The organism is Massilia aquatica, assembly GCF_011682045.1.
In the GTDB taxonomy this organism is placed as follows: Bacteria; Pseudomonadota; Gammaproteobacteria; order Burkholderiales; family Burkholderiaceae_D; genus Telluria_A; species Telluria_A aquatica.
The window spans coordinates 1-57,671 of record NZ_VVIW01000020.1; the positions used below are offsets into that span (position 1 = coordinate 1).

Genomic DNA, 57,671 nt, shown 5'->3' on the forward strand with positions numbered 1-57,671 from the left:
ACATCGTCGGCTTCTACAACTGCAAACGCATCAATTCAGCATTGGGCAATCTGTCGCCCGCCGTCTACGAACGGAAAATGGCAGTACGCGAACCTATCGTGGTGTCCGAAATTACTTGACCACAGCAAACCCGTACCATCAGTAGATGAGGTTCTCTGGCAGCAGGTCTACGACGCGCGTTCCCGATTGTTCGAACGACATTTTGGACCATTGCCAGCTGACATCCTCCATATGATGGATCTTTCCGGCGTATGGCCAGGCGGAGGGCTCTACGTCATCCCGACCAGGATCGCGGGTGAGCCAGGCTTCATGTACTCGACCTTCGGGCTGTCCAATCCCGATATGCCCGCCACAGTCGAGATGGTCGACGCGCAATCCACGTCCAGCGACAATCACGGCCAGCGAACCGTTGGGTTGGCCGGCACCTTGCGCCAGAAGGCGAACATAAGGCCGCGCAGCGATCGCCCGGGCTATGGTTACGAGATGATCGTCCTCGCCAGGGAGAATGCTGATTGGCCACTGTGGGTTTTGCAATGGGCGGCCAAAGCGGAAGTGCTCAAGGACGCTGACTTTCTCGGCTTCGTGGAAAAGCACAAGGGCATCACGGTTGAGCAGATCGGGATCGGTGAAGGGAAATCGGTGACCCTGCTCATCAGCAAGGCGCACGCACCACTCCCCGATCACCTTGATCTTCCCAACGGGAAGATGGAACTGCTTGTCGCCACCGTGATCACGGAAGATGAAATGCGTTGGTCGATGACGAATGGGCGCGATCATTTGCTGGCCGAGCTGAAGAAAGCTGGCGTGGGCCAGATGAGCGTTCTGGACCGGGCCAGTGTTGTCCGTATCGAAGAACCCGACTTTGCGCAGGTGGCGAGCCTCAGTCAGGCAAAAGAGCTCGAGGCAAAGGGGCAATTGGCCAAGCTCTTGATGTTCCCCGCAGAGTTTGGCGGGGAAGATGTGGCGATGAATGTCGTTTACGTCCCGCCAAGGACGGTCAGGCAACGGACAGCGCATATACAAGCGCTGCGTGCATGGATTGAGGATGGTGCAATCAATAACCTGGACGTGCGCCCTGAATACAAGGAGTCGAGTTTTGTACCTTCGCGCATCCATATGCATGCATCGCATTCGGACAGCGGCGAGCAGCGGACGCTGACGCTGGAAGTGTGGTGAGGAACGTTGACGAAAAACGATATAGACAGGCAGAGGCGCAGCGATGCGCCAGCAGGTCTGGCGCTGTGTTTTATAGGCACCGACCCATGCTCAATCTGCGGACATGAGCAAAGCCTAGGTCCGGCAAACCAAGGGCATAGCAGCAGGCGCGGCGCAAAGATCGACAATCCTTGTGTCGCGGGTTCAATTGCGCCCCCGGCCACCAAGAACATCGTTCACGCAACGCCCACTCATGCAAGTGGGCGTTGTCGTTTCTGCGACACGTCATCCTGGTGATCAGGTTCGCCGTCAGGGCCGCGATGGCGTCGCACGCGGTATGTCGGGCACTGCACGGGTTTGTAAGCGCGCCTGCCGACCTACATGAACGATAATGCAATGTTATTAGTTTGATCGACGCACACAACAATAAGGCGGAACGCATGCGGCATTTCGAGTTTGACGACGGCACATCCCGGAAATTCTGGAGCATTGAACAGGATGATTGCGAGCTTAACGTTTGCTTTGGCAAATCCGGGACGGCCGGCCAGCGCCAGACCAAGGCGCATGCCGATGCGGCCAAGGCGGCCGCGGCGCTGGCCAAGCTGGTCAAGGAGAAGACCGCAAAGGGCTATGTCGAAACAGGTGCCGCTGCCCCTGTCGCAGCGCCGGTCCCGCTGCCCGTCCCGGCTGCGCAGGCAGCGACGCCATCTGTGGCGCCGGCGGAACCCATCGCTCCGCTTGCGGCAGCGCCCGCGTCCCCTGGCGCGCGCACTGATATCGCCCCGTGGCTGGCACTCGACACCCTCGTCGTCATACCGCCGAAGCTGGCCGCGCTGGCGCTGCCGTCACGCCGCTTTCCCGGCAAAAAGCCAGGCAACGACCTGGCAAAACTGTGGGACAAATTTTGCGAAGCGATGACCGAGAGCTTTTGTTATCCCGAGTACGACGTGGCCTCCAAGGCTTTCAAGTCCGCCGTTAACGAGGCTGCTACACGCTTCCATCAGGACCAATGGGAAGGCTCGCTGGAATCGGACGCGATCCTGCTTGCGGCCGAAGCACAATTACCTTCCTACAGCAAGGCGGCGCGCAGCACCGGGTCGGCATTCGTCGATTTTCTGGTGGCACGCAAGGGCCTGGTCTACGCGCTGGACGTGCTGTTGCAGATGGAGCGCTGGAGCTGCACCGTCGAGCACAAATCGAACGGGTATTACTTCAGCTTCACCGATGCCGACGAAAATGCCTTCAACTACACGAGTAACGGCATTTACACGGCCACCGAACTGGCCTATCGGGCACACCTGGCCCATGCCGACCAGGCTACATGGGATCAATGCCTCGCGCTCTGCCAGGCAGCCGTGCCCGGCCTGCCGGTCAAGCGCCGTCCACTGTTCGGCCTGCTGTTTTCCGAGCAGGCCGGCTGGTGCGAGCAGCTGATACTGGACTACGCGGCCACTCCGGACTTTACGCCCGCGTACTGGTTGCAACTGGGGGCAAGCTCGCCGCAAACCGTGCGCCTGATGACATATGCGCCGCCCTCATACCGTGGCGCCGAATCGGGCTTCACCTACCCCCGGCTGGTCGCCACGCTGCTGCAGGAACGCGGCCTCGCTGCCGAGGCGCTGCTGGTCGCGTACCCGGAAAATGAGCTGGCTGCCGAGGGCCTGGCCTGTATCGGCACGCCTTCGTCCATGCGCGCGCTGGCCCGGGCGAGCAGCACCGGCAAAGAGGCGATGGCGCGCTTCACCGCTGCCGTGCAGTGCTGGCCGCTGGCTGGCATTGCCGGGCTGAGCGAGATGATCGGTGCCGAGCGCAAGGCCATGACGGCGTTCGCGCCCATGCTCGCGACCTTGCTGCGCAGCCAGGCCGACATGTTGGCCGCGCTGCGGCCATGGCTCTCGGACGAGGCCAACAAGGTCATCGACATCGTGAGCGCGCAAATTGGCGAGCGCGCCGACCTGGCCGGGCCGGCCGATTTGCCGCGCGTGCTGGCCGTGGCGCCGTGGACGGTGCCAGGGCGCCGCGCACCGGCAGCGATGGAGCTCGATCTGCTGGACCTGGCGCCCGTCGAACAGTGGGCCGAGGGCGAACGCGAGGCACTCCTTGTGCCGAGCGAGTGGGACCAGACGCGCATCGAAAAGCTGGGCAACTTGCCTGAGCTGATCGAGTGGTTCTGCCTCGGCACGAAGAACACTGACCGTGTCGCGCGCTGCCTGGCGAAGCACGATGGCGCTGACCTGGCCGCATTGTGGATCGAGCTTCGCGACAGCCGCAACGAGTGCCCTTGTTTCAGTGCGCGCGGCGCCATGCTTATGCCGCAGCCAACGGGGCTGGCGTTTTGGAATGAGCTAGCCTGCCAGGAGGACTACGATATCGATTTTGTCCTTGCCCGGTCAGGTGTCGGCGCGCTCCCCGGCATGGTCCTCGTTTGCACGTTCCGTGCCTTGAAAAATCTGCACCTCGCGCTGCACCTGGGGGCGATCGAACTGGCGCTGCCCGTCGCGCGTGCCTTTGCAGAGCTGAAGACGGTGCGCGATACCGCGCGCCAGTGGCTGCTGGCGTTTCCCGAACATGCCGCCTGCGGCCTGATCGCCTATGCGCTGGCGGTGCCTGGGCCGGAGCGCCGCTGCGCGGTGCTGGCGCTGCGCCTGCTGGCGGCGGAAGGCCACGACGCTCTGCTGATGGCGGTGGCGAAGCGCTACCCCGATCCGGCCGTGGCGCTGCGCGTGCGCGCGCTGCTGGATGAAGACCCGCTGGAACGCTACCCCGACAAGCGCATCAAGGCGCCCGATTTCTGGCAGCCGGCCGGATGGACCCGCCCGGTCCTCGCCGCTAGCGGCAAGGGCTTGCCCGACGAGGCGCTCGACCATCTCGGGACCATGCTGCGCTTTCCCACCATTGAAGGCCCCTACGCCGGCATCGTCGACGTCAAGGCGGCGTGCACGTCCGATTCGCTGGACGCTTTCGCCTGGGATCTGTTCAGGGCCTGGATGGACGCCGGCGCCCCGGCCAAGGAGGGCTGGGCCTTTCTCGCGCTGGGGATGCTGGGCAACGATCACAGCGCGCGCAAACTGACGCCGCTGGTGCGGGCGTGGCCCGGCCAGTCGCAACACGCACGCGCGGCAGCAGGGTTGGACATACTGGCTGCCATCGGCACCGATACGGCGCTCATGCTCCTGAACGGCATCGCAAAAAAACTCAAGTTCAAGGCCCTGCAGGACCGCGCACGGGCCAAGATCGCGCAGATCGCCGACGCGCGCAATCTGAGCATCGAGGAACTCGAGGACCGGCTCGCGCCGGACCTGGGGCTGGACGATAACGGCAAGCTCACACTGGACTTCGGGCCGCGCCGGTTTACGGTCGGCTTTGACGAGACGCTCAATCCCTATGTGCGCGACGACAGCGGGGCGCGCCTGAAAGACCTGCCGAAACCGAAAGCCAGCGATGACCAGGCTCTGGCGGCAGAAGCGGTGGCGCGCTTCAAGCTGCTAAAAAAGGATGCCAAGGTGATCGCGGCGCAGCAGGTATTCCGGCTCGAGTGCGCCATGTGCACGCCACGTCATTGGACTGCCGACGTCTTCGTGGCCGTCCTGGCGCAGCACCCGCTGCTGCGCCACCTTGTGCAACGCCTGGTATGGGGCGTATACCAGCAGGTGGCGCAGGAGCGGGCGCGCCTGGTCGCCTGTTTCCGGGTGACGCCGGAGGGCTTCTATACGGGCGCCGGCGACGAGGATTTTGTGCTTCCCACCGGTTCCGACGTGCGGATCGGCATTCCTCATGCGCTGGAACTGCCCGCCAGCGACGCTACCGCCTTTGGCCAGCTGTTCGCCGACTACGAATTGCTGCAGCCATTCGCGCAGCTCGGCCGCGACAGCTATCGCGCTGAAGCAGACGAGCTGGACGGGTGCACATTGCAGAGGTGGGAGGGCAAGGTGGTGCCGACCGGCCGGATACTCGGCCTGGTCAACCGGGGCTGGCGCCGCGGCAGTGCGGAAGACCACGGCTGCATGTATTACTTCTGCAAGCCGATCGGCACTGACAAGGCGGCCATGCTTTCCTTTAGTCCCGGCATTTATACCGGCAATCTTACCGAGAACCCGGAGCAGACGCTCGCCTTCGTACAGTACGGCAAGGCCAACCGGGACGGTTTTCCTTCACCGACAGAAAGCCTGTCCACGCTCGACCCCGTTGCCCTGAGCGAATTGATACGCGATATCGCCGGGCTGTGTGCATAGGCGGGTGGCGTCTGGTTAGCGGTTTTGTAAAAGCGCCCAAATGTGGGCTTTGCACGCGCTTTTTCCCCGACCGCCTGTGGTGGACCTTGGCGAATCCTGTTTTTCTCCGGATGCCCGGAGCGCGGCCCGCATCCCAGGCTGGCGCCCGGCCGCTCTGGAGGAGCGCCGGGGAGCGTCAATCAGAACGCGCCGGCAGTCTTCCCGGAATCGATGCTGCAACAGGAAAACCACGCGCAAAGCCCGCATTTACGCGCTTCTCAAAGCCCGTTCACACGGTATGTCCTGTTTACCGCTCTACCGCTTTGCATCGAGAAAGAATCCGCGCCAGAAGAAGACGATGTGGCGCTGATCCCTGAAATAGATGAAGGTGATTGGCGAAGGCAGAAGGCAATCTATCGCAATTTCAGTGACACGATCGGGCAAGCGCATGCTGCCCGGATCAAGCTTGAACTCGCGCCAAAAAAAGTTAGTTGTGTTGTGGCGAGATTGCTTGAATGTTGGCTTGTCACATTTTTCGCCAGCAAACTGCACGGACTCGGCTGTGACGACGAACTCGGTACCGACCAGCTTGTCGACCTCGTCGCTCGATAGCGACGTGGTTTCCTGCGCGCCAGCCGTTCCGGTCACCGTCCACCGTCCGAGCACAGCCGAACCGGCATTCGTTCCAGCCATGCTCGGGGGCGCAGCCAGCGCCGCCAGCACAGCAGCCAGGGTACATGTGCGCATCATTCTCATTGTCTCTCCAGAAAAGGACCGGATTCAGCCTCATGGATGAAAAGTATCTAAAAAGCAATTATATCGGAGTTACAATGGTGAACAGGCAAAGCGGTGGGCACACAGCAAGGCGCCGCTGATGGAAGCTGGAAATAACAAGAATGTCTGCGCACTTACTCAGATGCCAAAAGCCTTCAAGCCCACATCGAGCACGACTTCCAGGGGATTATGCTGTTGCCCGCCCGGGCGCGTATTACGCGGCACTTCCTCGTACAGGAAATAGGCATCCTGCCCGCTGAATTTATCGTAAAACAGCGGCTGCCTGCCTCTCAGATAGGGAACAAACGGGTCGGCGCGGACGGTGGCGTACATGGCGTTGACGCTGAAACCCAGGGTCGCATCCTGGCTGATGGTGCGCCCGCTCACGGCGCTTTCGAGCCGCACGCCTCGGCAGCCCTTGACGATGAGCGTGACCGGTCCTTCAAAAGCGAGGTAACGCAACTGCAGCGTCAGCCATGCATGCAAGGTGCCCAGGCGCCAGTGGCTGCGAATGGTGGGGCGCTGCCCACCCTTGCAAACGATCCCGACCAGCCCGCGTGGCTGAAGCACAATCGCCTCTCCCTCGGCAAGCTCGATCAGCGCAACTTCATCGAGCGCGTCGACGGTGGCCGACACCACCACATCGGCAGGCCGCATGGGGCGAATCCGCTTCAACATCCATAGGTGCGCGGCGATGCTGGTAAGCCAGTGGCGCCAGCTAAACAGCAGCTTGGTGGTGACGTTAAGGCCTGCGGGCTGACTCTGGCAATAGTCGGGACGGATGAGCATGTCATCGCCGGCAGCCAGGACCACGTTCTGCGACACCGCAGAGATAACCGAGCTGTGACGCGCCCGCTGCGCGTTGGCGGACGGTGAGGCGGGCGCCTTGCCCTGTGTCCTGCCCTGTGTCTTGCCGATCACAATCGCTGGCCTGCGCGCGGCCAGCGGCGCCAGCACAAAATAGAAGAAGGTGCGGATGGCGGCCGGCACCAGCCACCATCCGATCAGCACGCCGACCGCCACGGGCAGTACCGGACGCACGGCCTGGTAAGCTTGCCAAAGGTGGTTCCGTGCCGCCATGCCCTGCGCCGTGTGCAACCGTTCCCGCAGCGGTGCGCTGATCATGGCGAGGCGCTGCTCATCGACCCGGAATGCGGCCATCGGTGCCGGAAGCGAAAGCCGCTCGAGAAGCGCCTGCTGCGCCAGAAAATCTTTGTACGCCGTCCTGTTCGCGGTGCGCAGGTCGTTGACTGCCCTCTCCAATCGCTGCACGCGCTTGTATGGCTCAGTGAAGGGAACGTGGACAAGCAGACCTCCCACTGCCTGGCTCCGCTCCAGTTCCTGCTGCCTGTTTTGGTAAGCCGCGTAGATTTTCACGTGCACGAGCCGAAGTTGCCCGAGTCTGTCCAGCGCCGCCTGCCGGTTGCCCAATACCACAAGGTGCGCACGCAAGGCGACCAGATGCGCCTTGGCCTGGCGCCGCAGTTCGATCTCGGCGCCACGCATGGCGTGCTGCCTTACGTGCTCCACGATCCCATCGGCTAGCGCTACCTTATCCAGTTCGCGCTGCTGAAGGCGGATGTCCTTGTCGAGGACCCGGATTTGCTCATCGAGCTGCTGCACCGTCGCCCCGGACAATTGCTCCACCTGCCGCGCAATGCGCTGTGCGACTGTGGCCTGATGGTCGTTCAGCTCACCTTGTACTGCGCGCAGCGCCGGAACTTCCTTGACTATGCCTTGAACCTGCATCCACTCGCTGCGCATCCATTTTGCGGACACCAGAACGAGCACAATAAACGTGAATACAAACAGGTTACGCCGGACGGTCTGGAACACAACGGAAAGAAAATGACCCACGCAGAACCACCGAATGTTAGAAATTGCAAAGAAGCGGGAGACGCCAACGGAAAACCACAGCGGGAACTATCACAAGCACGGTCACGCGTCGACCACCCATGCAGCGTGCGCCAACGACGGCATGGCCTGGCCTCTATGCCTCACATGCAAAACATACCACTATCCCGGTAACACAATCGGAAACGGACACCGTCTTCATGCATGGCCGCCCTCGTTGCGTCCCGTGCCCGGCGCCATCTGGATTCCCATGGCGCCGCTACCGCCCTCCATCTCCGTGGCCGCACCCTTGTTGCGGCCCCTGTCGGCCTCGCCCTTGCCCCGGCCGGCGCCGGCCTGCGCGCGCGTCGGCCCTTGCAGCGGAATGATGACGTCGCCCGGCACCGGCCCCAGGTCGAGCGCCGCGCGGATAAAGCTGCGCAGCGAGATCACCAGGTCCGCCGTGTGGATGGGACGGCCGGCAGCCAGGTCGGCCGCGGCCTGGCCCGCCAGCCGGCAGTGCTCTTCGGTGCCCAGCAGCAGAATGTCGGCCAGCGCCGCTTCGACCGCGTCACGGATGCGGCGCGAGCGATCGGAACTGGCCGGCGCATCTGGCACGCCGGCCTCGTCCAGCGCGGCACGGCTGCCCTGTCGCACATCGCGCAAGTGGGTCGGATCGACCGTCAATTGCCCGGTAAACGAGCCGCCCAGGGTGCGATAGGCCGACATCAGCGTTTTCAGGCGCTCGTTGATCTGGCGGTTCATGCGCTCGCGGCGTTGCTGGACGGTCTGCATGATGAGCATGCGGATGCCGACCCCGAGCAAGGTGAATACCGCCAATCCGACGATGGTGGTCATCGCCCCTTGCCATGAACTGAAATCCATCGTACGCATCCCGGCCTCGACAGCTGTTTTCGATGCAGCCAGTGTACCTATTTGTGACCGCCGGTGCGCTGCGCATCCGACGATCAGCGGCCCACCGCTGTCAGCACCGGCGCACCGCCGCCCGCACGCACCAGGGCTTCGAACTCGTGCGCCGGCAACGGTTTGCTGCGCAGGTAGCCCTGATACTGGTCGCAACCGAGTTCACGCAGATATGCCAGCTGCGCATCGGTTTCGACACCTTCGGCAATCACCTTCAGGCGCAGGCTGTGCGCCAGCGCGATCACCGAGCGCACGATCGCGGCATCGTCGGCGTCGGAACTGATGTCGCGCACAAAAGAACGGTCGATCTTGAGCGTATCGAGCCTGAACTGCTTCAGGTAGCTCAAGCTGGAATAGCCGGTGCCGAAATCGTCCACCGAAATATGGATTCCCTGTCCATGCAGGCGGTCGAGAATCTGCGCCGCTTCGGCCGGGTTGTGCATCACCACGCTTTCGGTCACTTCCAGCTCCAGGCAAGAGGCATCCATGCCGGTTTCGCGCAGCACGCCCGCGACAAATTCCGGCAAGTCCTTCTGACGGAATTGATACGCCGACAGATTGACCGCCACCCGCAGCTGCGCCATGCCGGCCAGTTGCCAGGCGCGGTTCTGGCGGCATGCCTCGCGCAGCACCCAGGCGCCGAGCGGGATGATCAGGCCGATTTCCTCGGCGACGCCGATGAAATCGTTGGGCGGCACCATGCCCCGCTGCGGGCAATGCCAGCGCACCAGCGCTTCCATCGCCACCACCGCGCCGCTGGCGACATCGACCTTGGGCTGGTAGTGCAGCTCGAATTGCTGGTGTTCCAGCGCCAGGCGCAGCGCGCTTTCGAGCGCCAGCCGGGCGCCGGCGGCGGCGTTCATCGCCGGCGCGAAAAACTGGTGGTTGGCGCGTCCGACCTTCTTGGCATGATACATGGCGCTGTCGGCATTGGTCATCAGTTCGCGCAAACTGGTGCCGTCGTCGGGATACATGCTGATGCCGATGCTGGCCGACACGCTCTGGACCTGCCCTTCCACATCGAGCGGCAGGGCGATGGTGTCGAGCAGTTTGCCAGCCACGCCGGCCACCGCCGTCGGCGCCCCGACGTCGCAGAGCAGCACCACGAATTCATCGCCGCCCAGGCGCGCCACCGTGTCGTTGGCGCGCAGGCAGTCGCTCAGGCGCGCCGCTACCGCCTGCAACAGCTTGTCGCCGTACTGATGGCCGAGCGAATCGTTGATGGTTTTGAAACGGTCCAGATCGAGGAACATCAGGGCAAAGCGCTTGCCCGAGCGTTCGGCGCCGTGAATGGCCTGGACAATGCGGTCTTCCAGCAGGCTGCGGTTGGGCAAGCGGGTCAGGCTGTCGTGCAGCGCCTGATGGTGCAACTGGCGGTTGGCGCGCCGCAGCGAACTGACCAGGCTGGCCGTGCGCGTGGACAGGCGCGAATCGACCACCGACAGCAGCAAGGCCATGGTCAGCAGCGAGACTGAGGCGACGCCGACCAGCAGCGCCAGCCAGTTTCCGTCGAGCCCGCCGGTGGAGGTGCACACGCTGGCAGCGTCGAAGCGCGCCGCCTCCATGCCGGTGAAATGCATGACGATGATGGCCAGTCCCATGAGCACCGCGGCACCCGCCTTCTTGGCATGTGCCACCCAACTGTTGCCGGCCCGAAGAGTGAACGCCAGCCATAGCGCCACGATCGACGCCACCACGGCAATGACCGCCGATGCCGCCACGCCAACCACGTCGTAGCTGATGGCCGGCGACATGTTCATGGCATGCATGCCCATATAGTGCATGCCGCAAATGCCAAAGCCCATCAGCAAGCCACCCACCAGATAATGCATCCGGCTGACACTGGGACGGGTAACGATGCGCAGGGCAAAAGCGGACACGCCGATCGCCACCAGCAGCGACAGCATCGTAATGCCGATGTCATAACTCATGCGTATCGGCAGGCTGAACGCCAGCATGCCGATGAAGTGCATCGACCAGATGCCGCAGCCCATGGCCAGCGCGCCCCCGGCCAGCCAGAGCGTACTGGCGCGGCCGCGCGTTGCCACTACCCGGCCGGTCAGGTTAATGGCGGTGTAGGATGCCATCATGGCGACGAAGATGGCGAGAACAACCAAGCCCGCGTGATAGGTGCCGTTTAGATACTGCAAGGGAAATCCTGTCTGGGTAGAATGCCAAACAGAATTATCGGCGTGTTGCAGCCAGGCTTGAGCGCTTTCCGTGTCAATCTGGAAGATATATTGACTATTGTCAATATGTACTTGCCACCTTGTTCATACCGGGGGCGTCCCGTCCTCGACAGCTGTTTTCGATGCAGCCAGTGTACCGATCATGCGCAGAATGGCGCGGCGGATTGAATCATCGCCGCAATAACGCCGTGGCGTCATGCTTCTTCCCGGACCGCAAGATGGCGCGTGGCTGGCGCTGGCAATGCGGGCCGGCGGGGACGCGCCGCACCACTGAGCTATACTCCACAGCGCCGCCAATCCTGGCCGCCTGCCTGCTCAACCGCCTTCCGACTCGGTTCGGGCATTCCCGCAGCCATGCTGATGATCCCTGCGATGTTCTGCATTCCGTGGGCCTTCTTTCTCACGGAATCACAGGAACTGCTCGCGCAATATCGCTCGCGCAAGCGCTGATTATTGATCAGCCTCGTTCAGCAGGCGTGCCTGGTAGACCCTGAGCTTGTCGTCAAACTCGTCCAGAAAAGCCGTCCAGGCGCCGTCGATATCGAGCGCGCGCGCCTCGACCACGGCGTCGGCATGTTGATGGCATTGCTCCAGGGTCGCCCCACCCATCCCGCACAGAATGACCCCTGGCCATTCATGTTCGCTATAGACGAAGCGGTCGATCAATTTTTCCAGCAGAGCTTGCCTGGCGGCCGCCGATTCCGGCGCCAGGCAATACCAGCGTTTCAACAACGCATACGTGGAAATGAAATCCAGTTGCGCCCACTGATGCCGGGCCTCGTGCAGGTTCGGCGCCGTGATGGCCAGCCATTGCGTGCTCCAGGCATCCGATGCGTGATAGCCCTTCAATAAGACGGGCAGCACCAGTTCTTCGTAAATCTCGTGGCGGATTCTCGTTTCCGCATCGTGCGTGCGCAAAAAACCGCTGACCCAGGCCTGCTTTTCTTCGAATGACGCAAATGAGGCGGTAAATGCGCGCACGGCAGCCTTGGCGGCACTCTTCCTCCCGGTTCGATGGGCCTCGAAAAACGCGTCGTACGCTGCAAGATTCATCACATTCCTTTGGGTTAAGTCCGCCCGAATGGCGTCACCGCCAGCATCTCCGCCCGCGCAGTCTCCCCCTCCAGCGGCGCAAAGATCCCCTGCAAATCCTCCTGGGTGATCTGCAATCCCTGCGTATCGCCGCCGCTGAGCACGGCGCCGGCCAACGCCGCCTTGCGCTGCTGCATCTCCTGGATTCTTTCCTCCAGCGTGTCCCTGGCGATCAGCTTGTAGACGAACACCGGCTTGTCCTGGCCGATGCGCCAGGCGCGGTCGGTGGCCTGGTTTTCCACCGCCGGGTTCCACCACGGATCGTAGTGGATCACGGTGTCGGCCGCCGTCAGGTTCAGGCCGACACCGCCCGCCTTCAGGCTGATCAGGAAGACCGGTACCTTGCCACCCTGGAACGCCGCCACCTGGGCGCGCCGGTCCAGGGTCTCGCCCGTGAGCAAGGCGTAGGGAATATGGCGCGCGCGCAGTTCCTCTTCGATCAGCGCCAGCATGCTGGTGAACTGCGAAAACACCAAAATCTTGCGGCCCTCGTCGAGCAACTCGTCGAGCATGCCGCTCAAGGCGGCCAGCTTGGCCGACGGCGCGGCACTTTTCTTCCTGCCGCCGATGGCCACCAGGCGCGGGTCGCAGCACACCTGGCGCAATTTGAGCAGGGCTTCCAGGATCACGATCTGGCTGCGCGCTACCCCCTTGCTGGCAATCGCCGCCCGCACTTTCTTGTCCATCGCCAGGCGCACCGTTTCGTACAGGTCGCGCTGGGCTCCGGCCAGGGTGACTTCGCGCAGCATCTCGGTCTTGGCGGGCAATTCCTTGGCCACGTGGTCCTTGGTGCGGCGCAGCAGGAACGGCTTGATGCGGCGCGTCAGGAAGGCGTTGCGGCCGGCGTCGCCGTCACGCTCGATCGGCTTGCGGAAGTCATTGTTGAATTGCTTTTCATCGCCCAGCAGCCCCGGCAGCAAGAAGTGGAATTGCGACCACAATTCGCCCAGGTGGTTTTGCAGCGGCGTGCCCGTCAGGCACAGGCGGTGGCGCGCGCGCAGCAGCGCGGCCGTTTCGGCCGCCTTGCTGCGGTGGTTCTTGATGTACTGCGATTCGTCCAGGATCAGCAGATGGAATTCTTGCCCCAGCAAGGCCGCTTCGTCGCGCGGCAGCAGCGCATAGGTGGTCAGGACCAGGTCGCAGCCGGACATCTCGCCAAAACGCCCGGCGCGCTCGGGGCCGTGCAACAGCAGCACGCGCAGCGAAGGCGCAAAGCGCGCCGCTTCGTCCTGCCAGTTGCCCATCAGGCTGGTGGGCGCGACCACCAGGGCCGGACGATCCAGCCGCCCCGCTTCCTTTTCGAGCAGGATGTGGGACAAGGTCTGGATGGTCTTGCCCAGGCCCATGTCGTCGGCCAGGATGCCGGCCAGGCCGAATTCGCGCAGAAACTGCATCCACGAAACGCCTTCTTGCTGGTAGCTGCGCAGCGTCGCCTGCAAGGCGCGCGGCGACGCCACCGCTTGCACGCCGTCGAAGCCGGCCAGGCGCTGGCCGAGGGCGCGCAAGCGTTCGCCGCCGATCCAGCGCAGGCGCGCGCCCGCTTCCAGCTCGGCCAGGCGGGCCGCGTCCAGGCTGGGCAGGCGGATGGCGTTGCCGATGCGCTCCAAAAAATACAGCTCGCCCAGGGTGGCCAGGATCGGCCGCACGCGGCTCCAGGGCAGGCCCACGCGCGCGCCGCCGGGCAGGCGCGCCATCAGCAGGTCGCTGTCGGCATGCGCCGCCAGCGCCTGCGCGTCGAACTCCATCGGCGCACTGCGGATCAGTTGCAACAGGATCGGCAGCAGCGGCACGCGCTCGCCCTCGACCACGATGCCCAGTTCCAGGTCGAACCAGGCGTTGCCTTCGCCGCCCGCATCGACGTCGACGTACCAGTCGTCGATCGCGCGCACATCAAAGCGAAAGCTCGGCGCCAGTTCCAGCAGCCAGCCCCGGGCGCGCAGGGCCGGCAGGCCGGCGCGCCCGAATTCCAGCCAGGCCTCGCTATCGGCCAGCTCGAGCGCCCCCGCAAAGTGCTTGAGCGCCGGCGCGCTGCTGGGCTGGAAACCGTAGCCTTCCAGGGTGGCGCGGGCCAGCGCCTCGGCGCCGCCGTCGCGCTCGATCTGCTCGCTGCCGCCAGGGCCGCTGCGGAGCAGGCGCGCGCCGGGGTCGGCCGAGGCGCGCGCGCCGTCGTAGTCGAAGGCCAGCACCGCGTAATCGTGCGCACCGGTGGCGCTCTCCATGCTGCCCAGCAAAAGATAGGGGGTGCAGGGGATATCGCTGCGCAAGATCACGCCGCTCACCGGGGGCAGCGGAATCAGGCGATCGAGTTGCCGGGATTGCATTTCAGCGCCTAGATGCGCCGCCTGCGCCGCCTCCACCTGGGGCGCCTGCCGGACCAGTTCGACCACCGCCGCCGTGGACATGCCGCGCAGCGCGGCCGGCAAGTCGAGCTCGCCAATCTCGCCCTCGTGCAGGTACAGCGGCGGATCGGTCGGCAGGATGGTCTCGATGGCGCCGCCCTCGCTTTCCCAGACCAGGCGCAGGACGCCGTTCCCGCTGCGCCAGGCCGGCGCGGCGGCGCGCCGGGCGCCGCGTGTCAGTTGCCGCATCTTGCCCTTGAGGTCCTTGCGCGAGGCGGCCCGCAGCAGCAGGCCCTGGTCCAGCAATTGCGCAAGCAACTGCGCACCGAGCGCGCCGCGCGGCTGGGCCACCGCGCCATAGGCGTCGCCATCGGCGCGCAAAGCGAGGAACAGGCGGATCAATTCGCCCCGGGGGCCGCCCCTGCCCGCTTCGGCGACCAGCTCAAAGCCCTGCGTAATCGCGGTGGCGCTGGCATAGCCGCCGCCGGCGCGCGCCCGGGCGCGGCAGAGCGCCAGTTCGAGGCCGCTATTTTGCTTGGTTGGAACGAAAACGAAGATCAGGGGCGACGCCGGCGTGTCCGCCTCCGCAGCGGGCCGCTGCGCGACGGCGACGCCGGCAAGCCGGTCGAGCCAGGCAGCGCTGGCGTAAGGCAGCGGCACAAACGCTTGCTCTTGCGGGTACTGATCTTGCAAATACTTCAACAGGACGGCGACCACGTGCTTGCAGTTATACTCCATGGGACAGGAGCAATTGCCCTCGATCTCCGTTGCGCCATCGTCGCTCACCCAAATCATTTGCTGGTAGACCTGGCGGCCGCTGCCGCCCACCTTGCCGGCGATCTCGTCACCGACAATGCGGCAGGCAAGCACCTTGCCCTTGTTCAAGTAGTCAAGGCCGCGCTCGAAGCTGGCGACGCTGGTATTGTCGTAAATATCGTCTTCGGTGAAGCTGGGGATGGTCATGAAAAACAGGGCCGGAGAAAAAGAGCCGTCATTATCGCAGCGGCGCGCAAGCGGGCGCCAGCCGATTGGTGTTTTGATGCTAAACTAGACGACCGGTCTAATTCAAATACCCGTATTGCCCTACCAGGAGAATCCATGTACGACCATTTATTATCGCCCGTCAAAGCTGGCGCACTGACCCTGTCTAGCCGTGTAATCATGGCGCCGCTGACGCGCTCGCGCGCAGGCCAGCCGGGCGATGTGCCGACCGACTTGAATGCCGCATACTATGCCCAGCGCGCCGGCGCCGGCCTGATCGTGTCGGAAGCGACGCAAATCTCGCAGCAAGGCCAGGGCTACGCCTGGACGCCCGGCATCTACACCGATGAACAGGAAGCCGGCTGGAAGAAAGTCACCGCCGCCGTGCATGCGCAGGGGGGCAGGATGGCGGCGCAACTGTGGCATGTGGGCCGCATTTCGCATCCGCTGCTGCAAGCCGGCGGCATCGACCCGGTGGCGCCCTCGGCGCTGATTGCGGCAAGCAGCAAATGCTTCGTCGTGCAAGCGGACGGCACCCCGGCCAACGTGCCCACCGGCGCCCCGCGCGCCCTGGCCACCGAGGAACTGCCCGGCATCATCGCGCAGTACCGCCAGGCCACCATCCGCGCCAAGCGCGCCGGGTTCGACATGGTCGAGGTGCATGCGGCGAATGGCTATCTGCTGCAACAGTTCCTGTCGACCAACACCAATCAGCGCACCGACGCCTACGGCGGCTCGCTCGAGAACCGCGCGCGCCTGGCGCTCGACGCGGTCGACGCGGCCATCGCCGAAATAGGTGCCGAGCGCGTCGGCGTGCGCCTGTCGCCGCATTTCGTCGGCCACGACATCGCCGACAGGCAAGCCGAAGCGAGCGCCCTGTACCTGGCCGCCGAATTGCAGCGGCGCGGCATTGCGTACCTGCACATTGCCGAACCCGACTGGGCTGGCGGCGAGGAACTGACCGATGCCTTCCGGCGCCAGCTCCGCGCCGCCTTCGGTGGCCTGCTCATCTTCTGCGGCGGCTACAGCGCAGCCGAGGGCGACGCCCTGATCGCCAGCGGGGTGGCCGACGCCATCGCCTTCGGCCGGCCGTACCTGGCCAATCCGGATCTGGTCGAGCGCTTCCGCGCCGGCGCCGAACTGAACGCACCGGACCAGTCCACCTTCTACGGCGGCGGCGCGCACGGCTATACCGATTATCCGACGCTGGCCCAGGCTGCCTGAGTCATGAGGGCGGGCAGCGCAGCCCGCCGATATGCAAAAACGCCACCCGAGGGTGGCGTTTTCAGTTACTGCAACAAGGCATCGCCCTGTTCAAGCCGGCTTGAAGGCCAGGCATTGCTGTATCAGTTAAAGATGAAATACAGAACCACCAGTACGACGGTCGGAATTCCCAGCATCCAGCCAATGACATATTTACCCATGATCGTGCTCCTGTAAAAGTTGTGTGGTGTCGATGGGTACAGAATGCCTTGAAAAACCGGGCCCGTCCGTACGGTACGTCACGCAAGGAGCACATCGGGCTTGCGCGGCGCGCCTTTCGTGCGCCGCATTTCCGCGCCTCACAGCCGATCGCTCCAGCTACAATATCGCCACATTGACAGTGCCAGCGTCATCTCCATGAAAATTCTCGAATACGCCGGTTTTACGCCACCGCGCAACAAGGCACCTTATGAAAAGGTGCGCCAGGCCATCGAACGCGACGATTTTCGTTCGATCGATGTCAAGAAACTGGCCAATCTGAGCCACGCGCGCATCTATCGGGCCAAGCTCGACTACGCCGACCGTCTGCTGTTCTCCATTGTCCGCTACCAGGGCGACGTGTATGCGCTGCTGCTCGAGGTAATCGAACAGCACGCCTACGACAAGTCGCGCTTCATGCGCGGCGCCCGCATCGACGAACACGCCATCCCGGTGGCGGAGCTGGCCGAGGCGGTCGAACACGCCACCCCGATGCCCTACCTGCATCCGCAACGGCGGCGCGTGCACTGGCTCGACAAGGCCATGTCCTTCGACGACTCCCAGCACGCCATCTATCTGCACAGTGCGCCGCTGATCATCGTCGGCAGCGCCGGCAGCGGCAAGACCGCGCTCACGCTCGAGAAAATGAAACAGGTGCCGGGCGAGGTGCTGTACGTGACCCATTCGGCCTACCTGGCGCAGTCCGCGCGCGACCTGTATTACGCCCAGGGATTCGAGCAGGCGGGCCAGGAAGCGACCTTCCTGTCCTACCGCGAGTTCCTCGAGTCGATCCGGGTGCCGCCCGGGCGCGAGGCCGGCTGGCGCGACTTTGCCGCCTGGTTCGCGCGCATGCGCCAGCAGTTCAAGGGCATTGACGCCCATCAGGCCTTCGAAGAAATTCGCGGCGTGCTCGGCGCCGACGCCGCCGCCGTGCTCACGCGCGAGCAATACCGCGCGCTCGGCACGCGCCAGTCGATTTTCGCGGCAGACGAGCGCGACGCGCTGTACGATCTGTTCGAGCGCTACCGCGCCTGGCTGCACGAAGCGGCGCTGTTCGACCTGAATCTGGTGGCGCACGCGTGGCGCGCCGAGGTAAGCGCACGCTACGACTTCGTGGTGGTCGACGAAGTGCAGGATCTCACCGTTGCCCAGCTTTCGCTGGTGTTGCGCGCGCTCAAGAACCCGGGCCAGTTCCTGCTGTGCGGCGACTCGAACCAGATCGTCCATCCGAATTTTTTCTCATGGAGCAAAGTCAAATCGCTGTTCTGGCGCGACCCCGACCTGGCCGAGCGCCAGCAGCTGCACGTGTTGCGCGCCAATTTCAGGAACGGCGCCGAGGTCACGCGGGTCGCCAATGCGCTCCTGAAAATCAAGCACCGCCGTTTCGGTTCGATCGACCGCGAGAGCAATTTCCTGGTCGATGCCGTCAACCAGGAGGCCGGTACGGTCAGCCTGCTGGCCGACAGCGACAGCGCGCGGCGCGAGCTGAACGCGCAAACGCGCCGCTCGACCCGCTTCGCGGTGCTGGTCCTGCGCGACGACGACAAGGAAGAAGCGCGCAAGCATTTCGACACGCCGCTGATTTTTTCGGTGCACGAAGCGAAGGGTCTCGAGTACGACAGCATCGTCCTGTTCCGTTTCATTTCTGGCAACCGCGCCCGCTTCGCCGACATTGCCGAGGGCATCGACGCGGCCGATATCGCCGGCGCCGAGCTGGCCTACAGCCGCGCCAGGGACAAGTCCGACAAGTCGCTCGAAATCTACAAGTTCTACGTCAATGCCCTGTACGTGGCGCTCACGCGCGCCGTACGCCATGTCTACCTGGTCGAATCGGATTGCGCCCACCCACTGCTGCGCTTGCTCGATATAGCCCAGGCCGGCGCCCCGGCCAAGGCCGCCGAGGCCGCATCCAGCCTGGAAGACTGGCAAAAAGAGGCGCGCAAGCTGGCCTTGCAAGGCAAGCAGGAGCAAGCCGACGCGATCGAACGCATGATCCTGAAAAGCACGCCGGTGCCCTGGCCCGTGTTCGGCGAGGCCAGGCTGCGCGAGAGCCTGGCGAAAGTGTTTCGCGAGCAAGCCCCGGGCAGCAAGCACAAGAGCCAGCTGTACGAATACGCCGCCTGTTTCAACGAGTCGGTGCTGGCCGACCTGCTGGCGCGCTGTGCCGGCTACGAGCAGGCGCTCCAGTTCCGCCGGCTGGGCACGACCCTGGGGCGGCGCCACTACATGCCCTATTTCGCGCGCAATATCAAAGACGTGCTCAAGCTGTGCGACAAGCACGGCGTCGAGCACCGCACCCCGATGAACCAGACCCCGCTGATGGCGGCCGCCGCGGCCGGCAACCTGCCCCTCATCGAGGCCTTGCTGGCGCGCGGCGCCGACCCGTCCGCGACCGACCATCTGGGCCGCAATGCGCTGCACTGGGCCATGGCCACCGCCTTGCGCGACAGCGCCTATGCCGGTGGCGCGTTCGGCGCCGTCTACCAACTGGTGGCGCCGGCCTGCATCGACGTCATGGCGGGCGAGCGCCTGGTGCGGATCGACCGGCGCCAGTCCGAGTATCTGCTGTTTCAAACCATGTGGGTGCTGTTCAAGGAATGCTTCGGCCGGGCCGACGCCAGCGACCGCGGCGGTTTCGACGCCGGCATGCTGCTCGACGCCTACCAGAAATGGCCGGCCACGGTGCTGGCGCCCGAACGCGCCAAGCGCACCTTCATTTCAGGCGTGCTGGCGCGCAACGAGGTCGCGCGCGACTACGCTTACAACCGGCGCCTGTTCCAGCGCGTGCGGACCGGGTCTTACCAGTTCAATCCGCAGTTGGCGCTGCGCCAGCCGGGCAAGGAGGATGGCGCCTGGGTCAAGGTATTCGCCGCGCTGAACTTGCCGCTGGTCAAAGAGATGGCCGACCCATTCTACGCCGACATGATCGACGCACTGCTCGCGCAAGCCGGCATGGAGCCCGCCGGCGAGGCCATCTGGCATGCGGCGGTCATGCGCCGCGTCGGACTTGCGCCCTGACCCGGCCCTGGCGCAACGGCGAGACGCTCAAGCAAGCGCTGGGCGCCTTGCGCGCCTCACATTGAGCCCGTTCTCTTCGACGTCGTATCTTGCGCGCCGGCGACGCCGGTCACGCTCCATCGACCGTTCAATACGCTTGCGCCATCCTGCCCGGCCACCGTGGTGGACGAGATGAACGCAAGCACAACAAGGGACCATTGCCGGATCATTATCGTTTTTTCGACGGTTCAGGGGGAGCCACTGTTTTCAGACAGGGAAGTTCCGGACCGTCGGCAATCGCCCTGGCCTGGGCATTGGTGGCGCCGGCGCCGAGCACTTTGACCACGCACGCTTCGCTCTTGCGGATCTGCGCCACGGCCAGCAGCGACACGCGCTTCGGATGCTCGACATCGGTTTGGTCGGAGCCGTTGACGCGTACGATCAGGGCGGCAGGAACCAACTTGCCGTCAATCCTGGCCACGCGCCATTCCGCTTTTTTCCCCAGCGAAGAAAAGCCGCGCGTTACCACGTCCCAGTACTGCAACTCGACCACTTTCTGTTCCGGGCTGACGATATTGACCGAGCTGCGATCGTCGTCGTCCAGCACTTGCAGTGCGAACTTGCCGACACCCGGACAGGTCAGGGTGTAAGCACCGGTGGTTTTGTCATCGATGACTTTCTTGCACGACTTGCCCTCCAGGCTGGTGTACACGCTTTCCGGGCTGGTGCGGGCAGACGCTCCGGCACTGGCGCTGGCGCACAGCGCCACGGCAAAAATCAGACCCATCGGGCGAATCGTCATACATCTCCTTTAGTTGAGCGCTTGCAGGCCAGGCCGCGCTGGCCAGGCCTTATCGTTTTTTCGGCTGGTTCGGGGGAACAACGGTTTTCAAACAAGGCAGCGCCGGACCGTCTGCGATGGCCCTGGCCTCGGCACTGGCGGCAGCCGAGCCAGCGCGCAGCGTTTTCACCACGCACGCTTCGGTCTCGCGGATCTGCGCCACGGCCAGCAAGGGCACGCGCTTGGGACGGTCCAGATCGGTTTGATCGGTGCCGTTAACGTTCACAATCAAAGCGACCGGAACCACCTTGCCGCCTTGCCTGCTCACCCGCCATTCGGCTTTTTTGCCCAGCCAGGCAAATCCTTCTGTGACCACTTTCTCGTACTGCAACTCGAACACCTTCTTTTCCGGGCTGACGATGTTGACCGTGCTGCGGCCATCGTCGATGAATACCTGGAGCGTGAACTTGCCGACACCGGGGCAGTTCAGGATATGCGCGTCGCTCACTTCTTCAAGGACCGTCTTTTTGCACGAGCGGCCTTCGACACTGGTGTACACACTGTCCACGCCTGCGCCGGCACACGCCGCGCCGCTGGCGCCGAGCGCCACGGCAAAAATCAGACCCATCGGGCGAATCGTCATACATCTCCTTTGATTATCGCTTGCAGGGCAAAGCGGCCTGTTTCGGCTGATCCAAATGACAAGCTGGCAAATTTACTATGAACAATATTATCATGCGGCCTTCCCTGAAAACGACAATGGCCGGCACGCGCTGCAACGCGGGCCGGCCATCGACAGGGATCACGCCGTGAAGACGCTGTTTACGCCAGCTTGAAAATGCTCACCGAGCGTTCCAGTTCGGCCGCCAGTTCCTGCATGGCTTGCGCCGCGGCGGCGGCTTCTTCCACCAGCGCGGCGTTCTGCTGGGTGGCCTGGTCCATCGAGGCCACCGCCTGGTTGACTTCGCCGATGCCGGCGCTCTGCTCATCGGACGCGGCCACGATGTCGCCCATGATGTCGTTGACCTTCTTGACACTGCCGACCACCTCGTCCATGGTGCGGCCGGCGCTGGTCACCAGTTCGCTGCCGGTGGCGACCCTGGCGGCCGAGTGGTCGATCAGCACCTTGATTTCCCTGGCCGCCTCGGCCGAACGCTGCGCCAGCGAGCGCACTTCGGTCGCCACCACCGCAAAGCCGCGCCCCTGTTCGCCGGCGCGCGCCGCTTCCACCGCCGCATTCAGTGCCAGAATATTGGTCTGGAACGCAATCGCGTCAATCACGCTGATGATGTCCGCAATCTTCTTCGACGACGCGTTGATCGCTTCCATGGTCGAGACCACCTGCGCCACCACGCTGCCAGCCTTCTGGGCGATGGCCGAGGCCGACAGGGCCAGCTGGTTGGCCTGGCGCGCGTTGTCGGCGTTCTGGCGCACCGTCACCGTCAATTCTTCCATCGACGAGGCGGTTTCTTCCAGCGAGCCGGCCTGCTGCTCGGTGCGCGACGACAGTTCCTGGTTGCCCGAGGCAATCTCACCCGAGGCCGTCGCCACGTCGCCGGTGCCCTGGCGAATGGTGGTCACGACCGTGGCCAGGCCGGCGCTGATGCCGTTCATCGCTTCCATCAACTGGCCGATTTCATCGTGCGTGCCAGCGTGCAGGCGCACCGTCAGGTCGCCCCGGGCCAGGCGTTCGGCGGCGGCGGTCGCCAGCCCAAGCGGGGTCGAGACGATCTTGCGCACGATGAAAAACAGCGCCGCCGCAAAGCCCAGCAAGGCCACGCCGCCGGCCACGAACAGGGTCAGGCGCAGGCTGCTCACTTCCTGCGTCACCTCGTCGGCAAAGGCCACGCCGACGATGGTCCAGTTCCAGTCCTTGTTGGTGCGGTACACCAGGATGCGCTCGCGCCCGGCCTCGCCTTTGGGGCCGGCCGGCACCACGTGCATCATGCCCTTTCCGCTGCGCAGGATCTCGTCGATGAACGCGCGGCCACCGGTATCGCGCTGCGCCAGCGCTGTCCGGCCTTCCAGTTCGGGATGGACCACGTACTCGCCGAACTTGTCGCCTTCTTTCGCATTCAGCACGAAGTAGTAACCGGACTGGCCCACCTTGAGCGACTTGATCAGGCTTTTCAGCGCCTCGATGTCGCTCGAAATATCGACGCCCACATACAAGATGCCGATCACTTTGGCGGCGGCGTCCATCACCGGCACGTATTCGGTCACGTGCGGCTTGCCGAACAGGACCGCCATGCCACGGTAGCTCTTGCCCTGCATGACGCGCTCGAACGCCGGATGGGTCTTGCCCAGATTGGTGCCGACCGCGCGCGCGCCGTCCGCCTTCTTGACCGAGGTGGCCACGCGCACGAAATCGTCGCCATGGCGGATGAAGATGGTCGCATTGCCGCCGGTCATTTCGGAAAAGCGGTCCACGGTGGAGAAATTCAGGTTCAGGTCGACGCCGTCGTGCTGCATCACCTGCGCCATCACCGCACCGGTCTGCACGCTGCGCGCGCTGTCGACCGAGAACTTGCCGGGCAACAGGCTGGCGAATACCCTGGAAAATTTTTCGATGTTGCCGAGCTGGGTCCGGTTGAAGGTTTCGATCACATTGCCCACTCCCTCCGCTTGCGTGTTGACCGTGTCGTTGGCGCGCTTTTCAATGGCGTTCGACATGGCATGCGCCACGAACAGGATGAAGGCAATGAAAATCGCGCTGATCAGGGCGATGGTAAACAGGGTTAATTTGGCACCAACCATCAGTGCCCGGGGACGGGTTTGGGATGTGTTCATATCAGGAGAAAAGAATAAGGAGGAAAGCTGCCGTGCGGCGCAACGAGACGCGCAGGTACATGTACAGAATACATGAGGTTGTGCACCAGAAGATCGTCCAAACGTTATTTTTTGGAAACTGATGTTATATTACGACAACTATATGAGGGGTACTACGTAGGCGGGTAAACAACATTTGCGCCGCTGCCACGGAAAACGCCATGGAAGATGAAGACGTGCCGAGTTGTAAGCAGATAGTGCAAGTTGTAAGCGCGTGTAAAGACCGTCAACTCATCGGTTGCGGGCCGCGTTTTCAGCTCAGTGACACGGCAAGTGCACCGAATCTCAAACCAGAAAAAGGACTGACCATGAAAAAAGTAATCGCTACCCTGACCGCCGGACTGTTCGCCAGCGCTGCGTTTGCATCAGCCCCGACGCCGGCCCCGGCACCAGCAGCACCGGTAGCGAAGGCCGAGGTCAAGGCGGAAGCCAAAACCGCCGTCAAAGCAGCAGCCAAGGACACCAAGGCCGCCGAGCCGGCAGCCAAACCGGCGCCGCAGGCAGCCACGAAGTAAGCAAGCAAGCCCCGCCATACATAAAAATATAAACCGTTTATACCAACACCGAATCCAAGGAAACCACATCATGAAAAAAGCCATCGCTACCCTGATCACCGGCCTGTTCGCAACCGCAGCTTTCGCCCAGGCTCCAGCGCCTGCCGCAGCGGCGCCGGCGGCAAAAACCGAAGCCCACGTGGTCAAGACCGACACCAAGGAAACCACCGTCGTCAAGACCGATGCCAAGGCCGCCCACGGCGCCCCGGACAGCCATTCGGTCAAGACCGAAGTCAAGGAAACCAAGTCGGCTGCGGGCGTGAAGGAAGAAGTCACCACCAAGACCGAAGTGAAAACCGAGAAGAAGACCAAGCACGCCAAGTTGTCCAAGGCGGCTGACAAGGCCACGCCAGCGACGGCCGGCGTGGCGGCGCCGGTGGTCACGGCAGCGGCAACGCCGGCTGCGCCAGCGGCCAAGTAATCCCGCGCAGCTTCCCAAGAAACGCCAACCCATGCGGGTTGGCGTTTTTTTCGTTCCAGGCTGGCGTAATCCGGCCTTGCTGGCGTGGGTCGGCATCTGCAACGGCTCGATCGCAGGCTATGCTCGGTGTGCACCGGGGAGTTTGTGCTGGCCGCCGCCGGCCAGTTGCAGGGCCGCCGCGTGGCGACCCACCGGGGCTGGGTCGAGCGCTTGCGCCAGCGCCAGCTGGTCATGTTCATCAAGCGCGCCGGCGGACAATCGCAGTCAACGCTGGCGGCGCAGGCGCACGACGAGGCCAATTTTGCGGCCTTGCATGCGTGGATCGCCAGCCATCTCGATGACAACCTGGACGTGGCGGCATGCCGGGCGCTCGAATCGAGCACCCGGCCGCTGAAAGCCATCTGCCGAAAGGTGGGCTATGCCGAAGAACAAACGCTGCGCCGCGTCTTCCTGCGCAATGTCGGCGTCCATCCGCTGCAGTACCGGGCGCGCTTCTCGGAGCGCGCCGGGGTCTGAGGCGGCAGGCTTACCACATCAAATCGTCGGGAATCTGGAATGCCGCGTACGGATCGTCCGCATCGACCTCGGTGCTGGCTTTGTTCACGCGCACCACGATCGCGGCATTGCGCTCGGCGATCTTGTCGGCGATCACGCGCGGTACCAGTTCGGTCGAATCGCCCTGACGGATAATCACCAGGCGCCCGGCCACCAGGTGCGCCTGCACCGCCGCCGACACGTAAAAACGCTCGATCTTGTTATTGTGCGTGAAGTTGTAGGCGATATCGCCATTGCCCTTGCTCTGGCGGTTCTTCTGCACCATCTGGGTGATCTGCGCCGCGATCGCCTTTTCGTTGGCGGCCGCGTCGCGCTGGGCATTGAGTTCGCGCGCGCGTTCGGCGTTCTTGCGCTGGGTTTCCAGCGCGGCCAGGCGCGCTTCGTCCACGCTCTGCGTGCCGGTGCGGCGCTCGACCTTCTTCTGCTTGGTCTTTTCCTGGTTGGCCTGTTTGGCCTTGTTTTTGTCGACCAGGCCGGCTTTCAAAAACTGCTCTTGTAACGAGGCCATATGCACTACTCCGTAAATGAGGTTCGCCGGCCCGGGCAAGGGCGCCAGCCGGTGAAAAGTCGATAGCATAGCAAAAATGCGGCCGCTGTTAGAATCCCCGCATGACATTCTTCGCTCCACACCGTGCCAGCCTGCGCTGGCTGCCCGCCTGCCTGGCCCTGGCCGCGCTGCCGGCCGGCGCCCAGCAGCGCACCACCCTCATCGAGCTGATGAACGCCTACCGCGCCGCCCCGCACCTGTGCCAGGGCGCCACGCTGGGACCGGTGGCGCCGCTGCTGGCGCATCCGGCCTTGTCCAACGTCCAGGTCGGGTCGGGCACCCTGCTGGCGCTGGCGATCGAACGCGCCGGCTATGCGGTGGCCCAGGCCGAAGCGATCCATGTGGCGGGCGTGTCCGATCCGCTGCGGGTCATGGCCAGCATCGAGCGCAGCTACTGCAAGACACTGTTGAATGCCCGCTTTTCGCACGTGGGCGCGCGCCGCGACGGCGAGAACTGGCTGATCGTGCTGGCCGAGCCGGCCCCGCCCTCGGCCGCCTCGCGCCTGCCGCCCTCGCGCGAGGCCGGGCTGCGCATCCTGGCGGCGGCCAACCGCGCCCGCGCCAGCGCCCGCAACTGCGGCGCGCAAGCGTTCGAGGCCGCGCCGCCGCTGGTGTGGAACGAGCAACTGGCCGCCGCAGCGCTCGGCCACAGCGCCGACATGGCCGGCCAGCGCTATTTCAGCCATGCGGGCAAAGATGGGCGCATGGTCGGGGAACGCGCGCTGGCGGCCGGCTACCAGTGGCGCCGGGTCGGCGAAAACATCGCGGTCGGGCAGGATTCGCCCGACGAGGTGGTGGCCGGATGGTTGGACAGCCCGGGCCACTGCGCCAACCTGATGGATGCGCAATTGAGCGAGATGGGCGCCGGCTACGCCATCAACCATGCCGGCGCGCGCGCGCGGGTGTACTGGACCCAGGTGCTGGCGGAGCCCGTCGCGCCGCGTGACCCGGTCAGGCAAGCCGCCACGGATGGCGTCTGCTGCAATGCACAATAAGTAAACTCCCACAAGAGCATAAACGCAACTTTTTCTCAAAATGAATAAATAGTTATTTGTAGAATGAATTGACCTGCCCGTAAAATTCCGTCCGGATATATTTACAACGAAAAGTCCTGTCCACAGGACCAATCAATCACGGAACGGAATACGAAAATGCTCTCCAGGATGATGATCGCCGGCGCTGTAGCGCTGTGCTTTAGTGCCTGCACCACCGCCCCGACACGGGTCGCGCTCGACCCTGCGGCAAAAGAACTGACCCAGGTACCTGTGACCAGCCTGCTGCCCCAGGACGAAATCATTGTGCGCGCCGAGGCGTTCGGTGCCGGCGCCGCCCTCGGTGGCGGCCTGATCGGTGCATTCATCGACTCGAAAGTGGCCGAATCGCGCCAGAACACCATTCACGGCGTCCTGGCCCCGTTCTACGCCTCGGTCGACGACTACGATTTCCGCTCGCACTACCTGCAGGCGCTGGCGGCCAACCTGGCCAGCGGCACGCCGCTCAAGTTCGGCGCTCCCGAAAGCCAGCCGATGCCGTCGACCATGCAGCAGATCACCGACCGCATCAATGCGGTGGGCGCCGGCAAGGGCCTGATGGTCATCCAGACCAGCTACACCTTCACGCCCGACTTCAAGCAGCTGAGCGTGCGCTCGGTGGCCACCCTGTCGCGCCCGAACGTGGAACAGAAGTCCTTCCTCAATACCTATGTCTTCGTGTCCAGCCCATTGGGCGCGGGTGGCGCCGACTCGCTCAAGGCATGGGGCGACAACAAGGGCGCGGCCTACCGCAGCGCCTCCAGGGACGCCATCGACAACCTCATGATGATGATGAAACTCGACCTGATGGCCGGCCCTGCGGACGCCGCCGACCTGCCGAAAGGCGTGATTCCGATGATCACCGGTGTCAGCGTGGCCCAGCCGAACGCATCCGTGCTGGCATCCGCCAACGGCCGTTCCGTCCTCCGTGCGACCAACGGCCACCTGTATTCCATCGCCCAATAAGAAGCGGAACCGACCATGATGAAACCATCGATCCACCTGTTTGCTCCACTGTTGTCGTGCCTGCTGGCCGCCGGCGCCAGCGCCGCCGAGACCAAGGTAGCGCTCAACTATGAAGCCGCCAGCAGCGACGTCGCCGCCAAGCCGGTGGCCGGCGCCTGCGCCATCAATATCGTCAGCATCAGCGACCAGCGTCCGACCAGGGACGGCATCGGCGCCGACTTTCCGGTGCCGACCGACAGCCCGGAGCCGTTTGTCAGTGCCAGCCTCGATGCGCTGAAAGACTACGGCTTCACCGTCTCGCACAGCAAAACCGCCCTGCCGCAGGCGGTCAACCTCGATGTGCGCCTGATCCGCGCCTACACCTGGTTCGGCCACATGCGCATCAACGCCATGGTGGCGCTGGACGTGACGGCGCAAGGCGCGGCGCAGGAAAAATTCCGCGCCACCGGCAGCAAGGCGAATATGTGGAATGGCCAGTCGGAGCACGTCACGGCGCTGAACTACGCCACCAACACCATGCTCGCCAGCATGGCGCCAGCGCTGGCGGCCCACTGCGGCAAAGCCAGGGTCGCGATGCGCTAAGCAAGCCAGCATCCATGAAACGCCACCTTCGGGTGGCGTTTTTTTTGGGCAAAGCGTGCGCCTATGCGTTTGGGGTATATTGTCTGGTTGACCATACCGCCCGGAGAAAACATGAACCGTCACGCCATTGCGCCTACCCTGATCCTCCTGCTGGCCGCCAGTGCACCGGCGTGGGCCGAACCGCCGCCGCCGACCGGTGCCAGGGTGGCGCCTCTGCCGCCGGGCTTTGCCAAGAGCGTGCTCGCGAGCGGCTTCGCCAACCCACACAACATGGTGCTGGGGCCGGACGGCCAGCTGTGGCTGACCGAGCAGACCGGCAAGCGCGTGCTGCGCGTCGACCCGGCCAGCGGCAAGAAAACCGTGATCGCCACCATCGAGGACGTGGTCTCCTCCGACAAGGCGCAAGACGGCTTGCTCGGGCTGGCCCTGCATCCGGACCTGCTCAAGAAGCGCGGGCGCGACTACGTGTATGTGTCGTTCTCGTACGCCAGCGGCGAGGGCGGCGCTTTTCCCAACCGCACCGCGATCCGCCGCTATACCTACGATGCGAAGACCCGGAAACTGGGCGCGCCGAAGGATGTCATCAAAGGCTTGCCATCCTCGCACGACCACCAGTCGGCGCGCCTGCTGTTTGGGCCCGACCAGAAACTGTACTATGCCATCGGCGACCAGGGCGCCAACCAGATGAGCTATCTGTGCGTGCCGAACCTGGCGCAGGCGCTGCCAAGCGCCGCCGAGGTGGGCGCCGCCGACTGGCGCCACTATCGCGGCAAGATCCTGCGCCTGAACCAGGATGGCTCGATCCCGCTCGATAACCCGGTCATCCACGGCGTCAAAAGCCACGTCTACGCCTGGGGCATCCGCAATACCCAGGGCATGGTGTTCAGTCCCGCCGGCCAGCTGTACGCCACCGAACAGGGACCGAATACCGACGACGAACTTAACCTGATCCTGGCCGGGCGCAATTACGGCTGGCCCAACGTGGCCGGCTACAAGGACAACGCCGCCTACGCCTACGCCAATTATTCGAAGGCCGAAGGCGGCTGCGACGGCGTCAAGGACCCGGCCGCGAACGGCACCAGCGTGCCGCCGGGCGTGCCGGTGCAGAAGGAATCGGCGTGGTCCGATCCGGATTTTGTGGAACCTTTGAAGACCTTCTACACGGTCGACAACAGCTTCAGTTTCAAGGACCCGGTATGCGCCGACAACAGCCTGTATTACATCTGCTGGCCGACCGTTGCGCCATCCTCGGTCGCCTATTACAAGGGCGGCAAGGCGGGCGTGCCGGGATGGGAGAACTCGCTGCTGATCGGCAGCCTGAAACGCGGCACCATCTACCGCGTGCGCCTCGATGCGACAGGCCACGTGCCGCTCGGTGACGCCGAGCCGCTGTTTCGTTCGGTGAACCGTTATCGCGACGTGGTGGTCAGCGCCGATGGCGCCACCATTTACGTGGCCACCGATGTCGAAGGCTCGCTCGGCACCGGCGAGAACGGCGCGCCGGCCAGCAGGCTGGAAAACCCGGGCGCCATCCTGGTGTTCAAGTACAGCGGCGCCAGGTAAGGCCCGCTGTCACCAGCGCGCCGGCCGGCCCAAGTCGCCGGCGCGATAGTCGCACACGCCTTGCGGGAAGATCCGCGCCAGCCATTGATGGTCCTGCGCGGTGAACCTGGCCGCCTCCGGATAGGTGCCGTCGCCCAGTGCGGTGGCCACCGGTTTGAGCTTGCACTTGAAGATATCGCCCTTGATCGAGTCGCCCGCCACCATGCGCGGGCTGGAAAAGATCGGAAACGCGACGCTGCAGGCGCCCTTGGGGCGCTGGTTCAACACCCCATCCCAGACGGACGTTCCGCTGGCGATCACCGCACCGCTGGCGTCGAAACAGCGGTCGTTAAACGCGGCCGGCGCGGCGCCGTCGCTCAGGTAACGGTCCAGCACCGCCAGCGCGTCGATCGCGCGCGCGCTCTGATCGGCCTTCTCGGCCGCGAACCAGATCACCTGGTTCTTCGCCGCCGCGCGGTTGGCGCCCAGCAGGCGCGCGCGCACCGAAAACGCCTGGCGCGCATTGTGCATATTGAGCGACGGCTCCAGATACGGGCGCACGTCGATCATGGGAATGTCCAGGCGCTGGCCGGTGAACACATGGCCGGACGCATAGGCTGCGCGCATGGCCGCCAGGTCGCCCGCGCGCCGTGGCGCCGGCACCCCGTCCGGATCGCGACAGTTGGCGCTGCGCTGCATGTTGCGCGCGTCGAAAGGATCGGCGGCCGCGTCCCACATGACGAATTGCGACGGTTCCTTCCAGCTGCCGACGCAGGCGTTGATGCGCAAGAATTCATCCTTGCCGATCTGTCCCTGCGCCAGCGCGCCAAGGCCGTACTGCACGCCCACGTTATCAATCGGGCTCGGGGCATGGCCGTCGCCGTCGGTGCCATAGATATTGGCCAGGTCGTTCCAGTGCGTCCATTTGACCTTGGAAAAAACGTCCGCCGGATAGCCGTAATTTTGTGCCACCAGCTCGTAGCGCGGATCCTTGAAGACGGGATTGAGCACGGTCGGCACCGCGCCCTGCCAGCCGTTGATGCATTCGGTCGATCCGGGTTTGTTGGTGACCGGATTACCGGCCGTATCGCTGGCGTTCGAGCCTTCGATCAGGGCGCGCCGGCTCCAGCTTGCCCAGGGCGAGGCCGGATCGCGCGCCACCTCGTCGCTGAAATACTGCTCGAGCAGCGGGCAGTCGGCCACCGGAATGGTTTGCGTGACCATGTCCGGATACGATTGCACGGGAATGCCGGCGTCCAGCAATCCGGGCCGGTTTTGCGCAAACAGGTATTGCTGCACCGCCCCGCCCGAGCCGCCGATCCCGATCGTGAATTTTGGCTGGCCGACCGCTTCGATAAAGCGCTCCTTGGTCATCATGGCCGTTTCTTCGGCCAGGCGCATGTTGTAGTGCACGCCCGCTTCGTTACCGGACGAACTGGCCACCGCGTAGCCCTGCGCCAGGATGCGCGAAATGATCTGGCGCTCGATGCCGCGCAAGCCATTGCTGAACCAGATCGCGGAACCCTGCTGGTGACCCAGGCCGACGCCGCCGCGCAGCCAGTACACCAGCTTGCGGTTCCAGGATGCGGTCTCGAAGCCGGGCGCTGTATCGGGGCGCTGCGCCGACGGCGCCAGCATGGCGATGGTGTACACGAAGCGGTTGATGGTGCCGGCTTCGACCCGCACCACATACGGCACGCTGGCGCCTTTCAGGACGATGGTTTTCAGGTCGGCCGGGGGCGTTGTATAGCCGGTGGCGGCATCAAAAGGCTTGAAGCCGTCGCCGTTGAAGTAGAAGTAGTGGATCTGGGTCTTGATGGCGCAGGACTTGCTGTGGCCGACCGGGCGTCCGCCAACAACGTCGAACACCGGGTGGCCGATGCCGTCCTGGTTATCGACCAGCGGCTGGCCCAGGCCGGACTCCTGGGTGCGGCACACGAACGGCTGCTGCTGCGGGCCGCTGAAAATGGGACCGCTGAGCGGGTGGTTGGTCAGCACCAGCGAGGCCGACGCATCGCCCCCGCCAGGGCCGGCGTAGCGCACTTCGAGCGTATTGGCGCCGTCGGCCAGGCCTGACACCACCCCTTCCATGCGCGTGCCGGCGCCCACCAGCGGCGGGGCGATGCGCCGGCCATTGAGCAGGAAGGTCAGCCCGGCCGCATCCGGCGCCGCGCTGACGGCAATGCGGGCGTCGCCGCCCGACACTTCATGCGGCTTGCTCGACAACACGGTGAGCGACAGCTTGCTGTCCGGCGCCTGTGGCGCGCCGCCGCAGCCGGCCAGTGCGATGGGCACGAGCGCAGCGGCGAGCGCGCAGGCGAAGCTTGGGTTCCAAGGGGTCATGGCGATTGCCTCCGGAGTGATTGAACGGGACCGACCAGTCTTCAATCTTGCTCTGCGACGCCCGATCAGCATTGATGATAGTCAATTTCCTAAAGCATCGCACCAGCCATCCCTGGCGGGGATGCGGTGCAACACAATGGTTTGTCAATCTTGCTCTGCCGTTTGGCGCCAGCGAGAATCGGTCGGCCAGGCATTGTTCCTGGCTGTTGCGCACGCTAAAACAACACCTCGGCGGGTGGTTTGCGGACCCCTGATTTTTACGCACACAGCATGGCGCGCCAGTCGCCCGTAGAGGAAAGCGCAAGCGCAGCGGGCTGCACCAGTGCGCGCGCGCGCCGCCGTGTCCTGGACGCTGCGGATTTTGTTTGCGTGGGGCATTTCTCATAGTAGACTGGATCATCAACGCAAGCTGGGGAACATCGAAGCATGCCTGCCCAATTCCGCACCACCGTTCATCAACCGCCGCGCCCGGCACACCCCGGCGCCGGCGCCCTTGTCCTGTCCAAGCTGTCCCGTTCGCACTCCCTTTCCTCACGCCGCGACTGACCTTCAAAAGGAAGCCCCATGCCCGCACTCTCCGCATTTTTTCAGAACGTCAAACTCCCGGTGATTTCCGAAGTGGCCCACGCGCTCATCAAAACGCTGGATGATGAAGATGCCTCGGCCAAGTCGATCAGCGCCATCATCGCGCGCGATCCGGCGCTCACCGCCAAGCTGATGCGCCTGGCCAACAGCGCCCGTTTCGGCGTCTCGCGCGGCGTCAACTCGCTCGACGACGCCATCGCCATGACCGGCATGGCGCACGTACGCACGCTGGCGCTGGCGGCCTGCTTCGCAGAATCGTTTCCCGATCTGCCAGGGCTCGACAGCGATGAATTCTGGAAAAGCAGCATGGCCTGCGCCGGCTACGCCAAGTGGCTATCGACCAGCCTGGGCAGCGACGGCCAGGATGCCTGGCTGGCCGGCATGATGGTGCGCCTGGGCGAACTGCTGATTTACCAGGCCGAGCCGACCGCGTTCGCCGAAATCGAACAGCAGCCGCACCTGCCGGGCGGACGCTGGGAGCGCGAGCAGCGCTTGCTGGGATTTTGCGAAGGGGACATTACGGCCGAGCTGGGCCGGCGCTGGAACTTTCCGGTGCAGATCGTGAACGCGCTGGAATGCTCATCGGACCCGATGGCGGCGCACCCGTTCAACAAACTCGGCGCCATCATCCACCTGGCCAGCCTGCTGGCCGATACCCCGAGCGACGATCCGGAAATTCTCGATACGCTGCCGGAAGATATCGTCACCGCCCTGCAACTGAAACACGAATGGATGAAGAAGAAGTTTCCGTCGCATAGTTCGTTTTCGGCGGCGCCGTAGCAAACGCCGCAGCAAACGCGGGAACGATTCCCGCACCATGCCACTCCAACCGTGCAGCATGCCGCACGAAAGGAGAGGTCATGGAGTATTTGCACGCGCAACGGCGCGCACGCGAACACCCGCCCGCTTAGCCCGATTAATCCGCAGCCAGCGCCAATCCGCCCATGGCCGGATCGCTGATCGCATCCTTGCCCGTTTCCACGCGGCCGGCAAAGCGCCGCACGTAGCCCGGCAGTTCGGTCACGCGCACGCTGAAGTCGTACCAGTTGCCGCAATCGCACAGCGGCCAGGCTTGCTCCGAGATGGCGCCGGCGGCCACCGTCACGTTCCACGCCGGCGCATCGAGATAGGCGTTGGCCTTGAGGACAAACGTGGCCGCGACCGTGCCATTGTTGCGCAGCTTGGCCGAGACGGCGCCGTTGGCGATGTCGTAGCAAACCTGGATTTCCGGCTGCGGGCCCTGGCGCGCCGCCGTGCCGCTGAAGTGGCGGTGAAAACCATTCGGCCCCAGCACCCACAGGTCGTACTTGCCCATCTGGTCGCCCAGCGCCCAGACCCCGTTCAGGTCCTTGCCCGCTTCGACCGTGTAGCGCCGTGGCGGCTTGTTCAACTGGTTCTGGTCGTACACGTGGAACACCGCGGCGGCCGTGCCCGTGTTCGCGAACAGCAGTTCGACCTCGACCTTGTCGGGATGCACGCGCGCACTGGTGTGCAGCTCGTACGGCAAGGCGCGCGAGGGCCGCGTGCCGGCCACCTGGGCCGGTAATTCGGGCAGCGGCGGCAGGTCCGGCATTTTGGTGTCGCCCAGCGCGCGGGCGCGGGCTGCCAGCGCCCTGGTGTCCGGCAAGGCGGTCGCAAAGGCGGTGCCGTCCGGGTCCTTGAAGTTGAATGCACTCATCAAGTCGCCGCAAACGGCGCGGCGCCACGGCGTAATGCTCGGTTCCATCACCCCGAAACGGGTTTCGATGAACCGGATCACCGAGGTATGGTCGAACACTTGCGAGTTGACCCAGCCGCCCTTGCTCCACGGCGAAATGACATACATCGGCACGCGTGGCCCGAGCCCGTACGGGCGGTGCATGAGGGCCGGTGCTTCACTGCTTTCGGTGGAACGCATCTCATGGTATTCGCCGACCGTGCTGACGGTCGAGGCGCCGGCCAGCACGGCCTGCTTCGGGTCGCTGTTCCATTCCACATACGATGGCGCGGCAGGCGGCGGCACGTGGTCGAAGAAGCCGTCGTTTTCGTCGAACATCAGGAACAGCACGGTCTTGCTCCAGACCTCGGGGTTCGCGGTCAGCGCGTCGAGCACGGCGGCGGTGTACTCGGCGCCCTGCGCCGGGCTGGACGGGCCGGGATGCTCCGACCCTTCGGCGGTGGCGACGATGAACGACACTTGCGGCAGCTTGTTGCCCTGCACGTCGAGTTTGAGCTGGTCGAGGTCGCGCGTGCTCATGCCGCGTTCGCGCAACTGCGGATCGGATCCGGGCAGGTTGGCAAACGCGTCGCGAAAGCGCCGGAAGCCGGCCAGCGGGTTGTCGGTGAAGTTGTCGGCCATGTTCTGGTACACCTGCCAGCCGATGCCGGCCGCCTGCAGCCGTTCCGGATAGGTGAGCCAGGCGTAGCCGCCGGTGGGGTCGTGCTCGACGCTGTCGTAGCTGTTGCCGATGACCGGGCCGTGGCCCTGCTTGAGCGGATCGTTGGCGCCGGTCCAGGCATACACCCGGTTCGGGTTGGTGCCGCCCAGGAACGAGCAGTGGTAAGCGTCGCAGATGGTGAACGCGTTGGCCAGCGCGAACTGGAAAGGAAGATCGGCTTCCTTGTAATAGCCCATCGAATGGTTCTGCTTGTGGGTCGGCCAGGTATCCATGATGCCGTGGTTCCACGCGTACTGGGCGTTGGGCCAGCTGTGCGGCGTGCCCGCCACCCGCATGGCATTGAAGCTTTGCTGGGTATTCAGATGGAAGGGCGCGATCACGCGCGGCGCCGCCGGCACGCTGTCGTTGAGCTGGTACCAGACCCGGTGCTTGCCCATCGCGCTCGAGGCCGGCAGCGGGATCGGGAAGCGGTCGCCGAAACCGCGCACCCCTTTCAGGGTGCCGAAGTAATGGTCGAAGGAACGGTTTTCCTGCATCAGGATGACGATATGCTCGACATCGCGGATGGTGCCGGTGCGGTTGTTGGCGGCGACCGCAAGTGCCCTGCTGATCGCGGGCGGAAACATGGAAAGCGCGGCGGCGCTAGCGCCGACCTTGGCGGCCTGGCGCAGGAACGCGCGTCTGCTGGTGGGTGTCATCGTCATTGTTTGTCGGTTCTATTGGGTGGCGCGAAGGAGGCGGCGCTCACGGGGCACAACGCATGCTGGCTGACTTGGTGCTGCAGGCGCGCGCCGGATCGGCCGCGCCGGGCGCGGGCGCCGGCGTTTGCGCGACCGGCGTGGTCGGCGCCGGGTCGTCGTTGCCGCAGGCGGCCAGGCTGGCGCCCATCAGCGCGGCAAACAGGAGGCGCGCGGCAAGGGGCGCGCTGCGGGGTGTTGGCGGGCAATACTGCATGGCTGTCTTTCTTGAAAAATCATCAGGGTCGTGGCCTGTTTTGCAGGCAAAAAAGATAATATTGCGCCAATGTTACGACAGAGTGACACTCGCATGACCTTGCTATTACACATTATTTCCAAACCTCTATGCGAGGCGCATTCGGCGTGTGGATTTTGAGACGCATCGGGCAAATTACAACGGTCATCCGCGCTTGTAACTGACTCTTAAATTTCTACACGGTAACCTTTTCCTTGGTATTTTCATCCCGGCCTGACGGCAGCCCCGATCCCGCTTCCCCGCCATGCCCACCACCGGCATTGCTCACCCGCGCAAACCCGGCTGGCCCGCCTGCAGCGATGCGGGCGGCAATCGCACCGTGTCGCCAGCCAGTCCTGGCGACTTTCCAAGAAGCACCAAAAACCGTTGCGCATGCTATCTTTCACAGGACAGACTGGCTCGCATACCGTACGCACAAGGACGTCAGCATGAATATTGCCTTTCTCGAATCGATGAGCATTGCGAAGAAACTCGCTACCCTGATCATCAGCAGCAGCATCGGCATCGTGGTCCTGACCGCGCTCTTTCTCATTTCCGAAAAACGCATGATCCTGGAAGAGCGCCAGAGCAATGTGCGCCAGGCGGTCGAAACCGCGCACGGCATCGTGGCCTACTATCATGGCCTGTCGCAAAAAGGCGGCATGAGCAAGACCGACGCGCAAAAGAACGCGCTGGCCGCCATCAAGGTGCTGCGCTACAGTAATACCGAATATTTCTGGGTCCAGGACCAGAGCCCGGTGGTGTTGATGCACCCGATCAAACCGGCGCTCGACAATACCGACGTCAGCGCCAGCAAGGATCCGACCGGCAAGCACTTCTTCGTCGAGTTCGCCCAGACCGTCAAAACCAGCGGCGCCGGCTTCGTGTTCTATATGTGGCCCAAGCCGGGCAGCGAGAATCCGGTGCAAAAAGTATCCTACGTCAAGGGCTTCGCGCCGTGGGGCTGGATTGTCGGCTCGGGCGTGTACATCGATACCGTTGACAGCGCCATCCACGCGCGCCTGCTCCGCTTTTCGCTGGGCGCGCTGGCGCTGGCCGGCGTGCTGCTGGGGATCGGCCTCTTGATCGGACGCGGCCTGCTGCGCCAGCTCGGCGGCGAACCCGCCTATGCCGCCGGCATCGCGCGCAGCATCGCCGAGGGCGACCTGAGCATCAACATCGACCTCAAGCACAATGACAGCAGCAGCCTGCTGCACGGCATCCGCACCATGCGTGACGACCTCGCCAAGATCGTGATGCAGGTACGCACGGGCACCGACACCATCGCCACCGCATCGAGCCAGATCGCGTCCGGCAACCTCGACCTGTCTTCGCGCACCGAGCAGCAAGCCGGTTCGCTGGAAGAAACCGCCGCCTCCATGGAAGAGCTGACCGGCACCGTCAAGCAAAACGCCGACAACGCGCGCCAGGCCAACCAGCTGGCCGCCACCGCATCCGAGGTGGCCATGCAAGGGGGCGCGGTGGTGGCCCAGGTGGTCGATACCATGGCCTCGATCAACGATTCGTCGAGGAAAATTGTCGACATCATCAGCGTGATCGACGGCATCGCCTTCCAGACCAATATCCTGGCGCTGAACGCGGCGGTGGAAGCGGCCCGCGCCGGCGAACAGGGCCGTGGTTTCGCCGTGGTCGCCTCGGAAGTGCGCAACCTGGCGCAGCGCAGCGCCGCGGCCGCCAAGGAAATCAAGACCCTGATCGGCGACTCGGTTGAAAAGGTATCGGTCGGCAACAAGCTGGTGGCCGACGCCGGCGGCACCATGGACAATGTGGTGGCCAGCGTGCGCCGCGTGACCGACATCATGGCCGAGATTTCGGCGGCCAGCCACGAGCAGAGCGCCGGCATCGCCCAGGTCAACCAGGCGATTGCCCAGATGGATGCGGCGACCCAGCAAAACGCCGCGCTGGTCGAAGAAGCGGCCGCTGCCGCCGAAAGCATGCAGGACCAGGCGGCGCGCCTGTCGCAGGTGGTCGGCGTGTTCCGCCTCGACGGCATGGGCAAGGGTGCGGCGCTCGCACGCGCCCCGGCCCGCGCGCGCCTCGGCGCGGCCAGCACGGCGGGCAGCCGGCAATAGACTGCCAGGCCGGCGCCCTCCCCGACAATGCCAACAGCTTGCTGTTGGCATTGTTGTTTCTACGCCTGCCACATCGGCAGCGGCACAAGCATTTCCTACCGTAAATATTACTGAATGATTATAATTAATTCCTTACCAAAACTTACAATGACAAAGGAATGGTTTTGTTCAATAAATCTCTCATCAGCGCAGGTATCGTGTTACTCCTGAGCGCCTGCGCGACGACCACCACCCCGCCAGTGGCGGTGGAAGCGAGCGCCTCGCGCAGCGCCCAGCAGGCCGCCCAGCAAGCGGCGGCGATTCCGGACGCCAAGGTCTTCAAGCGCAAGGTCGCCATCGGGCGCTTTTCGAACGAAACCCGTTACGGCCGCACCTTCCAGACCGACGCCAGCCTCGATCCGCTCGGCAAGCAAGCCTCGGACATGCTCGCCACCAAGCTGGTCGGCTCGAACAAGTTCCTGGTCTTCGAACGCCAGGACATCGGCAAGCTCACCGACGAGGCGGCGCGCAACGGCGCCGCAGCCCAGCTGATCGGGGTCGATGCCCTGATTCTCGGCTCGGTCACCGAATTCGGCCGCAGCACCACCGGCAAGAGCGGCTTCCTGAGCTCGACCAAGGTCCAGACCGCGCGCGCCAAGGTCGAGGTACGCCTGGCCGACGCCCGCACCGGACACATCTTCTTCACCGCTTCCGGTGTAGGCCAGGCCAATACCGAGTCGGGCGAGATCGCCGGCTACGGCAGCAAGGCCGACTACGACAGCACCCTGAACGACCGCGCCATCGCAGCGGCCATTTCGGATGTCCAGAATGCCCTCATCTCGAAGCTGGAAGAACGCCAGTGGCGCACCGACATCCTCAAGACGGACGGCAAGCAAGTGTTCATGTCGGGCGGCGCGAAACAGGGCATCAAGACCGGCGACACCTTCGCCATCATGCGTGAAGGCGACAAGATCAAGAGCGCGCAGACGGGCTTTCAGATCACCCTGCCCGGCACCGCGGTGGGCAGCGTGCGCGTGGTGAGCCTGTTCGGCGACGCCGAAAGCAATGAAGGCGCCGTCGCCGAGATCATCAGCGGCAGCGTCCCGAGCGGCAACAACGCCGGCTATTTCATCACCGAACAGAAAAAATGAACCCTATGAAAAACTTCCTCGCACTGGCCGTGGCCGCCTGCCTGACCGCCTGCGCCATGCCGACCACCCAGGTCAGCACGGGCGCGCCGCGCCCGACCCTGATCGTGCAGGGCGCGCCGGCCGACGCCATCCTCTACGTCGACGGCCTGGCGGCCGGCAACGCGGCCCAGTACAACGGCGTCGCCAACAGCCTCTTGATCGAAGAAGGCGTGCACCACGTCGAACTGCGGCGTGGCGCCAGCGTCCTGATGGCCCAGAAAATTTTCGCCAGCAACGGCGAAAGCAGCAAACTCGTCTACGCTTCCGAAAGCACCAAATGAAACGCATCCTGTTGACCGGCGCCACCCTCGCCCTGCTGGGCGGCTGCGCCACGGCACCCCCACCCAAATACGACTGGGGCAATTACGAACAGTCGATGTACGGCTACTACAAGAACCCGAGCGCGCCCGACGCCCTGATGCTCGACATCGAGAGCACCATCAAGAAGGCAGAGGCCGGCAAGCGCAGCGTCGGCCCCGGCATGTATGCCGAGTACGGCTACCTGCTGATGGCGCGCGGGCGCCATCAGGAAGCACTCGCCTGGTTCGACAAAGAAAAAAGCCGCTGGCCGGAATCGGCCGTGTTGATGGACAGAATGAGCAAGATCGCGCTGACCCAGGCGCCGCCCAAGGTGGAAGTGAAACAATGATGAGTTATAAAAGCAAACTGTTCGCCCTGGGCGCCGCGCTCGTCCTCATGAGCGGCTGCGCCACGCGCGCGCCAGTCCACAAGGACTACGCCAAATTCCGCGAAGCGAACCCGCGCTCGGTGCTGATCGTGCCGGTGGTCAGCCGCAGCGTCGACGTCGATGCCCCGGACTACTTCCTGTCGACCATCTCGCGTCCGATCGCCGAACGCGGCTACTACGTGTTCCCGGTCAACCTGGTCAAGCGCGTGATGGAAGACGACGGCCTGGCCGACGCCGACCTGGTCCACGCCAGCGATCCGGTCAAGCTGGGCGGCCTGTTCGGCGCCGACAGCATCCTGTATGTCGCCATCGAACGCTGGGACTCGCGCTACGCGGTGCTCTCGACCGTGACCACGGTGGAACTGAGCTACGCGCTCAAGAGCGGCAGTACGGGGCAGGAACTGTGGAAGCACACGGAAAAAATGGTGTACGACCCCTCCGCCCAGCAATCGCAAGCCGGCCTGGCCGGGCTGATCGCCAAGGCGGTCATTGCCGCGATCGAAAAAGCCAAGCCGAACTATATTCCGCTGGCGCGCCAGGCCAACGGCCTGGCTGTGTACCGCCTCGGCGCAGGCCTGCCGGCCGGTCCCCACGATACCCTGTACCAGCAGGACAAGACACAGTTCTGAGGCGCTTTTCCGCCTTCCTGTTGCAGCACCGTTCCCGCCACGGGAACACGACGCCGGCCCCAGCCGGCGTTTTTTATGGCATTTGTCAATACGGGCACCGAAAAGACATGCCTTTTAAATGCGGGTCCCGTCCCCATGTAATGGTATCGCGCTGCACCATAGTGGCCGCGCCAGACCCATTACCGAAGGCAACCATGATTCCCTTTTCCGTACTCGACCTGTCCCCGATCACCCAGGGCAGCACCGCCCGGGTTTCTTTCCAGAACACGCTCGACCTGGCCCAGCATGCCGAACGCTGGGGCTTTAACCGCTACTGGCTGGCGGAACACCACGGCATGCCCGGCATCGCCAGCGCCGCCACTGCCGTGCTGCTCGGCTACGTGGCCGGCGGCACCTCCAGCATCCGGGTCGGCGCCGGCGGCGTGATGCTGCCGAATCATTCTCCGCTGGTCATTGCGGAGCAATTCGGCACGCTCGAATCGCTCTATCCCGGCCGTATCGACCTCGGCCTGGGGCGCGCTCCCGGCTCCGACCAGGCCACCGCGCGCGCCATGCGCCGCAACCTGCAGTCCGACGCCGACGAATTCCCGCAAGACGTGGTCGAGCTGATGGATTATTTCGCCGAAAATTCGCGCCGCCCGGTCATGGCCGTGCCCGGCCTGGGCCTGAAAGTACCGGTCTGGATCCTCGGTTCGAGCCTGTTCGGCGCCCAGCTGGCCGCCCACCTCGGCCTGCCGTACGCCTTCGCCTCGCACTTTGCCCCTGCCCAGATGATGCAGGCGGTGGACTTGTACCGCGCCCAGTTCCGCCCATCGGCCCAGCTCGACAAGCCCTACGTGATGCTCGGCTTTAACGTGTTCGCCGCCGATACCGACGAGCAAGCCGCGCTGCTGGCGACCTCGATGCAGCAAGCCTTCGTGAACCTGCGCAGCGGCCGTCCGGGACGCTTGCAGCCGCCCGTGTCCGGCTACCTGGACGCGCTCGGCCCGCAGGAACGCGCCATGCTCGACCAAGTGCTGTCGTGCTCGGCTATCGGCTCGCCCGGGACGGTCGAGCGCCAGTTGCAGCAATTCATCGAACGCACCGGCGCCGACGAGCTGATGATCACCTCGCAAGTGTTCGATCACCAGGCGCGCCTGCATTCCTACGAGATCGTCGGCCAGATCCACGCCGGCGCCGGCGCGCACGCGCTGGCCTGAAATCGCTTATATTCCTTACCGTTTTCCATTAACACTTCTTACAGGAGCATGCTTATGAGCAGCAAAACCTCGAAAGCCCCCATGGTCGACCTCGGCATTGCCGACGACGACCGCAAGCAAGTCGTCGCAGGCCTGTCGCGCCTGCTCGCCGACAGCTACACCCTGTACCTGAAAACCCATCAGTACCACTGGAACGTGACCGGTCCGATGTTCCAGACCCTGCACACCATGTTCATGACCTTGTACAACGAACAGTGGCTGGCGGTCGACCTGATCGCCGAGCGCATCCGTGCGCTGGGTGAGCTGGCCCCGGGTTCTTACAAGCAATTCGCCGAGCTGACCTCGATCACCCCGACCAGCGGCACGCCGAACGCCAAGGAAATGATCCGCGACCTGATGGAAGGCCAGGCCACCGTGGTCCGCACCGCGCGCGCCCTGTTCAGCGTGGCCGAAAAAGCCAACGACCAGCCGACCTGCGACCTGCTGACCCAGCGCATGCAGACGCACGAAAAATATGCGTGGATGCTGCGCAGCCTGCTGGAAGACTGATCCTCCTCACGCCAGCCGCGCCCCCGGGCCCGGCTGGCGCTCGCCTGCCCCTCCCGTTTTCTTCCTGTAGCGTTGCTTTTTTCTTACGAAAGCAGCGATTGACGCCCTGCTTTCCCGCTAATTCGCCCGCGCCTGCGGATGCTGCATCGCAGCATGCTAGTATTGAAAATTAGTCACTTTTCCCGGGCCGCAGATGAAACGTGTGATTTTCAACCAGAAGGGTGGCGTCGGAAAATCGACGATTGCGGTCAACCTGGCAGCGATTGCGGCCCACGAGGGCAAGAAAACCCTGCTCATCGACATTGACCCGCAGTGCAACGCCAGCCGCTACCTGCTCGGCGCGGCCATGAACGAGGTGGCCCCGACCATGGGCGCCTATTTCGAGCAGATGCTCAACTTCATCGTCTTCCCCCGCCCGGCCAGCGACTTCGTCCATCCGACCCCGTTCGAGAACCTGTCGATCATGGTCTCGCATCCGGAGCTGGGCGATTTGCAGGCCAAGCTCGAAGCGCGCCACAAGATCTACAAGCTGCGCGACACGCTCAACGAACTGGCCAGGGACTTCGATGAAATTGTCGTCGACACCCCACCCGCCTACAACTTCTTCACCCAGTCGGCCCTGATTGCCGCCGACCGCTGCCTGATCCCCTTCGACTGCGACGACTTTTCGCGCCAGGCGCTGTACACCCTGGTGGCCAACGTGGCCGAGATCAAGGCCGACCACAATCCCGCGCTGGCGATCGAAGGCATCGTCGTCAACCAGTTCCAGGCGCGCGCCCTGCTGCCGCAGCGCCTGGTGAACGAACTGAGCGCGGAAGGCTTGCCGGTGCTCGCCAACAAGCTGTCGAGTTCGATCCGCATCCGCGAATCGCACGACCGCAACCTGCCGATGATCCACCTCGACCCGCGTCACAAGCTGAGCCAGGAGATGCTGGCGCTGTACCACGAGCTTCAAGCCGCATAAGGCTTGCAGGGGACGACCCCGCCGCCCAGGCCTGCACGCACAAGCTGGCGCAAATGAAGGCGGGCGACTCGGCCTGGCCAGGATCGTGCGTCGTCGGAAGCGCGCGCCCGGGCAAGGCGTGATGCCAGGCCCGGCCTGCGCTGCCCGCCGGCAAGCGCTTGATTCCCGGTCTCTCGCGTTTCAACCCGAATGCAGGCCAACCGGCCCAACGCCGCGCGCATCTTTGATTTATCTCAAACCCCCTGCGTCAAGCAGCCATGCCAGGCGTCGGCGGCGAACCACTCCCGCCGCATCCGGTCAAACTCCCATCAGCTAAACGGGAGAACACCATGATGATGTATCGATCCATGTTTCCGGGCGATGTATTCGCCGAACTGGACCGCCTTCAGCGCGAAATCCAGCAAGCCTTCGACCTTGGCCCCAGCATTCGCGGCTTGGGCCGTGGCGGCTTTCCGGCGCTCAATGTCGGCAGCACGCCGCACAGCGTCGAGATGTATGCGTTTGTCCCCGGGCTCGACCCGGCCTCGATCGACGTGCAGCTCGAACACGGCGTGCTGACCATCGCCGGCGAGCGTGCCGACGACCTCTCGAGCGCGCAGCAGCAAGCCACGGTGCAAATCAACGAACGCTTCGCCGGCCGCTTCAGGCGGGTGGTCAACCTGCCGGACGATATCGACCCCGAATCGGTCGCGGCACACTATCGCGATGGCGTGCTGCACGTCAGCGTGGCGCGGCGCGAGGCAACGCAGCCACACCGTATTTCAGTTCACTGAACAGGAGAGCGCACCATGACGAACGACGACAAAGAGCACAGCGGTGCGGCAGACGCGCCAGATATCGCTGGCCAGGCAAGCAATCCAGGGCCGATGGGTAATCCGTCCGATGCCGCCCTTGCAGGCAGTGCGGGCAACACCGGCAATGTGGGCGGCGCCGCTGGCAGCGAGGCGGGCGGTGATATGCGCGGCAGTGGCCGCAGTGGCACCGGCGCCGGCCAGGAAGGCAGTGCAAGCACGGCCGGCGCTAGCGCTCAGGGCAGCGCGCAGGCGGGCGGCGCTGACACAGGCGGGATGACCACAACCCGCTCTCCGGACCAGGCCGGCGGCAGCATCGCGCCCCGCACCGGCGTGCTGATCCCACCGGTGGACGTGATCGAAGACGCCAGCGGCATCACCCTGCTTGCCGACATGCCGGGCGTGTCCAAGGACAAGCTCGACCTGCGCCTGGAAACGAACAGTCTCACCATCAATGGCGCCGTCTCGCTCGATGTGCCGGAGGGAATGGAATCGCGCTACGCCGAGGTCAAGCACCAGCAATACCAGCGCACCTTCGCGCTGTCGAAAGAACTTGATGGCGAACAGGCCAGCGCCGAACTGGCGCACGGGGTACTCAAGATCCGTATTCCGAAAACAGCGCATGCGCAGCCGCGCAGGGTACAGATCAACGTTACGTAGGCTTAGAAGACAACACGCCGACCCGGCCCAAGGTGCGGGACGGCCGGGCGGCAGGGGCTGCGGCATTGTGGGGGGGCCAGCACCCGTGCAGCGCGGCTGCGGCGCTGCCGTTCGGCCAGCGTTTGGCTAGCCTCGTGCCCGTCCTTACGGGTGCCCGACCACCGACGCGCTGGCCATCAGCTCGTCGATCAGCGCCAGCGAATTCTTGCCCGACATGGCATGCGGATTTAATCCCGGCAAGTCCGAAAAGCGCAGCAGGGTCGACGGATTGATGCGCGCCAGGTTGGCCTTGCCCATGGTCCAGCCGGCATAACGCCGCTCGTTGATTTCTTCGTAGTGCAGCAGCACCACATCGGTGTGGCGCGGATCGCGCACGATTTTCGCGTACAGCCCGTTGATCGCCTCGCGCCCGCCTTCGAGCACCTGCATGTAGACGTGCTCGCTGTGGCACAAAATGCCCGTGATGCCCTGGGCCGGATTGTGCGCGTGCGACTGGCACATGATGTCGTGAATCGTATCGGGCTGCGGCGAAGCAATGGCGCGGCTGGCGTACAGGAGACGGACGAGCATGGTGTGATTCTCCGAAGATCAGCGTTTAATCAGGGACAGGAACTCGCGCCGCAGCGCCGGATCTTTCAGGAACGAACCGTGCATGACGCTGTTGATCATTTTCGCATCCATATCCTTCACGCCGCGCCACTGCATGCAAAAATGGTCCGCTTCCATCACAACCGCCAGCCCGTCCGGCTGCATTTTTTCCTGTAGCAAGTCAGCCAGTTGCACCACGGCTTCTTCCTGGATTTGCGGACGGCTCATGATCCAGTTGGCGATGCGTGCGTACTTCGACAGGCCGATCAGCGCCGAATGCTCGTTCGGCATCACCCCGATCCAGACCTTGCCGATCACCGGGCACAGGTGGTGCGAACAGGCGCTGCGCACCGTGATCGGGCCGATGATCATCAGCTCGTTCAGATGCGATGCGTTGGGAAACTCCGTGACCGGCGGCATCGGCACATAGCGGCCGCCGAAGACTTCGTTGATGAACATCTTGGCCACGCGGCGCCCGGTGTCCTGGGTATTGTGGTCGCTCACGGTATCGATCACCAGGCTCTCGAGCACGCCTTGCAGCTTGGCGCTGACTTCGTCGAGCAGCTCGTCGAGTTCGCCCGGTTCAATAAAACGCGCGATATTGTCGTTGGCGTGGAAGCGCGTCTTGCTGGCGACCAGGCGCGCGCGGATGCGCTCCGACACCGTCACGGTGCTGGGTTGGTATTCGGTAGTCAGTCCGTTCGACATGCTCAATTCCTGTATAAATAGATAAAAATGGCGGCCCGGCTCACGCCAGCCCATCCGGCAGCGGCAAGCCTTCGGCCCGCGCCAGCCGTTCCAGCGCATGTTCCAGCAGCACGCGCGCTTGCGCGGCGGCCTGCCCCAATTCCTGGTGCAAGGCCGCGTCGCTGGGATTGCGCGATCCGCATTGCACACTGTAACGTTCAAAACTGCCGATCATCAGCAAAATATCGGCCAGGTGACGCGGACATTCGCACATCACGCTGTTGCTGGCCGCTGCCAGCGCCGCCAGCGCCTGGTCGTCCAGCCGGCGCGGCGCCACCGCCTCGCCGGGCGGCACCAGCGGCACGCGCGGCGGCGCGGCAAGGTGCGCGCGCCGGGCCGGAAACGCCACCTGGCACAGCAATGCCACCTCGGCCATGTCGGATGGCGCGCGTGCCACCAGGCAACCGAGGGCGCGCAGGTGGCGGATGGTGGCGCTGGCGCAAAACCGGTATAGCACCACCACCGCCGGCGTGCCGCACGCCAGGCGCGCCGCCGCCACCAGCGGCAGGGCCGAATCGTCCAGTTCCGACAACTCGATCAGCAGCACATCGGCGCCCACACCGCGCAAGGCGGTGGGTGCCTCTTCCAGCCGGGCGCAGGATTGGCGCACGTCCAGCGTGAGCAGCTCGCGCCCGCCGGCGGTCAACTGGCGCGCCAGTCCCGCGCCCGCCACCGCCACCCGGATCGGTCCGCTGGCGCCGGTGTCGGTTTCCAGCGGCTCGGCCAGGTGCTGGAGCTGTTCCAGCGGCAAATGGGCCATGGCGCCGATCGGATGGCCCTGGTCGACCAGTTGCTTGATCAGGCTCAGCCGGCGCACCTGGGCGCTCGAATACAAACGTTGCCCGCGCGCCGAACGTTGCGGTGTCGACACACCATAGCGGCGCTCCCACACCCGCAAGGTTTCGACCGGCAATCCCGCCAGGCGTGCTGCCACGCCGCTGCGGTAGGCGCCGGTGTCGTCGGAGCGCACGGTTTCGTGATCGGTAGAAAGTTCATTCATGGCGTCATCCTTCATGTTGAACCGCTTGTGAACCGTGAAAAATCAATTATACCGCTTCAAATCATGGACAGTTGGAAGAGGGCCAAAAAGCCCCGGTGGCAAGAAAAAGTGGTGGCCGAAGTGACATCTGACGTATATTTACCTTGTTGCACGTCGGAACAATCCAACTACCTGAGGACGATCATGATGAAAAAGATGTTGATGAGCTGCGCCCTGCTGGCGTTCACCGGTGCCGCGTTTGCCGCGCCCGAAGCAGCCGCGCCGGTGGCCAAATCGGCCCAGCAGAACAAGATGGTGACCTGCAACGCCGACGCCAGCGGCAAGAAAGGCGACGAGCGCAAAGCCTTCATGAAAGAATGCCTGAGCGGCAAACCAGCAGCCCCGGCCGCCACGCCGCAGCAGAACAAGATGAAGACCTGCAATGCCGAGGCAGCGGGTAAAAAAGGCGACGAGCGCAAAGCGTTCATGAAAACCTGCCTGAGCGCCCCCAAATAAGCCAACCACCCCGGTGTTTGGCTGTTCAGGCGCCTGGCCGGCGTCCGCCCGGCGTCACGCCACCCAAGCGGTACGACAATCCCAGGTAAATCAGCCGCCCATCGTAGCGGCGCAGGCTGCTTTCGCGCAGGATGTCGCTGTCGATGCGCGACTGGGTCTTGTTCGAATCGAACATGTCCGTCACATTCAGCACCACGTTCAGGCGCGGCGTCAGGCTATGCCGGTAGCTCAGGTTGACCGTCGAATTCGGCTCGCGAACACCTTGCCCGATCAGGGTCTTGCCCTGCGTGTTGAACACCACCTGCACCTGATCGGCCGCACTGACCTGGTAATTGATGCGCCCGCGCAGATTGAGCGAGGTGGCCGAACGCCGCAGCGCCGCACCGTTGTTGTTCAGGTAGGCCTGCTCGCTGTACCCCAGATTCCCGCTGGTGCTGAGCGATAAGGTCTTGCCGACCTTCCCGCTCAGGCTGAACTCCAGCCCGCCCGACTGGCGGCCGCCGCTGTTGTCGCGCGTGGTCAACAGCACGTTGTCGCCAATAAAGTAGCGCCGCTCGGAAATCAGATCGTGTTCCTTGCGCAAAAACGCGCGCAGGTTGGACTCCACCGGCCCCAGCGCGGTATCGAGGCCGAGCTCGATCGAATCGGTCTCCGACGGCAGCAATCCCGGATTGCCGGACGAGACATTCACCTCATCCCGGTACACCACGAACGGATTCAGATCCCCCGCCACCGGCCGCTGGATGCGATGCGCATAGCTGAGCCTGATCGTGGTCTTGTCGGACGCCTTGTAACTGATAAAGAAGCTCGGAATCGTGCTCAGGTAGTCGTTGCGCGCTTCGCTGCGCGCCGTCAGTTGGCGGATATCGACCCGGGTATATTCCGCGCGCAAGCCGCCCAGCACGCCCCAGCGTTCGTCCACCCGCCACTGCCACGAGCCGTACAGCGCCGCCGTGGTCTCGTCGAGCGCGAAGCGGTTGCTGCGCGCCGCGTTGTCGGTCTGGTCCATGGTGAGCGCATCGATGTTCACATGGCGCGCGTCGACGCTGCCGGCATTGCGCGCCAGTTTATAGCCGAGTTTCAGCATGGCCGTGTCGATCGAGCGCTCATAGTCGCCGCTCCAGTCGGTAACCCGGTTGCGGCTGCCGCTGCCCTGGCGGCTGAAGGCGCGCTGCCTGCCGTCGCTGTCGTACAGATAACTGTTCGCGTAGGCGCTGTCGTTGCGGTTGCTGCTGGTGGACACGCGCAGGTCCATCTTGAACAGTTCGCCGTCGGCTTCGCCCTTGTGCTCGCCGCGCACGCCCCAGCTGCTGTTTTCGCTGGTGCCGCTGCGCTCGCTGGTGCGCAAGTAATCGCTGGCCAGTTCGCCCGTCGCGCCGTTGTTCACATAGTGGTCGCGCCCGTGCTGGTCGTTGCTGCGCTTGCTGTAGGCGAGATTCGCGGCCAGCTTGCTGCGCGTGCCCAGGTTGTAACCGACGCCGCCATTGATGCCGAACGCATCGTTGAGCCCTGCCCCGCTCGACGCCTGCGTGCTGCGCCGCACCGCCCCGCTGACCGGATCGATGCGCTCGCGCACCACCGTGGCCATGGAATCGCGCCCGTCATGGCGCGCGTTGATGCCGCCCTGGAAGCTGAACAGCCCCTGGTTGTAGCTCCCGGACAGCGCCGAATTGGCGCGTCCGCCCGTGCCCGCATTCAGGTTGGCCACGCCCAGGCCGCCGGCGCGCTTGTTGCGCCGCGTGACCAGGTTGATGATCGGCCCGCCGCCGCCTTCGTTGCCGAACTGCGCCCCCGGGTTGTTGATCACTTCCACCGATTCGATATCGTCGGCGGCCATCGCGGCCAGCGCCGCACCACGGTTCTCGCCCTGCAACATGGCCGACGGTTTGCCGTCGATCAGGATCTGCACATTGCTGTTGCCGCGCAGGCTGACGCTGCCGTCCGGATCGACCGCCACCGACGGCACATTGCCCAGCGCATCGGCGGCCGAACCGTTGGTCGTGCTCACGTCGGCCTTGATGTCGTACACCTGGCGGTCGATGCGGTTGGTCGGACGCTCGCCTTCGACCGTGACCGACGGCACCGGCATATCGCCCTCCGGCGGCGGCTTGGGCGGCGCCGCCGTGCGGGCGGCCTGCACCACAGCGCTTGGCGTACCGGCGGCCGGCGTAACACCAGCCGGCGCCAGCGGACCTTGCGCCTGCGCGCCATGCCCGGCGCTTGCGGCCAGCAGCGCCAGCCACAGTGGTCTTGCGCGGCGGGCACCGCGCGGGCGGGGCAATCGAAACTGTTTCATCGGGAAACTCGGGCGAGATCCAGGCGCTGGATAATAATGCCGCTAACTTAAGATCCGTCCTTCCCGCAGAGGGGGAACGCACAGCGTTCCCGCCTCCGAGGGAAGTCTTTTCTGCCAGTGGCAAGAAAGACGGTTTCGAGGTTTGCGGCATAAAACCGCTTAACTTAAGGGCATTAGGCGCTGGATGGGGATTGATGGAATTGTCCAGCGGGCACTATACACAGACTGCGCGCGAAACGTTCCTGAAATCAATTGATTCCGCTATCGCCCGCAGAGCCCCCAACGCGTCAATACACCATTTGCGAAATAATTTGTCCGGAAGCAGGCACTTTCTTGCAGCGCGGGACGATCCTGGCGTCGAACAAGGCCTGGCGCGATTTCGCGCTCGCCAACGGCGGCGACCCGCTGTGCGTCAGCGAAGGCATCAATTATTTCGACGTGTGCGACCGCGCCGCGCTGTCCGGCTGCGGCGACGCCGCCCACGTCGCCCAGCTGATCGGCATTTCCACCGACATCAGCGAAATCCAGATGTCGATCGACGACTTCGGCACCGGCTATTCCTCCTTGTCCTACCTCAAGAAATTCCACATCGACTATCTGAAAATCGACCAGTCGTTTGTCCTCAAGATGGTGGCCGGCCCGGACGATCTGGCCTTGTGCCAAGCCATCGCCGTCATGGGCCACAAGCTCGGCATCAAGGTCATCGCCGAAGGCGTCGAGACGCAGGAACAGCGTGACCTGCTCACTGGCGCCGCACCAAAACGGATGCGCCGCCGTGGTGCGTGCGGCGCCTGCACGCCCCGCGCGCGCCACATTCCCCTTCCAGATCAGGCACTTGGCGCCACGCACCAAAATGGAACGATTATTGCTTAATCAAAGAACATCACATCTTCCATGCACCTTTATCGGGAATCGTCCAATGAACGGAACCAACCACGCCGCCGACGCGCTCTTCATTTTGCTCGGCGCCATCATGATCCTGGCCATGCACGCCGGCTTTGCCTTCCTGGAACTGGGTACGGTCAGGAAGAAGAACCAGGTCAATGCCCTGGTCAAGATCCTGGCCGACTTTGCGGTGTCGACGATTGCCTATTTTTTCATCGGCTACGGCATTTCCTATGGCGTCGATTTCTTCGCCAGCGCCGACGTGCTGGCCGAGCGCAACGGCTACCAACTGGTCAAATTCTTCTTCCTGCTCACCTTCGCCGCCGCGATTCCGGCGATCGTCTCGGGCGGCATTGCCGAGCGCGCCAAGTTTCATCCGCAGTTGATCGCCACCGCCTTGCTGGTCGGCTTCATCTATCCGCTGTTCGAAGGCATCGCCTGGAACGGGCGCTTCGGCATCCAGGCCTGTTTCAAGCTCGTCTTCGGCGCCGAGTTCCACGACTTTGCCGGTTCGGTCGTGGTGCACGCCGTGGGCGGCTGGATCGCCCTGCCCGCCGTGCTGCTGCTGGGGGCGCGGCGCGGGCGCTACGGGCGCAACGGCGCCATCGCCGCCCATCCGCCCTCCTCGATTCCCTTCCTCGCGCTGGGCGCCTGGATCCTGGCGGTGGGCTGGTTCGGCTTTAACGTCATGAGCGCGCAAACGCTCGACAAGATGAACGGCCTGGTCGCCGTCAACTCGCTCATGGCCATGGTCGGCGGCACCCTGGCTGCGCTGGTGCTCGGCAAGAACGATCCCGGTTTTACCTACAACGGCCCGCTGGCCGGACTGGTGGCCGTGTGCGCCGGCTCGGACCTGATGCACCCGCTCGGCGCGCTGGCCACCGGCGCCATCGCCGGCGCGATTTTCGTAGCCATGTTCACCCTGACCCAAAACCGCTGGAAGATCGACGACGTGCTCGGCGTGTGGCCGCTGCACGGCCTGTGCGGCACCTGGGGCGGCATCGCGGCCGGCATCTTCGGGCTGAAAAGCCTGGGCGGCATGGGCGGCGTGGCGTTCCTGTCGCAACTGGCCGGCACCGTGCTCGGCGTGGCCATTGCGCTGGCCGGCGGCTACCTGGTGTATGGCGTGCTGAAAAAGACCATGGGCTTGCGGCTCGACCCGGAGCAGGAATTCCAGGGCGCCGATTTGTCGATCCACCACATTTCATCGACGCCGGAAAGGGAATCGAACTGGTAGCGGGTACGTGAGGGAGCCTTGCAACGGGGGAGCCTTGCAACATCGGCCATACCAAACTAAAATCAGGCGGGCATGTCAACACTTCCCTCACGTCTTACCCCGGATCCAAGCAATCAATGAAGAAACCCTCTGCGCCGCAAGAATCGACCTCGGCTGAGCCGCGCCTGTACCGGGTGGTGGCCACCCGCATCCAGGCCCTGATCCGCGACGAGAGCATCAAGGCCGGCGAGCGCCTGCCGGCCGAGCGCGACCTGGCCGCCAAGCTCAGCGTGAGCCGCGCATCGCTGCGCGAAGCGCTGATCGTGCTCGAACTGAGCGGCATCGTGGAAGTGCGCGGCGGCTCCGGCGTGTATGTCAGCGAGCAGGCCACGGCGCAGGCCGATGTGCCTGAAGTCGGGCCGGGTCCGTTCGAAGTGCTGGCCGCGCGCCGCATGATCGAGTCCGAAGTGGCGGCGCTGGCCGCCAAGATGGCCACCGACTCGGCCATCGACGCGATCCTGACGGCGGTGCTGGAGATGGAACACCATCACGAAGACCGGGCCAGCAACGAGCAGGCCGACCGCAATTTTCACCTGGCGATTGCACGCGCCACGGGGAACACGGCGCTGGTGGGGGTGGTGGATTATTTGTGGAACCAGCGCGGCAGCTTGTGGCACAAGCTCAAGGAGCATTTCCAGACCGAGGATTTGCGCGTGACCACCCTGACCGACCACCGCAAGATTCTCGAGGCGATTGCCTCGCATGACGTGGCTGGCGCGCGCCAGGCGATGCGCGCGCACCTGGAGCGGGTAACGCGCACCTTTTCGCGCGGGTAGCCGCCCGGCAGTCGCCCCACATCCTTTTCCACCACACTTTTATGTCCACCTCGCCAGCGCGGGCGTGGGCCGTGCGCAATCGTGCCGATCAGGCATAAAATGCACAACTGGCAAGTCCACCTTGATTAATTGGTCAGGCCAAACTAGAATTGGCCTAACCATAAAAGCAATACCAATCAGGAGACACGCCGTGCCAAACTCATCCAGGTTCCCGCAACCGAAGCGACTGCTTTCCTCTATCGCCATCGCGGTCCTGAGCCTGATGAACCAGGCCGCCGCCCGGCAGAGCGACGACGGCATGACCCGGATCGAAGTGACCGGCTCCTCCATCAAGCGCCTGGCCAGCGAAAACGCCCTGCCCCTGACCACCATCAAGGCCGACGACCTGGTCAACCGCGGCCTGACCACGATGTCCGAAGTGGCCACCTCGCTCACCGCCGGCGCCACCAACGAACCGGTGGGCGGCGGCGGTGGCGGCACCATGATCAACATGCGCGGCCTGAACACCAACCGCACCCTGGTCCTGCTCAACGGCCGGCGCCTGGCCAACGAAGCCATCGGCGACAGCGCGATCAACGTCGACGTGATTCCGATGAGCGCCATCGAACGGGTCGACGTGCTGCGCGACGGCGCCTCGGCCATCTACGGCACCGATGCGATTGCCGGCGTGGTCAACTTCATCACCAGGCGCGCCATCACCGGCACCACCGCCAGCGCCAGCGTCATGGCGCCCGAGCGCAGCGGCGGCGGCGACCAGCGCCGTTTCAGCCTGACCACCGGCAAAGGCGACCTGGCCAAGGACGGCTGGAACATCTACGCCGCCTTCGACACCCAGAAACGCAGCGCCCTCATGCAGCGCGACCGCCCCAACATCAGCGACCCCGACGACATTGCCCGCCTCGGCGGCACCGCCTTCACCAGCAACACCTCCGGCTCCTCGTCGGCGCCGGCCAACTACACCGTCTACGCCAACGGCAAACCGACCAGCGTCACCGGCAACCCGTATTTCGGCGCCGGCTGCGTGGCGCCGTACCAGGGCCAGTACACGGTTCCCTCGACCAAGCCGGGCGGCGCCGGCAGCAAGACCTGCGTGCTCGCCCCCAACCTGTATCCGCAACTGCTGGCCGACAACAAGCAAACCACCTTGCTGACCAAGGGCAGCCTGCGCCACGGCGACGGCAAGCTGCTGACGGTCGAACTGCTCAGTTCCGAGTCCTGGATCGACGCCCTCAATCCGCCGCAGCCCTTCGGCGCCCAGACCGACTACGACAAGGTCAATCCCGGGCTGAGGAAGCCCTTGATGATCACCAAAAACAGCAAATGGTATCCGGGGGGAGCGGGCGGCGTGCCCGCCGTGGCCGGCCTGAACGGCGCCGACCTCGCGCTCACCTGGAGCCTGGACGAACTCGGCCCGGCGATGACCGACGACCGCCAGAACAGCCACCGCCTGGTGCTCACCGAAGAAGGCCAGTTCAAGGGCTGGGACTACAAGGCCGGCTTTAATTACGCCTACAGCAAGCGCACCGTCAAATTCCTGAGCGGCTACCTGCGCACGCCCGAGCTGTACAAGGGCGTGGCCGACGGCGTGCTCAACCCTTTTGGTGCGCAGGACGCCGCCGGCCAGGCGTATCTTGACAGCATCACCGCCGCCGGCCTGGTCAACCGCCGCGCCGAAGTCCACTACTACGGCCCCGACCTGACCCTCAACCGCGAGCTGATGACCCTGGGCGGCGGCGCGCTGGCGCTCGCCGTCGGCGCCGACCTGCACCGCGAAACCTACCGCGACGCTTCCGGCGACATTGGCGAGGCGGTGGTCTACAAAGTCTCCGGCACGCCCAACCGCTACCCGAGCGGCCAGCGCACCGTGTTCGGCACCTACCTGGAACTGGACGCGCCGTTCACAAAGCAACTGAATGTGAACCTGGCCATGCGCGCCGACCGCTTCAGCGACTTCGGCACCACCTTCAACCCCAAGGCCAGCGTGCGCTACGAGCCATCCAAGGCGCTGATGCTGCGCGCCACCGCCAGCACGGGTTTCCGCGCCCCGACCCTGCCCGAGCTGTACGGCACCCCGCAAACCCGCGTACCGTCCACCTCCAAGTGGGATGACCCGCTGCTGTGCCCGAGCGGCACGCCCGGCATCAGCGGCACCGGCACCCTCACCACCGACCCGCAATACGCCGGCCTGAACCTGGACGCCGCCAAGGTCTGCGGCAGCACCCTGACCGTGCTCACCGGCGCCAACCCCGACCTCGAGCCGGAAAAGTCGAAGACCTTCACCGCCGGCATCGTCATCGAACCGATCAAGAACCTGGTGGCCTCGCTCGACTTCTGGAACGTCGAAATGACAGGCACGATCGCACAGATTTCCGAAGACACGATCTTTGGCGACGTCAACAAATACAACAAGCTGTTCGTGCGCAATCCCGACGGCACCCTGGCCTACATCACCAAGACGCGTTTGAACATGGGCGGCCTGCGCACGCAGGGCATCGACGCCAGCCTGAACTACACCCTGCCGACCGCCACGATGGGGCGTTTCGGCATGTCCTTCGACGGCACCTACGTCAACAAATACGAAGGCCAGAACGAAGAAGGCGGCGACTGGATCGACAGCGTCGGCAAACCGGGCGCGCTCTCGACCGGCGCCACCTCGGCCAACACCTACGTCTTCAAATGGAAGCACAACCTGCGCCTGTCGTGGAGCCGCGGCGGCTTCGGCACCCAGCTGACGCAGTCGTACACCTCGAGCTACATCGACACCAACGCCCTGCCGAGCCAGAAGCCGGGGCAGCCGTTCTACAACGAGATCGCGCCGTACATCCTGTACAACCTGACCACCAGCTACGCCTGGAACAAGCAGCTCAAGTTCACCTTCGGGGTGAACAACCTGCTGGACGTCGACCCGCCGCTGTCGAACCAGCGACTGAGTTCGCGCGTGGTATTCGCGCAAAACATCGCCAAGCCGATCGGCCGCGCCTACAACGTGCGCGTGAACTACACCTTCTGATGATGAACAGCCTTCACTTCCTGACAGCGCTGGCCTGCCTGGCGCTAGCTGGCGGCACAGCGGCGCAAGCGGCCGATGACGCCGCCAAACCGGCGCGCATCATCCTCGTCGGCGACTCGACCATGGCGACCCGTTCCGGCTACGGCGACGCCCTGTGCCAGCGCCTGCGCGCCGGCGTGGCCTGCATCAACCTGGCGCGTGGAGGACGCAGCTCCGGCAGCTTTCGCGCGGAAGGGCGCTGGGACGAAGTGCAGGCGCTGCTGCGCGACGGCGCCGCGTTCAGCGCCAGCTACGTGCTGATCCAGTTCGGCCACAACGACCAGCCGGGCAAACCCGGGCGCTCGACCGACCTGGTGACCCAGTTCCCGCAAAACATCGCCCGTTATGTCAGCGAAGCGCGCGCGCTCGGCGGCGTGCCGGTGCTGGTCACGCCGCTGACGCGGCGCATTTTCAAGGGCCCATATCTGCGCGACGATTTGGGGCCGTGGGCGTCCGAAGTGCGGCGCGTGGCGAAAGAGACTGGCGCCTTGCTGGTCGACCTGAACAAGATCAGCGCCGACGCGGTGCAAGCGATGGGGTCAAGCGAAGCCGACACCCTGGCGCAAGCGCTGCCGCCCGACCCGAACGCAGCGCCGGTCGTAGCGGCACCGGGTGTCGCCGTCGAACCGCAAGGCACGCCCAAAACCAGCTTCGACCGCACCCACGTCGGCGCCAAAGGCGCGGCGCTTTTTTCCGGCATGGTCGCCAGCGAGTTGCGGCGCCAGATTCCCGCCCTGCGTCCCGCCTTCGCCCCGTGAGCACCAATCCATGTCCAAGCGCCTGACCGCCCCTCTGCTGCTCACCCTGCTCCTGACTCCCATCGCTCAGGGTTCGGAAAAAGTTGTAATAAAACCGGGGACAGACCCCGGTTTTGCAAGAGCGAACTTGATCGTAAAAGTTGCAAAACCGGGGACAGACCCCGGTTTTGCAACACCGCCCGACAAGGTGATGCGCCTTGACGAAGATCCCGCGGCCGTCCGCACGCTGTTCACGCAGGTGGCGCCCGCCACCGACTATTTTGTCGAGGCACGCATCCGCGCCTTGCCCGGCCCGCCCGGCCAGCTGTATTTGCTCGGCCGTCATGTCGACGCCGACAACTGGCTCGGCGCCGGCCTGCGGATGTGCGATGCCAGCCCGACCGTCCAGGCCGACATCGTGCGCCAGCAGGACGGCCAGCTCGGCCGCCTGAAACAGGTCAAACGCACCATCCCCAGCGAGGGTCGCTTTCTCACCGTGCGCTTTGAGATGATCGGCGAGTCGTTGACCGTCTATCTCAACGGCGAAAAACTCAGCACCGCCACCGTGCCCGGCTCGGCCATCCCCGGCGCGCTCGGCGTCTACAGCAGCGGCAAGGGGTTTGAACTGGCCGATATCCGCGTGGGCAATCCCGCCGACAAACCCATGCGCATCGCGCCCGCCGTCGCCGCCAGCAGCTTCAGGGCGCAAGCCGGCGATCCGCCGTCGACGCTGGCCATCAGCGCGTTCAACGGCGACGGCGTCACGCCGGCGCGCTTTACGGTCCGTTCCAGCAACCCGGCCGTGGCCAGCGCCGTCGTGCGCGGCAACAGCATCGTGGTCACGCCCAAGCAGCCCGGCAGCGCCAGCCTGATCGTCGCCAGCGCCGCCGATCCGACCGTGCAGAGCATCATCGACGCGACCATCGGGCCCGCCTTCGCGCCGCCCGCCGCGTCCAGGACCGACCTCGCCGGCGCCATCTCCCCGCCGGCGCGCGCCGACGCGGTGCAGACCGACACCCTGCTGCGCCTGCGCTTCGA

Annotated in this window: 45 protein-coding genes and 1 pseudogene (1 of these 46 running past the window's edge); 29 read left to right on the plus strand and 17 right to left on the minus strand. The window is 64.4% G+C overall.

All coding sequences use genetic code 11. The annotated features are described in order from the left end of the window. Positions 1 to 231 precede the first annotated feature (231 nt). Both F1609_RS25365 and F1609_RS25370 read left to right on the plus strand, forming a co-directional pair. The gene (locus tag F1609_RS25365) at positions 232 to 1,176 is read left to right on the plus strand and encodes a suppressor of fused domain protein (RefSeq protein WP_167079436.1); all 945 of its coding nucleotides are present in this window, start codon (positions 232 to 234) and stop codon (positions 1,174 to 1,176) included. Between the two features lie 419 nt (positions 1,177 to 1,595). After that, positions 1,596 to 5,387, plus strand: a complete 3,792-nt coding sequence (locus F1609_RS25370) for a DUF4132 domain-containing protein (protein ID WP_167079437.1) — start codon at positions 1,596 to 1,598, stop codon at positions 5,385 to 5,387. A gap of 294 nt (positions 5,388 to 5,681) precedes the next feature. On the opposite strand, the gene F1609_RS25375 is transcribed toward F1609_RS25370, so the two are convergent. The 6 genes from F1609_RS25375 to F1609_RS25400 form a co-directional block, all read right to left on the minus strand. Beyond that, complete coding sequence (locus F1609_RS25375; RefSeq protein ID WP_167079438.1) at positions 5,682 to 6,122, minus strand: hypothetical protein; 441 nt, start codon at positions 6,120 to 6,122, stop codon at positions 5,682 to 5,684. 156 nt (positions 6,123 to 6,278) lie between these two features. After that, the gene (locus F1609_RS25380; RefSeq protein ID WP_167079439.1) at positions 6,279 to 7,997 is read right to left on the minus strand and encodes a hypothetical protein; all 1,719 of its coding nucleotides are present in this window, start codon (positions 7,995 to 7,997) and stop codon (positions 6,279 to 6,281) included. Positions 7,998 to 8,192: 195 nt separating this feature from the next. Next, on the minus strand, positions 8,193 to 8,867 hold the full coding sequence (locus F1609_RS25385; protein WP_229422058.1) for a hypothetical protein: 675 nt from the start codon (positions 8,865 to 8,867) through the stop codon (positions 8,193 to 8,195). Between the two features lie 74 nt (positions 8,868 to 8,941). Next, positions 8,942 to 11,047 carry a putative bifunctional diguanylate cyclase/phosphodiesterase gene (locus F1609_RS25390; RefSeq protein WP_229422059.1) on the minus strand — a complete coding sequence of 702 codons (2,106 nt, stop codon included), beginning with the start codon at positions 11,045 to 11,047 and terminating at the stop codon, positions 8,942 to 8,944. A gap of 489 nt (positions 11,048 to 11,536) precedes the next feature. Beyond that, complete coding sequence (locus F1609_RS25395) at positions 11,537 to 12,139, minus strand: hypothetical protein (RefSeq protein ID WP_167079441.1); 603 nt, start codon at positions 12,137 to 12,139, stop codon at positions 11,537 to 11,539. Between the two features lie 14 nt (positions 12,140 to 12,153). Beyond that, positions 12,154 to 15,480 (minus strand): DEAD/DEAH box helicase, encoded by a 3,327-nt coding sequence (locus tag F1609_RS25400; protein ID WP_167079442.1) that lies wholly within the window; start codon positions 15,478 to 15,480, stop codon positions 12,154 to 12,156. Between the two features lie 135 nt (positions 15,481 to 15,615). On the opposite strand from F1609_RS25400, the gene F1609_RS25405 reads away from it, so the two are divergent. Then, on the plus strand, positions 15,616 to 16,722 hold the full coding sequence (locus F1609_RS25405; RefSeq protein WP_167079443.1) for an alkene reductase: 1,107 nt from the start codon (positions 15,616 to 15,618) through the stop codon (positions 16,720 to 16,722). A 396-nt stretch (positions 16,723 to 17,118) separates the two neighbouring features. Next, positions 17,119 to 19,977 carry a UvrD-helicase domain-containing protein gene (locus tag F1609_RS25410; RefSeq protein WP_167079444.1) on the plus strand — a complete coding sequence of 953 codons (2,859 nt, stop codon included), beginning with the start codon at positions 17,119 to 17,121 and terminating at the stop codon, positions 19,975 to 19,977. 208 nt (positions 19,978 to 20,185) lie between these two features. Here F1609_RS25410 and F1609_RS25415 read toward each other — a convergent pair whose 3' ends face one another. The 3 genes from F1609_RS25415 to F1609_RS35110 all read right to left on the minus strand — a co-directional run bounded on the left by F1609_RS25415 (position 20,186) and on the right by F1609_RS35110 (position 23,494). Beyond that, positions 20,186 to 20,758 (minus strand): hypothetical protein, encoded by a 573-nt coding sequence (locus tag F1609_RS25415; RefSeq protein WP_167079445.1) that lies wholly within the window; start codon positions 20,756 to 20,758, stop codon positions 20,186 to 20,188. Positions 20,759 to 20,807: 49 nt separating this feature from the next. Then, positions 20,808 to 21,380: a hypothetical protein gene (locus F1609_RS25420; protein WP_167079446.1), complete on the minus strand. Its 573-nt coding sequence runs from the start codon at positions 21,378 to 21,380 to the stop codon at positions 20,808 to 20,810. 179 nt (positions 21,381 to 21,559) lie between these two features. Next, the gene (locus tag F1609_RS35110) at positions 21,560 to 23,494 is read right to left on the minus strand and encodes a methyl-accepting chemotaxis protein (RefSeq protein ID WP_308609567.1); all 1,935 of its coding nucleotides are present in this window, start codon (positions 23,492 to 23,494) and stop codon (positions 21,560 to 21,562) included. 233 nt (positions 23,495 to 23,727) lie between these two features. On the opposite strand from F1609_RS35110, the gene F1609_RS34815 reads away from it, so the two are divergent. The 3 genes from F1609_RS34815 to F1609_RS25440 all read left to right on the plus strand — a co-directional run bounded on the left by F1609_RS34815 (position 23,728) and on the right by F1609_RS25440 (position 25,057). After that, positions 23,728 to 24,081, plus strand: coding sequence for a hypothetical protein (locus F1609_RS34815; RefSeq protein ID WP_229422070.1), 354 nt, complete (start codon positions 23,728 to 23,730; stop codon positions 24,079 to 24,081). A 70-nt stretch (positions 24,082 to 24,151) separates the two neighbouring features. Beyond that, positions 24,152 to 24,541: a hypothetical protein gene (locus F1609_RS25435; protein ID WP_167079448.1), complete on the plus strand. Its 390-nt coding sequence runs from the start codon at positions 24,152 to 24,154 to the stop codon at positions 24,539 to 24,541. Between the two features lie 144 nt (positions 24,542 to 24,685). Continuing rightward, on the plus strand, positions 24,686 to 25,057 hold the full coding sequence (locus F1609_RS25440; protein WP_167079449.1) for a helix-turn-helix domain-containing protein: 372 nt from the start codon (positions 24,686 to 24,688) through the stop codon (positions 25,055 to 25,057). Positions 25,058 to 25,067: 10 nt separating this feature from the next. Here the strand turns inward: F1609_RS25440 and F1609_RS25445 are convergent, their stop codons facing one another. Further along, positions 25,068 to 25,604 (minus strand): DUF2058 domain-containing protein, encoded by a 537-nt coding sequence (locus F1609_RS25445; protein WP_167079450.1) that lies wholly within the window; start codon positions 25,602 to 25,604, stop codon positions 25,068 to 25,070. 101 nt (positions 25,605 to 25,705) lie between these two features. Between F1609_RS25445 and F1609_RS25450 the strand changes: the two genes are divergently transcribed. The 4 genes from F1609_RS25450 (at position 25,706) to F1609_RS25465 (ending at position 29,785) form a co-directional block, all read left to right on the plus strand. Beyond that, positions 25,706 to 26,638, plus strand: coding sequence for a CAP domain-containing protein (locus F1609_RS25450; protein WP_167079451.1), 933 nt, complete (start codon positions 25,706 to 25,708; stop codon positions 26,636 to 26,638). 156 nt (positions 26,639 to 26,794) lie between these two features. Further along, positions 26,795 to 27,640 carry a hypothetical protein gene (locus F1609_RS25455; protein ID WP_167079452.1) on the plus strand — a complete coding sequence of 282 codons (846 nt, stop codon included), beginning with the start codon at positions 26,795 to 26,797 and terminating at the stop codon, positions 27,638 to 27,640. 15 nt (positions 27,641 to 27,655) lie between these two features. Beyond that, a complete protein-coding gene (locus F1609_RS25460) occupies positions 27,656 to 28,222 on the plus strand; it encodes a YajG family lipoprotein (RefSeq protein ID WP_167079453.1) in 567 nt (188 codons plus the stop codon). Between the two features lie 111 nt (positions 28,223 to 28,333). After that, the gene (locus tag F1609_RS25465) at positions 28,334 to 29,785 is read left to right on the plus strand and encodes a glucose/sorbosone family PQQ-dependent dehydrogenase (RefSeq protein WP_167079454.1); all 1,452 of its coding nucleotides are present in this window, start codon (positions 28,334 to 28,336) and stop codon (positions 29,783 to 29,785) included. Positions 29,786 to 29,794: 9 nt separating this feature from the next. On the opposite strand, the gene F1609_RS25470 is transcribed toward F1609_RS25465, so the two are convergent. Further along, entirely contained in the window at positions 29,795 to 32,107 is a 2,313-nt protein-coding gene (locus tag F1609_RS25470) for a DUF6351 family protein (RefSeq protein ID WP_167079455.1), read from the minus strand. 564 nt (positions 32,108 to 32,671) lie between these two features. On the opposite strand from F1609_RS25470, the gene F1609_RS25475 reads away from it, so the two are divergent. Further along, complete coding sequence (locus F1609_RS25475; protein ID WP_167079456.1) at positions 32,672 to 33,472, plus strand: HDOD domain-containing protein; 801 nt, start codon at positions 32,672 to 32,674, stop codon at positions 33,470 to 33,472. 136 nt (positions 33,473 to 33,608) lie between these two features. Here F1609_RS25475 and F1609_RS25480 read toward each other — a convergent pair whose 3' ends face one another. Further along, positions 33,609 to 35,768 (minus strand): phosphocholine-specific phospholipase C, encoded by a 2,160-nt coding sequence (locus tag F1609_RS25480; protein ID WP_167079510.1) that lies wholly within the window; start codon positions 35,766 to 35,768, stop codon positions 33,609 to 33,611. Between the two features lie 46 nt (positions 35,769 to 35,814). Beyond that, positions 35,815 to 36,024: a hypothetical protein gene (locus F1609_RS25485; protein WP_167079457.1), complete on the minus strand. Its 210-nt coding sequence runs from the start codon at positions 36,022 to 36,024 to the stop codon at positions 35,815 to 35,817. A gap of 467 nt (positions 36,025 to 36,491) precedes the next feature. On the opposite strand from F1609_RS25485, the gene F1609_RS25490 reads away from it, so the two are divergent. The 10 genes from F1609_RS25490 to F1609_RS34820 all read left to right on the plus strand — a co-directional run bounded on the left by F1609_RS25490 (position 36,492) and on the right by F1609_RS34820 (position 44,784). Then, the gene (locus tag F1609_RS25490) at positions 36,492 to 38,135 is read left to right on the plus strand and encodes a methyl-accepting chemotaxis protein (RefSeq protein WP_229422060.1); all 1,644 of its coding nucleotides are present in this window, start codon (positions 36,492 to 36,494) and stop codon (positions 38,133 to 38,135) included. Positions 38,136 to 38,332: 197 nt separating this feature from the next. Further along, positions 38,333 to 39,265, plus strand: coding sequence for a CsgG/HfaB family protein (locus F1609_RS25495; RefSeq protein ID WP_243493935.1), 933 nt, complete (start codon positions 38,333 to 38,335; stop codon positions 39,263 to 39,265). 5 nt (positions 39,266 to 39,270) lie between these two features. Then, a complete protein-coding gene (locus F1609_RS25500) occupies positions 39,271 to 39,585 on the plus strand; it encodes a hypothetical protein (protein ID WP_187363131.1) in 315 nt (104 codons plus the stop codon). Beyond that, positions 39,582 to 39,953, plus strand: coding sequence for a DUF4810 domain-containing protein (locus F1609_RS25505; RefSeq protein WP_167079459.1), 372 nt, complete (start codon positions 39,582 to 39,584; stop codon positions 39,951 to 39,953). Before F1609_RS25500 ends, F1609_RS25505 begins: the two co-directional genes overlap by 4 nt. After that, the gene (locus tag F1609_RS25510) at positions 39,950 to 40,621 is read left to right on the plus strand and encodes a DUF799 domain-containing protein (protein ID WP_229422061.1); all 672 of its coding nucleotides are present in this window, start codon (positions 39,950 to 39,952) and stop codon (positions 40,619 to 40,621) included. Before F1609_RS25505 ends, F1609_RS25510 begins: the two co-directional genes overlap by 4 nt. Before the next feature lie 194 nt (positions 40,622 to 40,815). After that, positions 40,816 to 41,820, plus strand: a complete 1,005-nt coding sequence (locus tag F1609_RS25515) for an LLM class flavin-dependent oxidoreductase (RefSeq protein ID WP_167079460.1) — start codon at positions 40,816 to 40,818, stop codon at positions 41,818 to 41,820. A gap of 54 nt (positions 41,821 to 41,874) precedes the next feature. Further along, positions 41,875 to 42,369: a Dps family protein gene (locus tag F1609_RS25520; protein ID WP_196785491.1), complete on the plus strand. Its 495-nt coding sequence runs from the start codon at positions 41,875 to 41,877 to the stop codon at positions 42,367 to 42,369. 193 nt (positions 42,370 to 42,562) lie between these two features. Then, a complete protein-coding gene (locus tag F1609_RS25525) occupies positions 42,563 to 43,333 on the plus strand; it encodes a ParA family protein (protein WP_167079462.1) in 771 nt (256 codons plus the stop codon). Between the two features lie 335 nt (positions 43,334 to 43,668). After that, positions 43,669 to 44,106, plus strand: coding sequence for an Hsp20/alpha crystallin family protein (locus tag F1609_RS25530; protein WP_167079513.1), 438 nt, complete (start codon positions 43,669 to 43,671; stop codon positions 44,104 to 44,106). Positions 44,107 to 44,121: 15 nt separating this feature from the next. Then, positions 44,122 to 44,784 (plus strand): Hsp20/alpha crystallin family protein, encoded by a 663-nt coding sequence (locus tag F1609_RS34820; RefSeq protein WP_229422062.1) that lies wholly within the window; start codon positions 44,122 to 44,124, stop codon positions 44,782 to 44,784. Positions 44,785 to 44,928: 144 nt separating this feature from the next. On the opposite strand, the gene F1609_RS25540 is transcribed toward F1609_RS34820, so the two are convergent. From F1609_RS25540 to F1609_RS25550, 3 genes are read right to left on the minus strand one after another with little or no spacing between them, the layout of a single operon-like run. Beyond that, a complete protein-coding gene (locus F1609_RS25540; RefSeq protein WP_166896467.1) occupies positions 44,929 to 45,354 on the minus strand; it encodes a BLUF domain-containing protein in 426 nt (141 codons plus the stop codon). Between the two features lie 18 nt (positions 45,355 to 45,372). Continuing rightward, positions 45,373 to 46,080 carry a GTP cyclohydrolase I gene (gene folE, locus F1609_RS25545; protein WP_166896465.1) on the minus strand — a complete coding sequence of 236 codons (708 nt, stop codon included), beginning with the start codon at positions 46,078 to 46,080 and terminating at the stop codon, positions 45,373 to 45,375. Between the two features lie 40 nt (positions 46,081 to 46,120). Continuing rightward, the gene (locus F1609_RS25550; RefSeq protein ID WP_167079463.1) at positions 46,121 to 47,119 is read right to left on the minus strand and encodes a MerR family transcriptional regulator; all 999 of its coding nucleotides are present in this window, start codon (positions 47,117 to 47,119) and stop codon (positions 46,121 to 46,123) included. A gap of 186 nt (positions 47,120 to 47,305) precedes the next feature. Between F1609_RS25550 and F1609_RS25555 the strand changes: the two genes are divergently transcribed. Continuing rightward, the gene (locus tag F1609_RS25555) at positions 47,306 to 47,614 is read left to right on the plus strand and encodes a PsiF family protein (RefSeq protein WP_167079464.1); all 309 of its coding nucleotides are present in this window, start codon (positions 47,306 to 47,308) and stop codon (positions 47,612 to 47,614) included. A gap of 25 nt (positions 47,615 to 47,639) precedes the next feature. On the opposite strand, the gene F1609_RS25560 is transcribed toward F1609_RS25555, so the two are convergent. Further along, a complete protein-coding gene (locus tag F1609_RS25560) occupies positions 47,640 to 49,910 on the minus strand; it encodes an outer membrane beta-barrel family protein (protein WP_167079465.1) in 2,271 nt (756 codons plus the stop codon). Positions 49,911 to 50,432: 522 nt separating this feature from the next. Here F1609_RS25560 and F1609_RS34825 point away from each other — a divergent pair. The 6 genes and pseudogenes from F1609_RS34825 to F1609_RS25590 all read left to right on the plus strand — a co-directional run. After that, positions 50,433 to 50,663 (plus strand): annotated as a pseudogene (locus F1609_RS34825) (EAL domain-containing protein); the annotation flags it as partial. 166 nt (positions 50,664 to 50,829) lie between these two features. Then, on the plus strand, positions 50,830 to 52,032 hold the full coding sequence (locus F1609_RS25570) for an ammonium transporter (RefSeq protein ID WP_167079466.1): 1,203 nt from the start codon (positions 50,830 to 50,832) through the stop codon (positions 52,030 to 52,032). A 116-nt stretch (positions 52,033 to 52,148) separates the two neighbouring features. Then, positions 52,149 to 52,847 (plus strand): FadR/GntR family transcriptional regulator, encoded by a 699-nt coding sequence (locus F1609_RS25575; RefSeq protein ID WP_166896455.1) that lies wholly within the window; start codon positions 52,149 to 52,151, stop codon positions 52,845 to 52,847. 190 nt (positions 52,848 to 53,037) lie between these two features. Further along, entirely contained in the window at positions 53,038 to 55,857 is a 2,820-nt protein-coding gene (locus F1609_RS25580) for a TonB-dependent receptor domain-containing protein (protein WP_167079467.1), read from the plus strand. Further along, positions 55,857 to 56,654 (plus strand): rhamnogalacturonan acetylesterase, encoded by a 798-nt coding sequence (locus F1609_RS25585; RefSeq protein ID WP_229422063.1) that lies wholly within the window; start codon positions 55,857 to 55,859, stop codon positions 56,652 to 56,654. Before F1609_RS25580 ends, F1609_RS25585 begins: the two co-directional genes overlap by 1 nt. A 190-nt stretch (positions 56,655 to 56,844) precedes the next feature. Beyond that, on the plus strand, positions 56,845 to 57,671 hold the 5' portion of the coding sequence (locus tag F1609_RS25590) for a pectinesterase family protein (RefSeq protein ID WP_167079468.1). Its footprint extends 1,381 nt past the window's final position; 827 of the gene's 2,208 nt are visible here — the first part of the coding sequence; the start codon lies at positions 56,845 to 56,847; its stop codon lies beyond the right edge, outside the window.

What these genes read in the sequence shown, in the direction of transcription:
- F1609_RS25365 (WP_167079436.1), top strand. Translation starts at nt 232, where the DNA reads ATGATGGATCTTTCCGGCGTATGGCCAGGCGGAGGGCTCTACGTCATC.
- F1609_RS25370 (WP_167079437.1), top strand. Translation starts at nt 1,596, where the DNA reads ATGCGGCATTTCGAGTTTGACGACGGCACATCCCGGAAATTCTGGAGC.
- F1609_RS25375 (WP_167079438.1), bottom strand. Translation starts at nt 6,122, where the DNA reads ATGAGAATGATGCGCACATGTACCCTGGCTGCTGTGCTGGCGGCGCTG.
- F1609_RS25385 (WP_229422058.1), bottom strand. Translation starts at nt 8,867, where the DNA reads ATGCGTACGATGGATTTCAGTTCATGGCAAGGGGCGATGACCACCATC.
- F1609_RS25395 (WP_167079441.1), bottom strand. Translation starts at nt 12,139, where the DNA reads ATGAATCTTGCAGCGTACGACGCGTTTTTCGAGGCCCATCGAACCGGG.
- F1609_RS25400 (WP_167079442.1), bottom strand. Translation starts at nt 15,480, where the DNA reads ATGACCATCCCCAGCTTCACCGAAGACGATATTTACGACAATACCAGC.
- F1609_RS25405 (WP_167079443.1), top strand. Translation starts at nt 15,616, where the DNA reads ATGTACGACCATTTATTATCGCCCGTCAAAGCTGGCGCACTGACCCTG.
- F1609_RS25410 (WP_167079444.1), top strand. Translation starts at nt 17,119, where the DNA reads ATGAAAATTCTCGAATACGCCGGTTTTACGCCACCGCGCAACAAGGCA.
- F1609_RS25415 (WP_167079445.1), bottom strand. Translation starts at nt 20,758, where the DNA reads ATGACGATTCGCCCGATGGGTCTGATTTTTGCCGTGGCGCTGTGCGCC.
- F1609_RS25420 (WP_167079446.1), bottom strand. Translation starts at nt 21,380, where the DNA reads ATGACGATTCGCCCGATGGGTCTGATTTTTGCCGTGGCGCTCGGCGCC.
- F1609_RS35110 (WP_308609567.1), bottom strand. Translation starts at nt 23,494, where the DNA reads ATGGTTGGTGCCAAATTAACCCTGTTTACCATCGCCCTGATCAGCGCG.
- F1609_RS34815 (WP_229422070.1), top strand. Translation starts at nt 23,728, where the DNA reads ATGGAAGATGAAGACGTGCCGAGTTGTAAGCAGATAGTGCAAGTTGTA.
- F1609_RS25435 (WP_167079448.1), top strand. Translation starts at nt 24,152, where the DNA reads ATGAAAAAAGCCATCGCTACCCTGATCACCGGCCTGTTCGCAACCGCA.
- F1609_RS25445 (WP_167079450.1), bottom strand. Translation starts at nt 25,604, where the DNA reads ATGGCCTCGTTACAAGAGCAGTTTTTGAAAGCCGGCCTGGTCGACAAA.
- F1609_RS25450 (WP_167079451.1), top strand. Translation starts at nt 25,706, where the DNA reads ATGACATTCTTCGCTCCACACCGTGCCAGCCTGCGCTGGCTGCCCGCC.
- F1609_RS25455 (WP_167079452.1), top strand. Translation starts at nt 26,795, where the DNA reads ATGCTCTCCAGGATGATGATCGCCGGCGCTGTAGCGCTGTGCTTTAGT.
- F1609_RS25460 (WP_167079453.1), top strand. Translation starts at nt 27,656, where the DNA reads ATGATGAAACCATCGATCCACCTGTTTGCTCCACTGTTGTCGTGCCTG.
- F1609_RS25465 (WP_167079454.1), top strand. Translation starts at nt 28,334, where the DNA reads ATGAACCGTCACGCCATTGCGCCTACCCTGATCCTCCTGCTGGCCGCC.
- F1609_RS25470 (WP_167079455.1), bottom strand. Translation starts at nt 32,107, where the DNA reads ATGACCCCTTGGAACCCAAGCTTCGCCTGCGCGCTCGCCGCTGCGCTC.
- F1609_RS25475 (WP_167079456.1), top strand. Translation starts at nt 32,672, where the DNA reads ATGCCCGCACTCTCCGCATTTTTTCAGAACGTCAAACTCCCGGTGATT.
- F1609_RS25480 (WP_167079510.1), bottom strand. Translation starts at nt 35,768, where the DNA reads ATGACACCCACCAGCAGACGCGCGTTCCTGCGCCAGGCCGCCAAGGTC.
- F1609_RS25485 (WP_167079457.1), bottom strand. Translation starts at nt 36,024, where the DNA reads ATGCAGTATTGCCCGCCAACACCCCGCAGCGCGCCCCTTGCCGCGCGC.
- F1609_RS25490 (WP_229422060.1), top strand. Translation starts at nt 36,492, where the DNA reads ATGAATATTGCCTTTCTCGAATCGATGAGCATTGCGAAGAAACTCGCT.
- F1609_RS25500 (WP_187363131.1), top strand. Translation starts at nt 39,271, where the DNA reads ATGAAAAACTTCCTCGCACTGGCCGTGGCCGCCTGCCTGACCGCCTGC.
- F1609_RS25505 (WP_167079459.1), top strand. Translation starts at nt 39,582, where the DNA reads ATGAAACGCATCCTGTTGACCGGCGCCACCCTCGCCCTGCTGGGCGGC.
- F1609_RS25510 (WP_229422061.1), top strand. Translation starts at nt 39,950, where the DNA reads ATGATGAGTTATAAAAGCAAACTGTTCGCCCTGGGCGCCGCGCTCGTC.
- F1609_RS25515 (WP_167079460.1), top strand. Translation starts at nt 40,816, where the DNA reads ATGATTCCCTTTTCCGTACTCGACCTGTCCCCGATCACCCAGGGCAGC.
- F1609_RS25520 (WP_196785491.1), top strand. Translation starts at nt 41,875, where the DNA reads ATGAGCAGCAAAACCTCGAAAGCCCCCATGGTCGACCTCGGCATTGCC.
- F1609_RS25525 (WP_167079462.1), top strand. Translation starts at nt 42,563, where the DNA reads ATGAAACGTGTGATTTTCAACCAGAAGGGTGGCGTCGGAAAATCGACG.
- F1609_RS25530 (WP_167079513.1), top strand. Translation starts at nt 43,669, where the DNA reads ATGTATCGATCCATGTTTCCGGGCGATGTATTCGCCGAACTGGACCGC.
- F1609_RS34820 (WP_229422062.1), top strand. Translation starts at nt 44,122, where the DNA reads ATGACGAACGACGACAAAGAGCACAGCGGTGCGGCAGACGCGCCAGAT.
- F1609_RS25540 (WP_166896467.1), bottom strand. Translation starts at nt 45,354, where the DNA reads ATGCTCGTCCGTCTCCTGTACGCCAGCCGCGCCATTGCTTCGCCGCAG.
- folE (WP_166896465.1), bottom strand. Translation starts at nt 46,080, where the DNA reads ATGTCGAACGGACTGACTACCGAATACCAACCCAGCACCGTGACGGTG.
- F1609_RS25550 (WP_167079463.1), bottom strand. Translation starts at nt 47,119, where the DNA reads ATGAATGAACTTTCTACCGATCACGAAACCGTGCGCTCCGACGACACC.
- F1609_RS25555 (WP_167079464.1), top strand. Translation starts at nt 47,306, where the DNA reads ATGAAAAAGATGTTGATGAGCTGCGCCCTGCTGGCGTTCACCGGTGCC.
- F1609_RS25560 (WP_167079465.1), bottom strand. Translation starts at nt 49,910, where the DNA reads ATGAAACAGTTTCGATTGCCCCGCCCGCGCGGTGCCCGCCGCGCAAGA.
- F1609_RS25570 (WP_167079466.1), top strand. Translation starts at nt 50,830, where the DNA reads ATGAACGGAACCAACCACGCCGCCGACGCGCTCTTCATTTTGCTCGGC.
- F1609_RS25575 (WP_166896455.1), top strand. Translation starts at nt 52,149, where the DNA reads ATGAAGAAACCCTCTGCGCCGCAAGAATCGACCTCGGCTGAGCCGCGC.
- F1609_RS25585 (WP_229422063.1), top strand. Translation starts at nt 55,857, where the DNA reads ATGATGAACAGCCTTCACTTCCTGACAGCGCTGGCCTGCCTGGCGCTA.